Annotated in this window: 48 protein-coding genes and 1 pseudogene (1 of these 49 running past the window's edge); 27 read left to right on the forward strand and 22 right to left on the reverse strand. The window is 50.8% G+C overall.

All coding sequences use genetic code 11. The annotated features are described in order from the left end of the window. Window positions 1-95: 95 nt before the first annotated feature. From AC27IB_RS13035 to AC27IB_RS13045, 3 genes are read right to left on the reverse strand one after another with little or no spacing between them, the layout of a single operon-like run. Window positions 96-1,586 carry an NAD-dependent succinate-semialdehyde dehydrogenase gene (locus tag AC27IB_RS13035; protein WP_296047116.1) on the reverse strand — a complete coding sequence of 497 codons (1,491 nt, stop codon included), beginning with the start codon at window positions 1,584-1,586 and terminating at the stop codon, window positions 96-98. Then, window positions 1,586-2,662 (reverse strand): tartrate dehydrogenase, encoded by a 1,077-nt coding sequence (locus tag AC27IB_RS13040; protein WP_487121373.1) that lies wholly within the window; start codon window positions 2,660-2,662, stop codon window positions 1,586-1,588. Before AC27IB_RS13040 ends, AC27IB_RS13035 begins: the two co-directional genes overlap by 1 nt. Continuing rightward, window positions 2,662-4,038 carry an aminotransferase class III-fold pyridoxal phosphate-dependent enzyme gene (locus AC27IB_RS13045; RefSeq protein ID WP_487121375.1) on the reverse strand — a complete coding sequence of 459 codons (1,377 nt, stop codon included), beginning with the start codon at window positions 4,036-4,038 and terminating at the stop codon, window positions 2,662-2,664. Before AC27IB_RS13045 ends, AC27IB_RS13040 begins: the two co-directional genes overlap by 1 nt. A gap of 543 nt (window positions 4,039-4,581) precedes the next feature. On the opposite strand from AC27IB_RS13045, the gene AC27IB_RS13050 reads away from it, so the two are divergent. The 7 genes from AC27IB_RS13050 (at window position 4,582) to AC27IB_RS13080 (ending at window position 15,320) form a co-directional block, all read left to right on the forward strand. Beyond that, window positions 4,582-5,253, forward strand: coding sequence for a haloacid dehalogenase type II (locus AC27IB_RS13050; protein ID WP_296052769.1), 672 nt, complete (start codon window positions 4,582-4,584; stop codon window positions 5,251-5,253). A gap of 8 nt (window positions 5,254-5,261) precedes the next feature. Beyond that, on the forward strand, window positions 5,262-6,539 hold the full coding sequence (locus AC27IB_RS13055) for an NAD(P)/FAD-dependent oxidoreductase (protein ID WP_487121377.1): 1,278 nt from the start codon (window positions 5,262-5,264) through the stop codon (window positions 6,537-6,539). Between the two features lie 43 nt (window positions 6,540-6,582). After that, the gene (locus tag AC27IB_RS13060; protein WP_487121379.1) at window positions 6,583-8,202 is read left to right on the forward strand and encodes an ABC transporter substrate-binding protein; all 1,620 of its coding nucleotides are present in this window, start codon (window positions 6,583-6,585) and stop codon (window positions 8,200-8,202) included. Between the two features lie 19 nt (window positions 8,203-8,221). Continuing rightward, window positions 8,222-9,178 carry an ABC transporter permease gene (locus AC27IB_RS13065; protein ID WP_487121381.1) on the forward strand — a complete coding sequence of 319 codons (957 nt, stop codon included), beginning with the start codon at window positions 8,222-8,224 and terminating at the stop codon, window positions 9,176-9,178. A 4-nt stretch (window positions 9,179-9,182) separates the two neighbouring features. Then, entirely contained in the window at window positions 9,183-10,007 is an 825-nt protein-coding gene (locus AC27IB_RS13070) for an ABC transporter permease (protein WP_296052763.1), read from the forward strand. A 1-nt stretch (window position 10,008) separates the two neighbouring features. Further along, the gene (locus AC27IB_RS13075) at window positions 10,009-11,628 is read left to right on the forward strand and encodes an ABC transporter ATP-binding protein (protein ID WP_487121383.1); all 1,620 of its coding nucleotides are present in this window, start codon (window positions 10,009-10,011) and stop codon (window positions 11,626-11,628) included. A 455-nt stretch (window positions 11,629-12,083) separates the two neighbouring features. Beyond that, window positions 12,084-15,320, forward strand: a complete 3,237-nt coding sequence (locus AC27IB_RS13080) for a S41 family peptidase (RefSeq protein WP_487121385.1) — start codon at window positions 12,084-12,086, stop codon at window positions 15,318-15,320. A gap of 49 nt (window positions 15,321-15,369) precedes the next feature. Here AC27IB_RS13080 and dmeF read toward each other — a convergent pair whose 3' ends face one another. After that, on the reverse strand, window positions 15,370-16,362 hold the full coding sequence (dmeF, locus tag AC27IB_RS13085) for a CDF family Co(II)/Ni(II) efflux transporter DmeF (RefSeq protein WP_487121387.1): 993 nt from the start codon (window positions 16,360-16,362) through the stop codon (window positions 15,370-15,372). A gap of 76 nt (window positions 16,363-16,438) precedes the next feature. On the opposite strand from dmeF, the gene AC27IB_RS13090 reads away from it, so the two are divergent. Together AC27IB_RS13090 and AC27IB_RS13095 are read left to right on the forward strand one after the other, a co-directional pair. Then, window positions 16,439-16,714 (forward strand): metal/formaldehyde-sensitive transcriptional repressor, encoded by a 276-nt coding sequence (locus tag AC27IB_RS13090; protein ID WP_296051780.1) that lies wholly within the window; start codon window positions 16,439-16,441, stop codon window positions 16,712-16,714. 263 nt (window positions 16,715-16,977) lie between these two features. Beyond that, complete coding sequence (locus AC27IB_RS13095; protein ID WP_487121389.1) at window positions 16,978-18,486, forward strand: S10 family peptidase; 1,509 nt, start codon at window positions 16,978-16,980, stop codon at window positions 18,484-18,486. A 76-nt stretch (window positions 18,487-18,562) separates the two neighbouring features. Here AC27IB_RS13095 and AC27IB_RS13100 read toward each other — a convergent pair whose 3' ends face one another. Both AC27IB_RS13100 and AC27IB_RS13105 read right to left on the reverse strand, forming a co-directional pair. Continuing rightward, entirely contained in the window at window positions 18,563-19,885 is a 1,323-nt protein-coding gene (locus AC27IB_RS13100) for an NAD(P)/FAD-dependent oxidoreductase (protein WP_487121391.1), read from the reverse strand. 24 nt (window positions 19,886-19,909) lie between these two features. Further along, the gene (locus tag AC27IB_RS13105) at window positions 19,910-21,376 is read right to left on the reverse strand and encodes an aldehyde dehydrogenase family protein (RefSeq protein ID WP_487121393.1); all 1,467 of its coding nucleotides are present in this window, start codon (window positions 21,374-21,376) and stop codon (window positions 19,910-19,912) included. A 262-nt stretch (window positions 21,377-21,638) separates the two neighbouring features. On the opposite strand from AC27IB_RS13105, the gene AC27IB_RS13110 reads away from it, so the two are divergent. The 7 genes from AC27IB_RS13110 (at window position 21,639) to AC27IB_RS13140 (ending at window position 30,265) form a co-directional block, all read left to right on the forward strand. Continuing rightward, the gene (locus AC27IB_RS13110) at window positions 21,639-22,805 is read left to right on the forward strand and encodes a M20 aminoacylase family protein (RefSeq protein ID WP_487121395.1); all 1,167 of its coding nucleotides are present in this window, start codon (window positions 21,639-21,641) and stop codon (window positions 22,803-22,805) included. A 108-nt stretch (window positions 22,806-22,913) separates the two neighbouring features. After that, complete coding sequence (locus AC27IB_RS13115; protein WP_487121397.1) at window positions 22,914-23,765, forward strand: GNAT family N-acetyltransferase; 852 nt, start codon at window positions 22,914-22,916, stop codon at window positions 23,763-23,765. Window positions 23,766-23,780: 15 nt separating this feature from the next. Continuing rightward, window positions 23,781-24,131: a hypothetical protein gene (locus tag AC27IB_RS13120; RefSeq protein WP_487121399.1), complete on the forward strand. Its 351-nt coding sequence runs from the start codon at window positions 23,781-23,783 to the stop codon at window positions 24,129-24,131. A 66-nt stretch (window positions 24,132-24,197) separates the two neighbouring features. Continuing rightward, window positions 24,198-25,418 carry a TolC family protein gene (locus AC27IB_RS13125; RefSeq protein WP_487121401.1) on the forward strand — a complete coding sequence of 407 codons (1,221 nt, stop codon included), beginning with the start codon at window positions 24,198-24,200 and terminating at the stop codon, window positions 25,416-25,418. Between the two features lies 1 nt (window position 25,419). Next, complete coding sequence (locus AC27IB_RS13130) at window positions 25,420-26,607, forward strand: efflux RND transporter periplasmic adaptor subunit (protein WP_487121403.1); 1,188 nt, start codon at window positions 25,420-25,422, stop codon at window positions 26,605-26,607. A 12-nt stretch (window positions 26,608-26,619) separates the two neighbouring features. Further along, the gene (locus AC27IB_RS13135) at window positions 26,620-29,748 is read left to right on the forward strand and encodes an efflux RND transporter permease subunit (RefSeq protein ID WP_487121405.1); all 3,129 of its coding nucleotides are present in this window, start codon (window positions 26,620-26,622) and stop codon (window positions 29,746-29,748) included. A 160-nt stretch (window positions 29,749-29,908) separates the two neighbouring features. Then, window positions 29,909-30,265 (forward strand): cupin domain-containing protein, encoded by a 357-nt coding sequence (locus AC27IB_RS13140; protein ID WP_487121407.1) that lies wholly within the window; start codon window positions 29,909-29,911, stop codon window positions 30,263-30,265. A gap of 49 nt (window positions 30,266-30,314) precedes the next feature. Here the strand turns inward: AC27IB_RS13140 and AC27IB_RS13145 are convergent, their stop codons facing one another. From AC27IB_RS13145 to AC27IB_RS13170, 6 genes are all read right to left on the reverse strand, one after another. Continuing rightward, window positions 30,315-31,247: a 2-hydroxyacid dehydrogenase gene (locus tag AC27IB_RS13145; RefSeq protein WP_487121409.1), complete on the reverse strand. Its 933-nt coding sequence runs from the start codon at window positions 31,245-31,247 to the stop codon at window positions 30,315-30,317. 3 nt (window positions 31,248-31,250) lie between these two features. Then, the gene (locus AC27IB_RS13150) at window positions 31,251-31,742 is read right to left on the reverse strand and encodes an Lrp/AsnC family transcriptional regulator (protein WP_123325357.1); all 492 of its coding nucleotides are present in this window, start codon (window positions 31,740-31,742) and stop codon (window positions 31,251-31,253) included. Window positions 31,743-31,883: 141 nt separating this feature from the next. Then, window positions 31,884-34,022, reverse strand: coding sequence for a TonB-dependent receptor (locus tag AC27IB_RS13155; RefSeq protein WP_487121411.1), 2,139 nt, complete (start codon window positions 34,020-34,022; stop codon window positions 31,884-31,886). 355 nt (window positions 34,023-34,377) lie between these two features. Then, window positions 34,378-35,028 (reverse strand): SdpI family protein, encoded by a 651-nt coding sequence (locus AC27IB_RS13160; RefSeq protein WP_487121413.1) that lies wholly within the window; start codon window positions 35,026-35,028, stop codon window positions 34,378-34,380. Continuing rightward, on the reverse strand, window positions 35,025-35,312 hold the full coding sequence (locus AC27IB_RS13165) for an autorepressor SdpR family transcription factor (RefSeq protein WP_487121415.1): 288 nt from the start codon (window positions 35,310-35,312) through the stop codon (window positions 35,025-35,027). The genes AC27IB_RS13160 and AC27IB_RS13165 overlap by 4 nt, the downstream gene beginning before the upstream one ends. Window positions 35,313-35,420: 108 nt before the next feature. Beyond that, window positions 35,421-37,448: a TonB-dependent receptor gene (locus tag AC27IB_RS13170; protein ID WP_487121417.1), complete on the reverse strand. Its 2,028-nt coding sequence runs from the start codon at window positions 37,446-37,448 to the stop codon at window positions 35,421-35,423. Window positions 37,449-37,699: 251 nt separating this feature from the next. Between AC27IB_RS13170 and AC27IB_RS13175 the strand changes: the two genes are divergently transcribed. From AC27IB_RS13175 to AC27IB_RS13185, 3 genes are all read left to right on the forward strand, one after another. Continuing rightward, complete coding sequence (locus tag AC27IB_RS13175; protein WP_487121419.1) at window positions 37,700-38,662, forward strand: ketopantoate reductase family protein; 963 nt, start codon at window positions 37,700-37,702, stop codon at window positions 38,660-38,662. 32 nt (window positions 38,663-38,694) lie between these two features. Beyond that, window positions 38,695-40,581 (forward strand): methyl-accepting chemotaxis protein, encoded by a 1,887-nt coding sequence (locus AC27IB_RS13180; protein ID WP_487121421.1) that lies wholly within the window; start codon window positions 38,695-38,697, stop codon window positions 40,579-40,581. Window positions 40,582-40,791: 210 nt separating this feature from the next. After that, the gene (locus AC27IB_RS13185; protein ID WP_487121423.1) at window positions 40,792-41,316 is read left to right on the forward strand and encodes an acyloxyacyl hydrolase; all 525 of its coding nucleotides are present in this window, start codon (window positions 40,792-40,794) and stop codon (window positions 41,314-41,316) included. A gap of 9 nt (window positions 41,317-41,325) precedes the next feature. Here AC27IB_RS13185 and AC27IB_RS13190 read toward each other — a convergent pair whose 3' ends face one another. From AC27IB_RS13190 to AC27IB_RS13205, 4 genes are all read right to left on the reverse strand, one after another. Next, window positions 41,326-41,487: a hypothetical protein gene (locus AC27IB_RS13190; RefSeq protein WP_487121425.1), complete on the reverse strand. Its 162-nt coding sequence runs from the start codon at window positions 41,485-41,487 to the stop codon at window positions 41,326-41,328. A gap of 142 nt (window positions 41,488-41,629) precedes the next feature. After that, window positions 41,630-43,537: a methyl-accepting chemotaxis protein gene (locus tag AC27IB_RS13195; RefSeq protein ID WP_487121427.1), complete on the reverse strand. Its 1,908-nt coding sequence runs from the start codon at window positions 43,535-43,537 to the stop codon at window positions 41,630-41,632. Between the two features lie 254 nt (window positions 43,538-43,791). Continuing rightward, window positions 43,792-44,625, reverse strand: coding sequence for an S-formylglutathione hydrolase (fghA, locus tag AC27IB_RS13200; protein WP_296053577.1), 834 nt, complete (start codon window positions 44,623-44,625; stop codon window positions 43,792-43,794). Between the two features lie 77 nt (window positions 44,626-44,702). Then, complete coding sequence (locus tag AC27IB_RS13205) at window positions 44,703-45,830, reverse strand: S-(hydroxymethyl)glutathione dehydrogenase/class III alcohol dehydrogenase (protein WP_487121429.1); 1,128 nt, start codon at window positions 45,828-45,830, stop codon at window positions 44,703-44,705. A gap of 127 nt (window positions 45,831-45,957) precedes the next feature. Between AC27IB_RS13205 and AC27IB_RS13210 the strand changes: the two genes are divergently transcribed. The 4 genes from AC27IB_RS13210 (at window position 45,958) to AC27IB_RS13225 (ending at window position 48,933) form a co-directional block, all read left to right on the forward strand. Beyond that, the gene (locus tag AC27IB_RS13210) at window positions 45,958-46,833 is read left to right on the forward strand and encodes a LysR family transcriptional regulator (protein WP_487121431.1); all 876 of its coding nucleotides are present in this window, start codon (window positions 45,958-45,960) and stop codon (window positions 46,831-46,833) included. Window positions 46,834-47,064: 231 nt separating this feature from the next. Next, a complete protein-coding gene (locus AC27IB_RS13215) occupies window positions 47,065-47,886 on the forward strand; it encodes a tetratricopeptide repeat protein (protein ID WP_487121433.1) in 822 nt (273 codons plus the stop codon). 93 nt (window positions 47,887-47,979) lie between these two features. Beyond that, a complete protein-coding gene (locus AC27IB_RS13220) occupies window positions 47,980-48,336 on the forward strand; it encodes an outer membrane protein assembly factor BamB family protein (RefSeq protein ID WP_296053831.1) in 357 nt (118 codons plus the stop codon). Between the two features lie 105 nt (window positions 48,337-48,441). Then, window positions 48,442-48,933, forward strand: a complete 492-nt coding sequence (locus AC27IB_RS13225) for a hypothetical protein (protein ID WP_487121435.1) — start codon at window positions 48,442-48,444, stop codon at window positions 48,931-48,933. Here AC27IB_RS13225 and AC27IB_RS13230 read toward each other — a convergent pair. After that, the gene (locus tag AC27IB_RS13230; protein WP_487121437.1) at window positions 48,930-49,430 is read right to left on the reverse strand and encodes a tetratricopeptide repeat protein; all 501 of its coding nucleotides are present in this window, start codon (window positions 49,428-49,430) and stop codon (window positions 48,930-48,932) included. The genes AC27IB_RS13225 and AC27IB_RS13230 overlap by 4 nt on opposite strands. Window positions 49,431-49,645: 215 nt before the next feature. Between AC27IB_RS13230 and AC27IB_RS13235 the strand changes: the two are divergent. From AC27IB_RS13235 to AC27IB_RS13250, 4 genes and pseudogenes are all read left to right on the forward strand, one after another. Then, a pseudogene (locus tag AC27IB_RS13235) lies at window positions 49,646-50,368 on the forward strand (ABC transporter ATP-binding protein). Beyond that, window positions 50,365-51,636, forward strand: a complete 1,272-nt coding sequence (locus AC27IB_RS13240) for an ABC transporter permease (RefSeq protein WP_487121439.1) — start codon at window positions 50,365-50,367, stop codon at window positions 51,634-51,636. The pseudogene AC27IB_RS13235 and the gene AC27IB_RS13240 overlap by 4 nt, the downstream one beginning before the upstream one ends. Continuing rightward, entirely contained in the window at window positions 51,633-52,913 is a 1,281-nt protein-coding gene (locus AC27IB_RS13245; RefSeq protein ID WP_487121441.1) for a DUF3526 domain-containing protein, read from the forward strand. The genes AC27IB_RS13240 and AC27IB_RS13245 overlap by 4 nt, the downstream gene beginning before the upstream one ends. Before the next feature lie 55 nt (window positions 52,914-52,968). Further along, entirely contained in the window at window positions 52,969-53,133 is a 165-nt protein-coding gene (locus AC27IB_RS13250; protein WP_487121443.1) for a hypothetical protein, read from the forward strand. 10 nt (window positions 53,134-53,143) lie between these two features. On the opposite strand, the gene AC27IB_RS13255 is transcribed toward AC27IB_RS13250, so the two are convergent. The 5 genes in view from AC27IB_RS13255 to AC27IB_RS13275 are tightly spaced (at most 14 nt apart) and all read right to left on the reverse strand, a layout consistent with a single transcriptional unit that may run on beyond the window. After that, a complete protein-coding gene (locus AC27IB_RS13255) occupies window positions 53,144-53,755 on the reverse strand; it encodes a response regulator transcription factor (protein ID WP_296052338.1) in 612 nt (203 codons plus the stop codon). Continuing rightward, on the reverse strand, window positions 53,752-54,852 hold the full coding sequence (locus AC27IB_RS13260) for a sensor histidine kinase (protein WP_487121445.1): 1,101 nt from the start codon (window positions 54,850-54,852) through the stop codon (window positions 53,752-53,754). Before AC27IB_RS13260 ends, AC27IB_RS13255 begins: the two co-directional genes overlap by 4 nt. A 2-nt stretch (window positions 54,853-54,854) precedes the next feature. Next, window positions 54,855-56,684, reverse strand: a complete 1,830-nt coding sequence (locus AC27IB_RS13265; RefSeq protein WP_487121447.1) for an amidohydrolase family protein — start codon at window positions 56,682-56,684, stop codon at window positions 54,855-54,857. Between the two features lie 14 nt (window positions 56,685-56,698). Next, window positions 56,699-57,481, reverse strand: a complete 783-nt coding sequence (locus tag AC27IB_RS13270; RefSeq protein ID WP_487121449.1) for an ABC transporter permease — start codon at window positions 57,479-57,481, stop codon at window positions 56,699-56,701. Continuing rightward, window positions 57,478-57,671, reverse strand: the 3' portion of a protein-coding gene (locus AC27IB_RS13275) for an ABC transporter ATP-binding protein (protein ID WP_487121451.1). It continues 742 nt past the right edge of the window; 194 of the gene's 936 nt are visible here — the last part of the coding sequence; its start codon lies off the right edge, out of view — the gene reads right to left on this strand; it ends in the stop codon at window positions 57,478-57,480. The genes AC27IB_RS13270 and AC27IB_RS13275 overlap by 4 nt, the downstream gene beginning before the upstream one ends.

Below are 57,671 nucleotides of genomic sequence, written 5' to 3' on the forward strand. Positions count from 1 at the left end.
TGTATGCCCGGTGGTGTGAGAGGACGGCGGGAGTAATCCCGCCTCCTACTCGATCGTTTTGTGTGGCAGGTTTGCGGAAGGGGAGCAATGGCAACTTAATAGAGGTTGCCTTCGCACACGTAAGTGATTTGCAGAAAATCGTCCAGTCCGTAATGCGAGCCTTCACGGCCATAGCCTGAGGCCTTAACGCCCCCAAATGGCGCAACTTCACTGGCCACCGCACCTTCATTTATACCAATCACGCCAGCCTGAAGCTGTGCCTTAACGCGATGGATACGGCGATGGTCCTGGGTATAAAAATACGCCGCCAGACCATATTCGGTATTATTCGCTTCTTCGATGGCTTCCTCTTCGCTGCTAAAGCGGAACAGTGGTAACACCGGGCCGAAGGTTTCTTCACTGAACAGTGCCATTTTGTTATGCGCTTCGGCAATGACCGCAGGCTCAAAGTACAATCCGTCCCGGGGTTCCGCGCTGCCACACAGCAAAATACCGCCCTGTTGCTCGGCATCCCTTACATGACCGCTAATTTTATCGATGGCTTTCTGATTGACCATCGGACCAATCTGCGTGTCGTCGTCAAAGGGGTCGCCAACGTTCATTGCTGAAACTTTGTCGACTAAGCGGCTGGCAAACTCATCGTAAATAGCATTGGCCACATAAATACGGTTAGGGCAGACACAGGTTTGACCGCCGTTACGTAACTTTGCGGCCAGCAGTCCGCTGATGGCTGCGTCAATATCGGCGTCTTCAAACACAATAAAGGGGGCATTACCCCCGAGTTCTAATGAGAGCTTTTTCAGCGAGCTTGCCGAGCGTTCTGCCAGGTAACGACCTACCTGTGTCGAACCGGTAAAGCTTAATTTTTTGACGTGTACGTCTTTAAGCCAGGCATCCACGGCGATAGCGGTTTGTTCCCGTGAGGCGGCGACTACATTAATTACGCCTGGCGGGAAACCGGCCAGTTCGGCCAGTTTAGCCATAGCCAGTGCGGTTAATGGCGTATCTTCGGCAGGCTTAACCACCACGGTACAGCCAGCGGCCAGTGCCGGCGCTATTTTTCGAGCCAGCATGGCAAACGGGAAGTTCCAGGGGGTAATCACGGCGACCACGCCGACCGGGCGTTTTTCGACCGTTTGCAGGCGCCCGGGTACGCTATTTGGCAGGATGTCACCGCGTAGTTGCATGGCCAGCTGAGCAAACCATTTTACGTAAGATGCACCGTAGCCCACCTCGGCTTTGGCCTCAGCTAAGGGTTTACCTTGCTCAGACGTCATAATACAGGCGATATCGTCGGTATGTTGCTGGATAAGCTGATACCATTTCTCGAGCAGGGTGGCCCGTTCTCGATGTGTGGTTAGCTGCCAGCTGGTAAAGGCTTTTTTTGCAGAACGAGCGGCATTTGCCGCATCTATGGCGTCGCTGTTAGCAACGCCGGCGATACTGGTGCCGGTAGCAGGATTCACCACTTCATAGGTTTGCTGCGAAACGGCTTTCTGCCACTTACCATTGATGAAATTTTTAGTATTCAGCAACGCCGGTTCAGTTAGCCGCGAGGCTAGCTCAAATTGATTCGTTTTACTCATTACAGATTCGCCAGGATTGCTTCGCCCATGGCCTGAGTGCTGGCCTCGCCACCTAAATCCGGGGTCAGCGTGGCACCTTTGAGGGCCTTCTCTATGGCGGTAACGATGGCATCGTGTGCTTTGGCACCTGCGCCACTATCCTGGGTCAGAAAGCTCAGCATTAAGGCGCCTGACCAGATCATGCCAATCGGGTTAGCGATGTTCTTACCGTAGATGTCCGGCGCAGAGCCATGGACGGGTTCGAATAAAGAGGGAAATTTACGCTCCGGATTCAGGTTGGCTGAAGGTGCCAGACCGATGGTGCCGGTGCACGCCGGACCCAGGTCAGACAGTATGTCGCCAAACAGATTAGAGGCTACCACCACATCGAAGCGTTCGGGGGTCATGACAAAACGGGCTGAAAGAATATCTATGTGCTGCTTGGTCCAGCTGATTTCCGGATAATCTGCAGAGACTGCATCAGCCCGTGAGTCCCACCATGGCATGCTGATCGCCATGCCATTGCTTTTGGTGGCCACCGTTACGTTTTTCGCCTCACGGCGCATGGCGGTTTCGAAGGCGTATTTCAGTACCCGGTCGGTGCCGTGACGGCTGAAGACTGATTGTTGCAATACCACTTCACGGTCTGTACCTTCGTACATGATGCCACCAATGGAGGAATATTCACCTTCGGTGTTTTCGCGGACCACGACAAAATCGATCTCGTCGGCCTTTGGTGTTGAAAGCGCACATTTAACGCCCTCAAAGGTGCGGACCGGGCGCATGTTGATGTACTGGTCAAACTCACGACGGAAAGTAAGAATAGAGCCCCACAATGAGATGTGATCCGGTACCGTATCCGGCCAGCCAACGGCACCAAAGTAGATGGCGTCCATATCACCCACGATGTCTTTCCAGTTTTCCGGCATCATACGGTTATGTTCGAGGTAGTAGTCGCAACCGCCCCAGTCAAAATGATGGAAGTTGAGGCTTAAACCAAACTTTTCAGCCGCTGCCTGAACAATTTTCAGGCCCTCAGGCATGACTTCTTTACCAATGCCGTCACCGGCAATCACGGCGATGTTATAAGTGGTCATTAGCCTTTCATCTCCTGTTTTACAATGTTGAGTTGCAGTACTTCATCGAGGGTGAGTTGTAAGCGTTCAAACAACGCGTCGAAGTCTGATTCGGTGAAGCACAGTGCCGGCGCAAAGCCGAGGATATTGTCGCCAAACGCACGGAAGATAAGTTTGTGTTTCCAGGCGATATCAGCAATGGTTTCATTCAGTTTCAGTGCCGGGTCAAACTGGCGTTTAGTCGCCTTATCGGCAACCAGTTCGATGGCGCCTAACAAGCCAATGCTGCGCGCGTCGCCAACCAAAGGATGAGCCATGCAGGCCTGCAACTTAGCTTCAAAATAAGGCGCTACTGACTGTGCATGAGCCAGCATGCTTTCTTCGTAAATTTTAATCACTTCCAGAGCTACGGCGGCACTGACCGGGTGCGCGGAATAGGTTTGTCCATGACCCACCACAGCCGCTTTGTTAGGGCCATCTGCAATGCCATTAAATATTTCGTCTGACATCAGCACGGCGCCCATGGGGGCATAACCTGAGGTCAGGCCTTTGGCAATGGTCATTAAGTCAGGTTCAACCCCTTCATGCTCGCAGGCAAACATTTTGCCGGTACGGCCAAAGCCGGTAATTACCTCATCCACCAGAAACAGAATGCCTAACCGTTTACAGGTATCGGCGATGGCTTTCAGCCAGCCTTTAGGGGGGACTATTACACCACCGGAGCCTACCACGGGTTCGCAGAAGAACGCTGCTACATTATCGGCGCCAATCTCAGCAACCTTGTCTTCCAGTTCCTTAACCGATGCGGCAATAAGCTCTTCGCCGGTAGCGAATTCGCTGCGATACAGATACGGGCAACTTATCTTATGCTGTTGTGGAGTAGGGACGTCGAAATTGGCATGAAAAGCCGGTAATCCGGTAATCCCGGCGCCGGTAGACGAAGATCCATGGTAGCCACGCTGTAACGAAATGATATGCTTTTTAGCTGGTTTACCAATGGCGTTAAAATAATGGGTAATGTAACGAATGGCGGCATCTACGGCGTCAGAACCGCCCAGCGAAAAATACACGTGCTGGAGTGACGCCGGTGTCATTGAAACCAGTTTTTCTGCTAATACAATGGCGGGTTCACTGCCAAAGCCAAAATAGCCGGTAGCATAAGGCAGGGTGGTCATCTGCTTGATAGCCGCATCCACTACGCGTTGCTGGCCATAGCCAATATTGACACACCATAGCCCGGCAAAGGCATCCAGATAAGTATTGCCATCGGCGGCGGTTAGCCAGGCTCCATTACCGGATGTCAGTATCTTCACGCCTTTTTCCTGATGATCGCGAAAATTGGATACCGGATGGACGAGATATTTACTGTCCAAATCTGTCAAAGCTGGCGTTTGCATGATTAATTTCCATTTTTATTGTATTGCAGAGTAGAGGGCTGCAAGGCAACGTCGAACACTCTTTTATACTTGATAACAAGGGATACGCCTGACACATCGCAGGTGTATCGGTTATATCAGTCATGTTAACGGGCATTGGTGGTTAAAAACTGTCGATAGCGGTAAAAGAAAAGCGGTGAAATATTGTTTTTCTGCTCTTCTCAGCAAAATCTGCTGTGAGGTTTGAGCGAAGATAAATTGAAGCGACGAACCAACAAAGTTTTATTCGCCGTCTAATCACCAACGGCCGTGTACTGCCGGAAAAATACCGCATGCAACCGGTTCAGGCAGCGCGAAAGGGGCGGTTTTGCAATCACGGTCGTTGTGGGTCAGCATGCAGCATAGTCTGCTGATTGACACCTCAAAACAGAATTCACATTGCAAACGGTGGATTTAATTTGGCATTAAATAAGTGACACGGCATGGTGTAATAGAATTGAAACAAGTACGTCGCTGTAAAACAAAGACAAGTACTGAAACGAACAACAACTTCTGGATAGAACAATGAGTGTATTTAAGCCCAAGTATATTAGCTTCGACTGCTACGGCACCCTGATTTATTTTGAGATGGCGCCGATGGCGCAAAAACTGTTTGCCGACCGCATTACTGAGGCGCAAATGCCACACTTTGTGAAGGACTTCTCCGCATATCGGCTGGATGAAGTGTTAGGTGCCTGGAAGCCTTATCAGGACGTTATTCGCAACGCGGTGACTCGACTGTGTAAAAAATGGGGCATTGAATACCGTGACGAGGACAGCATTGCTATCTACAATGCAGTGCCTACCTGGGGACCGCATCCGGACGTGGTTGAACCGTTGAAGAAAGTCGCAGCGGAAATTCCGTTAGTTATTTTGTCTAACGCGATGAACGAACAGATTCATTCTAATGTAGCCAATCTGGAAGCTCCGTTTGCCCATGTGTATACCGCTGAGCAGGCTCAGGCTTATAAGCCGCGTTTACAGGCATTTGAATATATGCTGGATAACCTTGGCTGTAACCCTGAAGATATCCTGCATGTATCGTCTAGCTTCCGTTACGACCTGATGTCTGCACACGATATTGGTATTAAAAATAAAGTCTGGGTTAACCGTGGTCACGAGCCGGCAAATCCATTTTATGGCTATACCGAAATTCAGGATATCAGCGGTCTGCCCGGCGTAGTTGGCCTGGAGTAAAGCATTCGATGAAAAACGCGTCTTTCTGGCTGGAGACAGCCCCGACTCTAAGCACAACTGAATCGGCATTACCTGAACAGCCCGTCGATGTACTGGTGGTTGGTGGTGGTTTCACCGGACTCTCCTCGGCCCTGGCATTAGCCAAACGAGGCGCCTCTGTCGCGCTTTGTGAAGCCGGAGTGGTAGGCGGTGAGGCTTCAGGTCGCAACGGCGGGCAGTGCAATAACGGCACAGCTCAGGATTATGCCGGTTTGGTTGCCGCTTATGGCGAACAAAAGGCGCAGTCTTTTTATCAATTTTATAATCAGGCGGTAGACTCGGTAGAGCGCATCGTTACCAGCGAGAACATTGACTGTGACTTTCGCCGGGCCGGCAAAATCAAGCTGGCCGCTAAGCCAGAGCACTTCGACAAACTGGTGCGCACCCATGAAGCGCTGACTAAAGCCGTGGATCCCGGGGCTACCCTGCTCGATGCAACGGCCTTGCAGAAGGAAATTGGTTCCGACCAGTTTTATGGTGGGTTACTTACGCCAAAAGGCGCGCAATTGCATGTTGGCAAAATGGTTTATGGCCTGGCATCCCGTTGTCTGGAAAACGGCGTGGCGATTTTTCAGCATCAACCGGTTATTAACATTGATAAAACCGCTGAGCAGAATTGGGTGGTCACTACGCCGCAGCAAAAGATTAACGCCAAAGCGATCCTTATTGCTACCGGCGGCAGCGGCCCGGGACCCTTTAGCTGGTTTCGCCGCCGCATTGTGCCGGTAGGCAGTTTTGCGGTAACCACCGAACCCTTGAGTGAAGCGCTGTGTGCCTCGTTATTTCCGGGCAATCGTTCCTACGTTACCAGTAAGAACATTGGAAACTACTTCCGTTTAACCGCCGATCGCAGGCTGCTATTTGGCGGTCGGGCCCGGTTTGCCGTGTCGAATCCCCGCTCAGATCTGAAAAGCGGCGAGATACTGCGTGAAGCACTTGATGAGATGTTCCCACAGCTTGCCAGCACAAAGATCGACTATTGCTGGGGCGGCACCGTGGATATGAGTGCCGATCGTTTGCCCAAAGTGGGTGAGCATCAGGGCATGTTTTATGCCATGGGCTACAGCGGGCACGGCGTGCAAATGGCTATTCACATGGGTGAAGTGATGGCCGATATGATTGACGGTAAGCCGGTTGACTGCCCGTGGCTTACCACCCAATGGCCGGCCGTGCCATTTCATTTTGGTAAACCCTGGTTTTTACCTTTCGTTGGCCTGTATTACAAAGTGCAGGACATGCTGCACTAACACGTAAGGTACACGCCTGAACCGTAATCTATAGGGGACGACCATGAAAAATAAGCATTCAGATGCCGCTGCCATACAACAACTGGCGGCGCATCATTCAGGCAGCCGTCGCTCGTTGCTCAAAGCACTCGGTGCTGCAGGGTTAGTCACCGCAGCCAGCGGCCTGGCATTACCCGCCCACGTGCTGGCGCAATTGAATGAACAGCAAACGCCAGCCAAACCCAGCTATGGCGGCCGGATCCGGGTGGCAACCAATTCTATGTCCACCAAGGATACCCTTGACCCGGCCAGGGCTTCGCTGAGCACGGATTATGTTCGTATTTACATGATTTACAGTGGCCTTACCCAGTTTAACCGTGAACTTGGTGCTGACCTGGCTTTAGCTGAAACCTTTGAGTCGGAAGATCAGCAGGACTGGTACGTGACGCTGCGAAGTGGCGTGACCTTCCATAATGGCAAAAGTTTAACCCCGCAGGACGTGGTGTATTCCCTGCTGCGCCATAAAGACCCGGCGGTGACCTCCCGGGCAGCCCCGATAGCGGCGCAGTTTAAAGAAGTCGTCGTCACCGGGCCAATGAGTTTACGTATTACCCTGCATGCGCCTAATGCAGATTTACCGGTAATGCTGGCGTCGTCTAATTTCTGCATAGTGGCTGACGGTACAACGGACTTCTCGCAAACCGCAAACGGTACGGGTCCATACCGGTTAAAAGAGTTTTCTGCAGGGGTGCGCACCATCGGTGAGAAAAACCCCAACTTCTGGAAACCGGGTAAACCCTACCTGGATGAGATTGAATTGGTGGGGATTGCCGATGAATCCTCACGGGTTAACGCATTACTGTCGGGTGATATTCAAATGGCGCTGGCCCTCAATCCCCGTTCAACTAAGCGGGTACGCCGGTCGGGTACGGCTGACATCATGCAAACGGAGTCCAGTTTATATACCAACCTGATCATGCGTCAGGATGCATACCCCACTAATAATCCGGACTTTGTGCTAGCGGTCAAATATATGATGAACCGGGAGCTTATCCAGCGTGCTTTGTTTCGCGGATACGCCACCATCGCGAATGATCATCCGGTTGCACCAAGCCACAAATACTACAACCACGAATTGCCGCAGCGCCCCTATGATATTGACCGCGCGAAGTTTCATTTGAAGAAGGCCGGATTAACCGGTGCAAGAGTACCGGTATTTGCCTCGCCGGCAGCCGAAGGTTCCGTGGATATGGCTGCGCTGTTGCAGTTATCGGGGATTGAAGCCGGTATGCATTTCGGTATTAACCGTGTGCCAGCGGATGGTTATTGGTCGAATCACTGGATGAAGCATCCGCTGGGGTTTGGCAACGTTAACCCCAGGGTGAGTCTCGATGAACTGTTTAGTTTGTTTTATAAATCCGATGCGCCCTGGAATGAATCGGGCTGGAACAATCCGCAGTTTGATCAGCTTTTAGCGGCAGCGCGGGGCGAAGGGGATGAGGCAAAGCGCAAACAAATGTACTGGGACATGCAGGCGCTCATTAGCGGGCGCTGTGGAACGAGTATCCCGGTGTTTATGAATCTCATCGATGGTTATGATAAACGCATCAAAGGTAATTTCCCTATCCCGACAGGCGGACTAATGGGTTATAGCTTTGCTGAATATGTCTGGCTGGACGCCTGATTTTCTTAAGGAGTAACCAATGAAGGTCATTTTCCAGCTGATTGTTAAACGGATTGGCTTATCTATTATTACGCTGTTGATTGTTTCGGCAGTGGTCTTTTTTATTGCCAACCTGCTCCCGGGTGACGCGGCACAGGAAATGCTCGGTCAAAGTGCTACGCCCGAGGCCGTGGCGGAGCTGCGCGAGGCCTACGGTTTAAACGATCCACCTTTGTTGCGATATGCCAAATGGCTGGGCGGACTGGTAAGTGGTGACGCCGGTACATCGCTGGCCAATGCGCGACCGGTGAGTGAGCTGATCAGTGCCAGGCTGTCACAATCGTTGATGCTGGCGGGGTTTACAGCGGTGCTGGCTGTTCCGTTCGCGATGGTGCTTGGCATCGTTGCCGCTATGTACAGTGGCAGCCGTATCGATAAAGCCATGAATATCTTTACCCTGTCGATGGTGGCCGTCCCTGAGTTTCTGCTGGCGACCATTTTTGTACTGGTGTTCGCTGTTGAACTCAACTGGCTGCCGTCATTGTCCTATATTCCTGCCGATGCCGGCGTGTATGACTATTTCCGCGCTTTTGCCCTGCCGGTGGCGACGCTGTGTATAGTGCTCAGTGCACAGATGGCCCGCATGACCAGAGCTGCGGTGCTTGAACAGCTTTCTCAGCCCTATGTGGAAATGGCGTTACTTAAGGGCTCGCCGCTTTCCCGAGCGGTGCTACGCCACGCCTTACCCAATGCGGTAGGCCCTATTGTTAATGCGGTAGCGCTGAGCTTGTCGTATTTGTTAGGCGGCGTTGTGATTGTGGAAGTGATTTTCAACTACCCGGGAGTCGCCAGTCTGATGGTGGATGCAGTAACCAATCGTGACATGCCGCTGCTGCAAGCCTGCGCCATGCTGTTCTGCACCGGCTATTTGATTCTGGTATTGATTGCCGATATTTCTGCCATTGTGGCTAACCCCAAACTACGTACCGGAGGCTAGATTGATGAAGGTAATTAAATCCATGCCCCTATCCGGCAAACTGGGCGCGCTGTTAGTCGTCTTTTGGGTGTTTATTGCTATTTTCGGGCCGTGGCTGGCGCCCCATTCGGCCAGTGAAATTGTGGCCTATGATGTGTTTGAACCCATCGGCGGCGACTATGTACTAGGTACCGATTACATTGGCCGGGATGTGTTCAGCCGACTTCTCGACGGGACGCGTTTTACTATTTTTATTCCGCTGCTGGCTGCTGCGCTGGCCTGTTCCGCGGGGACTCTGATCGCTTTGTTTTCAGCCGTAAGCGGGCCACGAACCGACGAAGTCATCGCCCGTTTTATGGATGCGCTGATTTCCATTCCCAGCAAAATCTTTTCACTGGTCATGATTGCGGCGTTTGGCTCTTCGGTGCCGCTGCTTTTAACTATCACCGCGGTCAGCTATATGCCGGGTTCGTTTCGTATAGCCCGGGCGCTGGCAGTCAACGTGGCTAATATGGATTTTGTCACAGTGGCCAGAACCCGAGGCGAAAGCCGCCTGTATCTGGCGGTAAAAGAAATTCTGCCTAATATTTTACACCCCATGCTGGCAGATTTTGGTTTGCGGTTTGTGTTTGTGGTGTTGCTACTCAGTAGTCTGAGCTTTTTAGGACTCGGTGTGCAACCGCCCGAAGCCGATCTGGGCTCACTGGTGCGTGAAAACATTTCGGGTCTGGCGGAAGGCGCGCCGGCGGTCATTATTCCGGCGATTGCCATTGCGACGATTACCATTGCGGTAAACCTGTTAATAGACAGTCTGCGCGGCGGCGCAACCTATGCAGCCCGAGGTAAGTAATATGACTGCACATGTGAATGTTGATAAGTTACGCGTTGAAGCAGGTCCGGTTGGACAGGCGACAACCATTGTCCATGATGTCAGCTTTAGCCTGCAACGTGGCGAGGTGCTCGCGCTAATTGGTGAGTCCGGCTCGGGGAAAACCACTATAGCGCTATCACTCCTGGGGTATGCCCGGCCTGGATGTCGCATTACCGGTGGTGCAGTGAATATTGGCGACGATAACATGGCCGCTATGAGTGCTGCTCAACTAGCGGGTGTACGCGGGCGTAAGGTTGCTTATGTGGCGCAAAGTGCGGCGGCGGCATTTAACCCCTCTCGCCGGATCATGGAGCAGGTGGTGGAAAGTGCTCTTATGCATGGCGTGATGTCGCGCAGTCAGGCCGAGGCCAAAGCCATTGATCTGTTTAAGCAACTGTCATTGCCGTCGCCTCAGACCATTGGCCGCCGCTATCCCCATGAGGTATCGGGTGGCCAGCTGCAACGCTTAATGGCAGCCATGGCACTGATTTGCGAACCTGAGTTGATCATTTTTGATGAGCCGACTACGGCGCTGGATGTCACCACGCAGGTTGATGTACTTAAAGCCTTTAAAGCGGTGGTAAAAGCCTACAATACCACCGCGGTTTATGTCTCCCATGATTTAGCGGTGGTGGCTCAGATAGCCGATCAGATCCTGGTGTTGCAAAGCGGTAAAATGATGGAGAAGAACACCACTGACATTATTCTCAACGATGCCGAACACGCCTATACCCGGCAACTTCTCAGTGCGGTGCAGGATAGCGATACCTTTCAGGATAATGTACCGGGAGAAGTGGTGATTGATGTGGCCAATATTGAGGCTGGCTACGGTAAAATAACTAAAGAGGGTAAACCCGCGATCCCCATACTGTCAGATATTTCCATGCGGGTTCGCCGCGGCCAGACCGTGGGGATTATTGGTGAATCCGGCTCAGGTAAATCCACCTTCGCGCGGGTTATCGCCGGTTTGTTACCTGCCGCTACCGGCACCATGTTACTCAACAACAAAGAGTTACCCCCTGCAATAGTGAATCGCAGTAAGGCCGAATGCCAGCATATCCAGATGGTGTTTCAAAATGCGGATACGGCGTTAAATCCTGCGCATAAAGTAGGTGATATTCTGGGACGGCCGCTGACCTTTTTCCATGGCCTGACCGGCACCGCGCGCAAACAGCGGGTAGCAGAATTACTTGAGCTGGTTAAGCTGCCAGCCGACCTGGCTGACCGTAAGTGCGGCGCTTTATCCGGCGGTCAGAAGCAACGAATTAACCTGGCTCGGGCTTTAGCTGCTGAGCCCAGTGTTATTCTGTGTGATGAGGTAACGTCAGCGCTTGATACGGTGGTGGCCGCGGCCATTCTGGAATTGCTCGGCGAGTTGCAGTCCAAACTCAATATTGCCATTGTCTTCATCAGCCACGACATTTCTACAGTAAAAAGCCTGTGTGACGAAATTATGGTGTTGTACAAAGGCAAAACAGTGCAGTACACCTCAGGTAAACAGTTTGCCAGCGGGCCTTATGAGCCGTATACCGAATTACTGTTAAGCAGTGTGCCAACACTGGATCCCACCTGGCTGGATTCACGCCAGTCGCGGGCATAAGGAATAATCCGGACTGCTCAATATTCCGGCTGGTGCGCCATTAGCGCCAGCCGTTTTTGCTCCTGCCCCGGCATTGCCGGCTTGCCCTCACACCGCCAAACCGATAGTAGATCACCGTAAATACCATGCTTGCTATAAGCCAGACCAGTTCTGCCTGACTATAGGGATAGCTTCGTATTGCATAAGTAATTTGCAATAAAAGGAATAATGAAAAGAAAAATCGGTGTTTATTCAGTTTCATCCGCTGTAACAAAGTTTGCCTCCTTGCATTGAATAACGAGACGGACAACTTAAAACCCAATTTAGGCTATCGTTCTGAAGACAGCTACTCTTCAATTAGCCAGTTCTTAAGATTGTCCTACGGCACATTGTAAGCACTAATACTTACATTGTTTACTAATTAGGCTAAGCTGAAGGGCAACGACAGTATAACAACAAACAAAAAGGTACAGCTTATGACCTTAAAAGGAATTTTGTTCTCATTTCTGCTGGCCATCCTGCCGGCCGTTTCAACTGCCACTCAACTACTCAGGGAGCCTGCACTACACGGTGACACCCTGGTCTTTGCGTATGCCAATGACATCTGGAAAACCAGCGTCAACGGCGGCAAAGCCGAGCGCCTGACCAGTTTTCAGGGCAGTGAATCGCAGCCAGTCATTTCGCCCGATGGTAATTACATAGCGTTTACCGGCGAATACGAAGGTAATCGCGATGTGTTTGTAGTTAGCGTTAATGGCGGCGAACCCCAACGTCTTACCTATCATCCGGGCGCCGATGCGGCGATTGGCTGGTCGCCAGATAGCCAGCAGGTGCTATTTAGTTCGGCGCGGTTTTCGGCACCGCGTAACTGGCAACAGTTATTCACGGTATCGGTGAATGGGGGCAACCCAAGCCAATTACCGATGCAGCGAGCCTTTGATGGCGCCTTTGATAATAGCGGTGAAAACCTGGTGTTTCGCCGCGCGGGCTTTTGGGACAGAGGCTGGCGTAATTACCGTGGCGGCCAGAATCAGGCGCTCAGGGTGATTAATATCGAGAGTCTGAAAGAGTACGACCTGCCGTTTGATAACGATTTCGATGTGGATCCTGAATGGTCGTCAAACGGCGATATCTACTTTTTATCCAATCGCTCTAAGGTGACGAATGTTTATAAATATTCGCCGCAGTCAAAGGCGGTGAGTCAGGTTACCCGACAGGATAAATATGATGTGATGGGCTTTGCGGTAGATGGTGATAGGGTGGTGTATGAGCATCTGGGCGACCTGTACCTTAAAAACGGCAATGCCGCTGCCAGCCGGATAAATGTAGAGGTGGCCGCAGACTTTTATTGGGCCCGCACCGGATACGTTGACGCGCATAAACGGGTAACGGGTTTTGATGTATCACCTACTGGTCAGCGCGCGCTGTTTACCGCACGGGGCGATGTGTATTCGGTGCCGGTTGAACACGGTTCGCCACGGGCACTGACCGATACTTCTGGTGTTCGTGAACATGCCGCGGCGTGGTCGCCAGACGGTCAGTCTATCGCGTGGTTCAGCGACCGCTCTGGCGAATATGAGCTGATCATTGCGGATCAGTATGGTACAGAGCAAACGGTGATCACGCTGGCGGGAAGGGGCTTTTATGATGAACTGCGCTGGTCGCCCGACAGCAAACGGCTGTTTTTTACCGACTCTGCACAGCAGTTGTGGGTGGCCAACCGCAATAATCAAACGACCAAAATCATCGATACCAACAAACGGGTTCATCCTGAATGGCAAATGATGGCCAGCTGGTCGCCCGACAGTCAGTACATCGCTTACACAAAACAGGGCGTAAATTTTTTCCGCGAGCTGCACCTGTATTCGGTGACGCAGCGTAAAACCTATCAGCTGACCGACGGCATGGTCGAAGTAACCTGGCCTACCTTTAGTGATGACAGCGAAGTGTTGTATTTCCTTGGCAGTGTGGATTACGGCCCTAAAGCGCCCTGGCTGGATATGTCGTCTATCAGTTTTACGCCCAGCTACCAGTTGTATTATGCGCTACTCAACGCAGAAGACATGCCGCTGTTTCCGGAGCGTTCAGATGAAGAGCCTGCGCCTGAAAGTGAAGAGGATGAAACCGGTGCTGACGAGCCGACAGTCGAATCAAAAACCAAAGTGCAGGTAGCCGCTTTCGCTGAACGCATCATGCCGGTTAGCGCTAAGTCAGGACAATTTAGCCATTTAACCGGTGGCAAAGAGGGTAACCTGTATTTTCTCAGTCAGTATGCAGACGATACCGGTGACAAACAAACCAGCCTGATGAGCTTTAATGCTACTGAGCGTGAAATGAAAAAGCTGGCCGATAAAGTCAGTGATTTTAAGCTGACCGCCGATGGTAAATCCCTGTTAGTAAAAAGTGGCGCCTCATATCGGTTGATCAGTGCCGACCAGGGCTCAGGGCAAGATGATAAAGCCATCAAACTGGCGTTATCCAAACGGGTTGATTACGCCGAAGAGTGGCAACAGATTTTTCGCGAAGCCTGGCGTTACCAGCGTGATTACCTGTACGTAGATAACTTCCACGGTGCTGACTGGGAACAAGTTTATAAAGTGTATCAGCCGCTGGTTGCCTCTGTTAGTCATCCGCAGGATCTCACCTATTTACTCGACTCGCTGGGCGGCGAAGTGTCTATCGGCCATTCTTATACTGGTAGCGGTGAAAAACCTGAGACTGGCAAGTCTCATGTTGGCCTGCTGGGAATTGATTTTGAACTCGATAGCCAGGGGATAAAACTTACCAAAGTGTACACCGGTGAAAGCTTTGTGGCCGGTGCAAACTTAATGGCGCCCCTGGGCGCTTACGCGCATCTTATCGATAAGGGCAGTTACCTGCTGGCCGTTAACGGTATGCCGCTGACCAGTGATAAGAATGTGTATGCGCAGTTCGAAGGCACCCTTGGTCAGGTGGTTAGCGTAACCATCGGTGAACCGGGGAATACAGACAGTGAACGGGACTTTATGGTTAAAACCATTGGTAATGAAAACGCACTGCGTAAGCAACACTGGGTGGAACAAAATCGACGCTATGTGGAAGAAAAGTCCGGCGGTAAGCTTGCTTATGTCTGGGTGCCCGACACTGCAGAAGGGGGGTATCACAGTTTTAACCGGTATTACTATCCGCAGGCCAACAAGCCGGGGGTGATTATTGACGAGCGATTCAATCATGGCGGCTTTATTGCCGATTATATTATTAACGTACTGCGCCGTGAGTTAAATGGTTTCTTTAATAATCCCTACGCGCCAGCAGAGCCATTAACCAGTCCGGCGGCAGGCACCTGGGGAAGCAAGGTCATGTTGATTAACGAAGTGTCGGGCTCCGGCGGTGACATGTTGCCTTACATGTTTAACTACTATGGCCTGGGTAAGCTGGTGGGCAAACGCACCTGGGGTGGTCTGGTGGGCATCTGGGGCGTACCGGCCTTTATTGATGGCGGCAATATGACTGCACCACGTTCTGGTTTTTACGATGTTAACGGTGAATGGCAGGTTGAGAATTACGGAGTGGCCCCGGACATTAATGTAGAGCAATGGACCAGCAAAACCGCAAAGGGCGAAGATCCGCAACTGGATAAAGCCATTGAAGTTGGGCTGGCCGGCTTGAAAGGCTATCAGTCACCCATCAAACCAATGCCTAAAGCCCCGATACGTGTGCCGGTTCCGCAATAAACCTTTCACAACGAGTTTTACGTAAAGCCCGCAGTTAGCGGGCTTTTTGTTAGTGAGGCAGAGGGTTAACCTCTACGGTAAGGTGGTCGCAAGCCAGTTGCTGACTCACTTGTTGTTTGATGTCGTCGGGAGTGAGACTGGCCGAGGTGGCCACACTGATGATGGCCGCGTGATGTTTGCCGGAGAGCTGCCAGTAATGAAAATCAGTGACTACCGACAGGCCGTCACTCTCTATTAGTTGTTTTATCTTTGCCGCCTGTTTGGGCTGCACGGCTTTATCTAATAACATACCGCTGCTGTGGGTTATTAACCCCCAGGCCCATTTGCCGATGACCGCAGCGCCGACTATCCCCATGACCGCATCGGCCCACAGCCAGCCATAAAATTTACCCAACACTAACGCCACGATAGCCAGCAAAGAGGTGAGGGTATCGGCCAGCACATGAAAATACGCCGCTTTGAGGTTATGATCAGAGTGATGGTGGCTATGCTCCTGATGCTCATGCTCATGCTCATGCTCATACTCATGGTTGTGATGCCCATGATGACTGTGGCCATGTGAATGATCGTGGCCGTGATGATGGTGATGATCGTCATGCAGTAAAAATACCGAGGCAACGTTCACCACAAAGCCAACGATGGCCACCACAATAGCTTCGTTAAAACTGATAGCCTGGGGCATGAACAGTCGCTCTGTTGACTCTATCAGCATGAATAACGAAACGGTTGCCAGGGCCACCGCGCTGGCGAAGCCACCCAGTGCATTGACCTTGCCGGTACCGAAAGAATAGGCACTGCTGTGACGATGTTTACGGGAATACCAGTAGACGAACATCGATACCGCAAACGCTGCTGAATGGGTAAACATATGCCAGCCATCGGCTAGCAGGGCCATCGAGCCAAACCAGCTACCGGCTACAATTTCCACCACCATGGTGACGGTAGTCAGTAAAAACACCAGGTTTACCTTGCGCTCGGATTCGCTGCTATCCACATAAAAGTTGTGCGAATGAGACCATTTTTCAGCGATATTTTTAGTCATAACAGGCTATCTTTTGAGTTTATTGATATACTATACCCCAGTATACCATTAAGTATCTTAATTGGCAGAGCAGACTATGGCGCATATTCATAAAAATCAGCAGGCACTACTTACCCGGGTAAAGAAAATTCGCGGCCAGTTAAATGCCGTAGAGAAGTCAATGAACGAGGGCAACGAGTGTCTGGCCATCCTGCAGCAGGTTACCGCGATCAAGGGTGCCGTAAACGGGCTGATGACCACGATTCTGGAAGATCATATAAGAGAACATGTGGGCAAGCCGGGGCTCAGCGACACAGAGCGTACTGAAGAGGTCGAGGCGCTCAATAAAATTCTTAAGTCCTACCTGAAGTAGCATTGCGTGTTTATTGGGATTAACGATAGTTCTGCCAGCTAGCCAGGACTGCATACGCTAAGTAGGGAAGAAGTGATTGCGTAATCAAAGCCGTTCGATTAGTCGTTGCGCTTGCCCGTAGGCTTGGCTAGTATTTGTACAGCGCTGCAGTTTAAGTGCAATAACGAACAGCGTTCCTCTTTTGGCATATTCCGTTAGTGGTTTTACTGCCTGTAATACCAGAAACCCTGTTTGTTCCTTCACAATAAATCAGGGATTCGACCATGCGTTTTATTATTCACCGCGCGTTACTTTGTTTGTGTCTGGTAAGTTATTTTGGCTTTGCTCAGGACGCCCCGGAAGAAAAACCACCTGTACCCGAAGCGAAAACTTCCGTCACCAATCACAGCATCAAAATTAACGGTAAAAAACTCAGTTATACCGCTACCGCGGGTACCATGCTGATGAAGAGCGACAAGCAGGAGCCGATAGCCCTGTTTGGTTATACGGCTTATGTAAAAGAAGATACTAACCTGCGCAAACGGCCAATCCTGTTCGCGTATAACGGTGGGCCTGGCTCAGCGTCGTTGTGGTTACATATGGGGATCCTTGGCCCTAAACGGGCAGTCGTTAAAGACGTTGAGTTTGCCAATAATGGGCCGTATGGCTATGTAGTTAATGAATTCACCATTCTGGATAAAGCCGATATTGTGATGATTGATCCGGTTGGCACTGGTTTTTCGCGCCCGGTAGGGGAGGGAAAAGGTAAGGACTTCTGGGGCACCGACCAGGATATTCGTTCGGTGTCTGCGTTTATCAAGCAGTATATTACAGTGAATAACCGCTGGCAGTCACCCAAATTCATTCTGGGAGAAAGCTATGGTGGGATGCGCACAGCAGGGGTAGCCCAGGCGCTTACCAACGAAATGATTAGTCTGAATGGCATTATGTTGGTGTCGCCGTTTTTGCAGTTTGTGAATGGCTTTGATTTTGGCCAGACCGACCTGCCCCATGTACTGTTTTTACCCACATTTGCTGCCACTGGCTGGTATCACGATGCCATTGCCAACAAACCCTCCACACTGGCCGAGCACCTGAAGGCGGCAGAAGCCTTCGCTGTGGACGAATATGCTCCCGCTTTACTGAAAGGGGTACGATTATCGGCAGATAAGAAAAAGGTGTTGGCCGATAAACTTGCCGCCTTAACCGGCCTTGAGGCGCAATACTGGCTGGATGCAGACCTCAGAGTAAATCATCAGGTGTTCACAAAAGAAGTGCTCAGTGAGACCGCACAAACGGTGGGGCGAATCGATTCTCGCTTTAAGGGAAACACCTTGTCGGTGCATTCAGAGTCGATGAGTTATGATCCGATGACCACCGCCATAGGTCCGCCGTTACTGGCTGCTTTTATGGATTATTACCGTACCGAGCTCAAATCTGAGCAGGAGGTGGATTATAAGGTCTTTGGTGATGTATTCGGCAGTTGGGACTGGGGGCATGTGCAGCCAAATGTTGGGTTTAAAATGCCCTTTCCCGACACCCTGATAGATTTATCTTATGCGATGATTCAGAACCCTAAAATGAAAGTGCTGTTTCAGCAGGGCTACTATGATTTGGCTACCCCGCATTTCACTACCCAGTACATGATTGACCATCTCAAAATTCCGCCAGCATTACGCAGTAATATTTCCACGGCCTATTATGAGGCAGGGCATATGATGTATGTGCATGAGCCTTCAATGGCGCAGTTTAAAGCGGATCTGGCTACCTTTATTGATGCCAGCTTACCCTGAGAAAGGTCTGATAAAATATGCGGCCGGGGCAGTTAAGCATCCGGCCGCATACGGAGGAACGAGGGTCAGACGGTTGTTAAATAGCCCCTACCTTCACTTTAGAGCCATCTAACAGTCGCGACAGACGATAGGGCTGGGTATCAATTTGTGATTGTCTGCCCATTACCAGATCGGCAGCAATATGCGCCAGACCAGGCCCCAGACCAAAGCCATGAGCAGAACTACCTGCCGCCAGGAAGAATCCTTCTACACTGTCAATTTCTGAAATTACCGGAATGGCATCAGGCGTACAGTCTACAAAGCTGCCCCAGCTTTCTTCTATTTCCATGGTTTCCAGCGCCGGAAACAATGCCTTAACCGTAGCCAGGGTTTTTCTTAAGTTACTTTTTACCGGGGCCGGGTCCAGAATGCGCATCTTCTCAAACGGCGACATACTATCGTTGCTCCAGGTATTGAGGGCTTCCGGGCCTTTTAAGAAAGAACTGCTAACGCCAAATTGCACCGCTTTAATCCGCTGCATAAACATTGGCATAAACTGTTTAGCGTAACGAATACCTTGTGGCGTAAATTCCAGTCTGGCTGTGCCACTGATGGCCACCGTGTAAGTGCCGTCCAATCGCCGGGTTAATGCGACGCCATTGGTGTAAACCGCATCCCCAATACTTTTGATGGGTTTGGTACGAAACGCGGTTTGACGCACACTGGCCTGCGGAAAACTAATACCATGGTGACGGCAGAAAGCCGAGGCCCAGGCACCCGCAGCACAGAGTACCCGGTTGGTTTTGATGGTACCGTGTTCAGTGATTACGCCTTCAACCTTACCGTTGGTAATATCCAGTCCGCGGGCTGCGCAGTTCTGATGGATGGTGGCGCCCAGTGCACGGGCACCTTCGGCAATCATCGGTGCGGCAATGGCGGGTTCGCCTTTGCCATCGTCAATAGAGTGGACGCCGCCAATCCAGGTGCGGCCGCGGGCCGGGATCATTGCGTTGGCTTCTTTGGCATTGAGCATAACGGTGTTAACGCCATACAGTTTAGCCAGATCGCGCCACGAATCCCATTGCGCTAACTGTTTCGGATCGTCAGTCGCGTAGCGTAAACCACAGCGTCTGAAGCCCAGATCGAAGCCGATATCCTTAGACATCTCATCCCACAGGCGCATCGATAGCCCTGAGGTAGGTAACTCACGTTCATCGCGGTTTTGTTGACGACACCAGCCCCAGTTACGGCTGGATTGTTCACAGCCCACCTGGCCTTTTTCTACCAGCGCAACTTTGTAGCCCTGTTTGGATAAAAAGTAGGTGGCTGCTGCGCCGATAATACCGCCGCCAATAACGACGACATCGGCTTCTGCAGGAATTTTTTCATTGCTGGGAATTTGTTTCAGTTGTGGTGACATGTATTTACTACCTACTCGGAAATTTTATGCTTCAACGTCGTAGCCAACAATGGCCTTGGTTTCCAGATATTCTTCGAGGCCTTCGATACCATATTCACGGCCACTGCCCGACTGCTTGTAGCCGCCAAAGGGCGCTTGAGGATCCCAGGTCGGGTAGTTTATCAGTACCTGACCACTGCGGATTTGGCGGGCAACTGCTCTGGCCGCGTTGAGGTTTGCAGACTGCACATGGGCGGCCAATCCGTATACCGTGTCGTTTGCTATCTCGATGGCATGTTCAACGCTGTCATAAGGGATCAGACACAGTACCGGGCCAAAGATTTCTTCCTGTGCAATCGCCATATCCGGGGTGACATCACTGAACACTGTCGGGCGGGTATAAAAGCCACGATCAAAGCCATCCGGGCGACCGGGGCCACCCGTTACGCAGCGTGCACCTTCATCTATGCCGCGTTGGATCATGGTTTGTACACGTTCAAATTGCGGGCGGTTTGCCAACGGACCATGGGTTGCCAGCTCGTTGTCCGCCAATCCAATTACGATCGACTCCGCCGCGGCGGCAGCGAGTTGCTCTACTTCGGCGAGGCGCTCCTTTGGCACCAGCATACGGGTTGGTGCACTGCAGGACTGACCGTTGTTACGCATACCAGCCTGGACTCCGGGGCCAACGGCATTGGCAAAGTCGGCATCCGGCAGCAGAATATTGGGTGATTTACCGCCCAACTCCTGACCCACCCGTTTAACGGTTGGCGCAGCAGCCTGAGCAACCAGGATCCCCGCCTGCGTAGAACCGGTAAAAGACACCATATCCACATCCGGGTGACTGGCCAGTGGCTCACCCACGTCCATACCGTTACCATTGACGAGGTTGAAAACGCCTGCCGGAATGCCGGCATCATGGAGAATTTCAGCAAAGGCCAGGGCACTTAACGGTGATAATTCGCTGGGCTTTAACACTACTGAGCAGCCAACAGCCAAGGCCGGGCCGACTTTAGCGGTGACCTGATAAAGCGGCCAGTTCCAGGGCGTTATCAGACCGGCAACGCCAATAGGTTCGCGGGTAATAGCCGTGGTGCCACGCATTTTGGTGAATTCATAGCTGGCCAGGTTTTCCCGTGCAACAAGGATATGCGCGGCTGCCAGCGGTACTTGCGTGGATAAGGCATAGCCCAGCGTTGCGCCCATTTCCAGTGACATCAGGTTGGCCAGCTTGTCGGCACGCTCATCGATGAGTTCCAGTACTTTATCCAGCACTGCAAGGCGTTCTTCTACCGGTGTGGCGGCCCATAATGGGAAAGCTTTTTTGGCCGCTGCCACGGCGGCATTCAGGTCCTGCTTGCCGCCTAAGCCGATGGTTGCAGCAGGCTCTTCAGTGGCCGGGTTGATAACATCGAAAGGTTTATCCTGCGATAAGGCAACCCACTCACCATTGATATACGCCTGGGAAAGCCTGCGGGTATCAAGCAACTGTTCGACGGGTTGTATTGTCATGGGGTATTTCCTGTTAAAACTGATTGATGCAAACAGTGCCTGAACCAATGACATGTTCACGGCAGATTCTGCTGCAAAGAGTGAGAATGAATATGAATCCAGTATAGGGGGGATGGTGCAGCATGGGTTGCCGCTTTGTCATCCTGAACAGCAAATTATATTAAAAAATCAGGGTGAAACAGATCGAAAAGCGTGTGCTGAGCACGCTAAACTGACATTCTACGGCTAACTAACATACGTACACCCCGGCAGGAGAAGGACAATGGCAAACACTCACGACGTAGATGACTTACTGGACGAGTTAACCGCCTTTCGGCGCGACATTCACGCCCACCCTGAACTTGCCTTTAAAGAGGTGGATACTGCCAATAAAGTAGCACGGCGTCTGCGTGAAATTGGCCTGCAGGTGACTACCGGAATAGGTAAAACCGGTGTGGTGGGGACGCTCAGGGTTGGTAATGGGTCACGCGCCATCGGATTGCGTGCCGATATGGATGCCCTGCCGATTGTCGAACAAACCGGCCTGCCCTACGCCAGTTGTCATCACGGCGTTTTTCATGGTTGCGGGCATGACGGCCACACTACTATGTTGCTCGGCGCAGCTCATCATCTGGCGCGCACTAAAAACTTCGATGGCACGGTACACTTTATTTTTCAGCCGGCGGAAGAGGGCGAGGCTGGGGCCAAAGCCATGATTGAAGATGGCCTGTTTGAGCGGTTTCCCTGTGACCGTGTCTATGCCTTTCATAACTGGCCGGATTTACCGGCGGGTACTATTGCCACGCGCTCCGGCCCTATTATGGCAGCGGCCGATAAATTTTCTATCCAGGTAAAAGGCAAAGGCGGCCATGCTGCCGTCCCGCATCAAACACCGGATGCTATTCTGGCTGCCAGTGAGCTGGTTAGTCAGCTTAATACGATAGTTTCACGTCGTATTGCACCCACTTCAACGGCGGTATTGTCGGTTACACAGATAAGCGGCGGCAGTTCTCACAATGTATTGCCAGGGAGTGTGGAGCTTACCGGAACGGTGAGAACCTTTGATCCGGCAGTTCAGAACCAAATTGAAACCGCTATCCGCCAGGTTATAAACGGTGTGGGGATTGCAACCGGCACGCAAATCAGTATTGATTATAACCGCTACTATCCGGCGACCATCAACGCAGAAGCCGCTGCACAGCACGCGCTGGTGGTGGCCAACACGGTGGGTAATGCGGTTGAAGCGCCGGAGCCGGCGTTCACCTCTGAAGACTTTGCCTTTATGTTGCAGGCCTGCGAAGGCGCTTATATCTGGCTCGGGCAGGGCAAAGGAGGCGAGCATATTCCTCTGCATCACCCCGAATTCGATTTCAATGATGAGATCATTGCCACCGGCGTTAAACTGCATACCGCGCTGGTGGAGGATTTTCTGCCGCAACAAGGTAAGTGAAATAACAGATTCGACTTACCTGACGCTGGGAAACAGCAAAATCTATCGTGCACAGCCGGTAGAATCGATGTCATTGAACTAACACTGCTATACAGGCCAAATTTGCTAATGAACAACACTGCTTTTACCGTTCGCGAGATGCGTGAAACCGACCTGCCAACCTGCCTTGAATTTACTCAGCAGGTAAAATGGCCGCATCGGATGGGTGACTGGCAACTGCATTATTCCCAGGGCAATGGCAGCATTATCGACAATGCACAAGGTGACATCGTGGGCTGTATCTTATGGTGGGATTATGGTCCTCACTATGCCACGGTAGGACTGGTGGTGGTGCCTGAGCACATGCAGGGGAATGGCCTGGGGCGCAAGCTGATGGATACCGTGATGAGCCAGACCGGTGAGCGTAATCTGCAACTGGTGGCGACGGTGGCCGGGAAGCGGTTGTATCAGCAATGTGGTTTTACCGAGGCAGCGTTTATCTATCAGGTTCAGGGTCAACTGGCGGGCGCAGTGCAACCGCTGCCCGTGGATGCTGTGATTAAACCGCTGGATGCCGATAGCCTGCCAGATCTGCTGGCCATGGATGCGGCTGCTTACGGGTGTAACCGGGAGGCACTGCTGACTGCTGTTGCAGAACAGGGCAAAGGGCTGGTGGCTTATAAAGAGGGTTCTGCCGTTGGTTATGCCATGTTGCGTACCAGTGGCCATGGTCAGACTCTTGGGCCGGTGCTCGCCGCTGACGATGACACGGCAAAGGGGTTGATCAGTCACTTGTTGAACGGTGAATCCGGGTTTATTCGCTTTGACTTAACCGAACAGGCTAAAGGGATTCAACCCTGGCTGGAGTCCTTAGGTCTGAGCCAGGTTGACAAGGTCAGCCTGATGATTAAAGGTGAGTTTTTACCGGCCCGGGGCAATGGCCCGCGCATTTACAGTCTGCTTTCTCAGGCATTTGGATAAAAGGCAAAGACATTGATGAGCCGATGGATTCATTCTCTCGTTCTGGTACTGCTGCTCTCGGTGAGCACGCAGGCATTGAGCGTGGTATTTGACTCCCATGCTGCTCATCAGGAAAGTACTTCTCATCTGTCAGAACCGTCCCATGAAGCCCCGCATTCTGAGCAGGCTATCGCTCAGGATAAAAATAGCGACAGCAGCGGACTGGATTGTCAGCACTGTTGTCATTGCCATGGGGCACAACACATTTTTCTTCCCTTATTAATTAAAGCACTGCCGGTCAATGGCCACTATGCGGTGCGACACAACCTAAACCAGCCTCCCGCCACAGGCTTCTGGCGCAATTTGCTGCGCCCGCCCATCGCTTAACAAAGAACGTTTACTGCGTCCCGGTTGTTAATAACCGGATGATTAACTTTGTTAAGAGATTAACCTATGAAACTGCAATTCTGCGGTGCGGCGTTAATGACCGCACTAAGCTTTCCGGTTCTCGCCGGCGAGCAACCCTGGGCTAACTGGCTGATGAGCACGGTGGAGCGCCACCCCACCATGCAGGCCTATCAATACGAAACCAGTGCCGCAAAATACCAGTCACAAGCACTGACTAAACCCATTTATAACCCGTCGCTGAATACCTCTGTGGAAAGGGAAGGCAGTGAAACCAATTTTCAAATCGGAATGTCTTCGGATATTGACTGGTGGGGGGTAAGGGAAGCCCAATCGGAGGTTGGCAGACTGCAGGCTGAACAGCGTGCACTAGCGGTGCAGATAGTCACTAATGATCTGCTGGCACAAATCCTCAATGCTCAGATAAATGTTCAACTGGGACAACAGGGATATGAACTGGCTCGCTTGCAGGTAGAGCAGGATCTGCGGTTACTCAGATTAACCGAACAACAACTGGCCGCAGGCGAAGTTAACCGTACCGAACTGGCCATGGCAAAATCGGTAGTGGCACAGGGCATGGTCGCGGAAAACGAGCGCCTCAGTGCATGGCTAAGCGCACAAAAAACGCTGCGCATACTGGCTGGAGAGCAGGCGGCGAACGTTGTTGTTAATCAGGCATTCTTTCAGGCGCAACCACAGGTACCCGCGCCGCAAAAATTACTCTCCTTGCCTGCTGTAAAACAGGCTCGGCTAGAGTGGCTGGCCGCAACCGCTACCGCAGAGCAACAACACACCGCCAATAAGCCGGTACCCAATGTAGGATTTGGTGTTGGCCGTCAGGAAGGCGAAGCGCTGTTTTCTGTTAATGTGTCGGTGCCTATTCAGTTTCGCAATGACTTCAGTGAAGTCGCCCTTGCTACCCGGGAACTGGCTCTGGCCAGCGAAGAGCGCCTGCACGCGCAATTGCGCGATACCCGTGAAGCAGTGCGTAACCTCGCCGAACAACTTCAGCAAACCCGTTTGCGGTTTGAGCAGTGGCAGGCATTGCACGATAACGAAATGACTGAGCAGGTTGCTGTCCTTCAGCAACGTTATGCGCAGGGCGATCTTAGTCTTGCTGACTATCAATGGCAGGTGCAGCAGCTTAGGGATGGCATGCAGGCTGGCCTGACGCTGCAAAAAAACTATCAGCAAACCTACGTTGCTTATCTGCATATTACCGCCGCGCTGGCGGATGTGGTTTCTTCTTTAATTTCAACGGAGCAGTAATATGTTGCACTTTCACAATTCTCTGGCAGTGCTGAGTATCACTGCATTACTTTACACACCTGTTGTGCCAGCCCAGGAGCATGATCATGCCCATGAGGAAAAGCACGAAACCGCAGCACATACTGAAGAACAGGCCCACGGTCATGATGACGAACATGGCTACGACGAGCATGGTGAAGCCACTACGGTGAACCTCAGTGAGGGACAACGGCAAACGGCCGATATTCACCTGGAAACGCTACAACCCATGACCCTCAGTGAACAGGTTTATGCGCCGGGCGAAATCAAGGTAAATGGCTATCGCAGCTATATCGTATCCCCCCGGGTCAGCTCTGTGGTGACTGCCCGCCATGCCGCACTGGGTGAAAAAGTGACGTCAGGTCAGCCGCTGGTAACTTTGTTCAGTGAAGAGATGATCACCGCGCAGAGTCAGCTCCAGCAGGCGCATGTAGAATGGCAGCGGGTCAGTAAACTTGGGCAGAGTGCAGTGGGTGAAAAGCGCTTTGTCAGTGCCCGAACCGAATACAATGCCGCCAATCGGCGTTTACAGGCGCTGGGTTTATCTGGGGCTACCATTGCCCGCATAGAGCAAAACACTAATTACCCGCTGGGAGAATATACGCTCACGGCACAAACGCCGGGGCTTATCATGACTGATGAGTTCAATCAGGGGCAACGCATTGAGCCCGGCCAGCCATTGATGCTGCTGTCTGATGAGGCGCATCTATGGGTCGAAGCCCGCTTGTCGGCCCAGAATGACCTGCATTTACAGCCGGGCGATCAGGCCAGTGTGGTAGTAGGCGATATTGCAGCAATTGGCACGGTTATCCAGGAGTCGCACACTATCGACCCAGTGAGTCGGACGCGTACAGTGCGCCTTGAACTGGATAACCAGGCGCATCGCTTTCACTCCGGTATGTTTGTCGATATTTATTTTAATGGCCCGCAAACCGACGCCATCCTGGCGGTGCCTCAGTCGGCGCTGATGCGCGACACTGACGGCGAATGGCAAATCTATATCGCTGATGACGAAGGTGATTTGATCCCACAAGGGGTGACACTCGGCCCGCAATACGGTGACTGGCAGGCCATCAGCGGTGTTAAGCCAGGCCAGACCTATGTGAGTCGCGGGGCCTTTTTTGTTGCTTCGGAAATCGCCAAGGGCGGTTTCGATCCGCATAACCATTAACAGGGGCTTATGATGTTTGCATGGTTAATAAGCCGCGCGGTGAAGCTGCGCTTTGTATTGTTACTGGTGCTGGTGGGTTTGTGTGTGATGGCTGCACTGATGATCCCGCGCCTCAATCTCGATGCCTTTCCGGATGTCACCAATATTCAGGTGGCCATTAATACCGAAGCCCCGGGGCTGGCAGCCGAAGAGGTAGAGCAACTGATTACCTATCCCATTGAAGCAGTAATGTATGCGCTGCCCGATGTTGAGGAGGTACGTTCAATCTCTAAAACCGGGTTATCCGGCATTACCGTGGTGTTTAAGGAAGGTACGGATATTTATTTTGCCCGGCAACTGGTGTTTGAACGGTTGCAGATAGCCGCCGGGATGATCCCGGAAGGGGTTGGGGTGCCTGCCATTGGCCCCAACACTTCAGGCCTTGGCCAGGTGTATCAATATCTGTTGATTGCCGAACCAGACTCAGGTTTCGACAGCATGGCATTACGCAGTCTCAATGATTACCTCATCAAGCTAATGTTAATGCCGGTTGATGGCATTACCGATGTACTGTCGTTTGGCGGCTATGTGCGCCAGTATCAGGTAAATCTTTATCCCAACCGTCTGCTGTCTTATAACCTGACCCAGCAGGACGTGGTGGATGCTTTATCCCGCAATAACAACAATGCCGGTGGCTGGTACATGCAGCGCGGACCCGAACAGCTGGTGATCCGCGGTACCGGCTGGCTGTCATCTGGGCAACAAGCACTGGAAGAGCTCAGGCAAATCCCACTGAAAACGTCAGGCGCAGCCATTGTAACAGTGGGGGACGTGGCTGAAGTAAGCTTTGGCAGCGAAATACGTCAGGGGGCTGTGACCATGTCGGTTAAAGATCCCGATGGCAACGTTACCCATCGGGGCGAGGTGGTTTCCGGCGTGGTGTTAAAACGCATGGGGGCTAACACCAATGCCACAATCGAAGGCATTAATGCCCGGCTGGATTTAATTGCTAAAGCATTGCCAGAGGGCGTTCACTTTGAACCCTATTATGATCAGGCGGATCTGATTAAACAGGCGGTGGATACCGTAGTAAAAGCCCTGTTGCTGGCCTTTATGTTCATTGTCATTGTGCTGGCACTGTTTCTGTTAAGCGTGAGGGCAACGGTGCTGGTGTTGCTCTCTATCCCGGTTTCCATCGGATTGGCGCTGGCGATGCTCAGTATGTTGGGAATATCTGCCAACCTGATGTCACTGGGCGGAATGGCTGTTGCCATTGGTATGCTTGTGGATGGTTCAGTGGTCGTGGTGGAGAATATTTACCAAAAATTATCAAAAAACAGCACTGAAACCCATAAAACACTCACTTTGGTGGTGGCTGCGGCGGGAGAAGTGGCAAAACCTGTCTTTTTTGCGACACTGATTATTCTGGTGGTATTCACCCCGCTGTTCAGTTTTGAGGGGGTCGAAGCCAAGCTGTTTCAGCCCATGGCCATCGCTATTATGCTGGCCCTCATTTGCGCCGTGCTGGTGGCGTTAATATTTGTGCCGGTACTGGCCACCTTTTTACTGAGCGCACGGCCGGTTAAGCAGCGCAAAAATCCCCTGCTGAGCAGACTTGAGCGCGGTTATGCGAGACTGCTCAAGGTTACTATGGGGCAGCGAAAATGGGTGACTGGCATTTCACTGGTGCTAATAGCAGTTGCCGGCGTGTTGCTGCCGCGGTTGGGCACTGAGTTTGCGCCGGAGCTGGAAGAGGGAACCATTAACTTGCGGGTGACACTAGCACCTTCAGCCAGTCTGGAAACGGCGCTAAGCGTGGCCCCGAAGCTGGAAAGCATGTTGCTGGAATTTCCTGAAGTGACCTATGCGGTGAGTAAAATTGGCCGCGCCGAGATTGGCGGCGATCCGGAACCGGTAAACAATATAGAAATCTATATGGGCTTACGCCCGGTCAGTGAGTGGCAAACCGCAACCAACCGGGTGGCATTGCAGGAAGCCATGGCGCATAAACTGGAGGCGCATCCGGGGCTACTGTTTAACTTCTCTCAGCCTATTGCTACCCGCGTAGATGAACTGCTCTCCGGTGTGAAAGCAGAGCTGGCGATTAAATTATTCGGGCCCGAACTTGATGTACTGGCTGAGTATGGCCAGCAGATTGCTGAGGTAGTTGGCGGTATCGAGGGCGCTCAGGACGTAGCGATGGAGCAAATAAGCGGCGAAGCTCAGCTAGTCGTGCGGCCGGTGCGTAAGCAGCTTAGTCGTTATGGCCTGGACGTCGCGGATGTGATGAACCTGGTTCAGCAGGGGCTTGGCGGCGCTTCAGCAGGGCAAATTATTAACGGTAATGAGCGGTACGATATCGTGGTGCGTTATGCCGAGGCCTTTCGGGATGATATCGCTGCCATCAAAGAGCTACGGTTGCTGACCGCTCAGGGGGCCTGGATCCGCTTGCAGGATGTCGCGTCTGTGGCGATTGAGTCGGGGCCACCGCAAATTCGCCGGGATGATGTGCAGCGCCGGGTAGTGATTCAGGCCAATGTGGATGGTCGTGACATGGGCAGTGTGGTGGACGATATTCAGGCCGCCATTGATGCTGAGGTTGCCCTGCCTGGCGGTTATGCCGTGCAGATTGGTGGGCAGTTTGAGAATCAGCAACGCGCCATGCAGCGCTTAATGCTGGTAGTACCAATATCTCTGCTGCTGATTGCTTTGCTGTTATATTTTGCGTTTGCCGATATTCGCCTGGTTGCGCTAATTATGGTGAACATTCCGTTAGCCGCTATTGGCGGGGTGTTTTCTTTGTATGTAAGTGGTCACTATTTATCCGTTCCTAGTTCAGTAGGCTTTATCACTTTGTTTGGTGTGGCTGTATTGAATGGTGTGGTGATGGTGGAAAGCATCAATCAGCGTCGAGATCAAAGCACAGATCTGAGTGCTGCCATCTTCGATGGTGCCTGTTCACGACTTCGGCCGGTATTAATGACTGCGCTGACATCAGCGTTGGGGCTCATTCCAATGTTGTTGTCTGACGGACTGGGTGCAGAAATCCAAAAGCCGTTGGCAGCGGTGATTGTTGGTGGGCTTATCAGTTCTACCTTGCTCACGCTGGTGGTTATTCCGTCCCTCTACAGCAGTTTTATCAGGCCAAAATCAGCGGCGTAATTATCCACTGATTTTGCTACGCAACCCAACAATTATGCCCCGCAGCAAATCGCTTTCAGAGTATGTTGCCGGGGCATCAATCGTATACTAGGCATGCTTTCATGTGTTCCCAGGGATGGGGTTCCCGAATTTATTTACATTGCCATTAACCGGAGTTTAAATGAGCTTATTGCAAACCGTTGTTCAGCATCCTTCAGAGGCACCTGCTACCAGCCACGCCGATCCTAAAATTTTATTAGAGGGTAATCCTTTACTGGAAAAGTGGGCGCATGTGGCGTCGGGCAACGACAAGATTAAAGTGGGTATAATGACCTGCGAACCCAGTGTTAACCGCTCGGTGAAAAAAGGCTTCTTTGAGTTTTGCTATATTATTGAAGGGCTGATTGAGCTGACAGAAGACGGCGGTGAGCCAGTTACTTATAAAGCCGGTGATACATTTTTAATGCAGGAAGGTTTTGCCGGTACCTGGCGGACCATAGAAAAATACAAAAAAGTATATGTGTGCGTTTACGATTAAATGTTTAGCGACACAAAAAAGGCAGCGAAAGCTGCCTTTTTTAATTAATTCAATAACCTCTGAGTTTATCCACTTCACCGGTCATAGTTTTATCGGCCAGCCAGAGTTGCAGGTTTTCTACCAATCGTAATGCCGCCGTGTCATTGCGCGTAACCGATGCTATGTGCGGCGTAATATGAATATTAGCGTGGTCCCAGAATGGGTGGCTTTTGGGTAATGGCTCAGGATCAAACACATCCATAATGGCTTCGCTGATGTGTCCGGCATCCAGATGAAACAGCAAATCGTCGGCTACAAGCTGTTCACCGCGGCCCGCGTTTATCAGTGCGGCGCCCTTAGGCAGTTTGGTCAGTAATTCTGCGTTCAGGATCCCTTTGGTGTTGGCCGTTAAGGGCAATAAACTAATCAGAATGTCGGTATTGCCCAGCATCTCTGCTGACGGCGTGTCACCAGAAAAAGTTAACACGCCTGGAAGTTGCTTGGCGCTGCGGCTATAGCCCTGCACGGCGAAGCCAAGCCCGCTTAGTGTAAAAGCCACCTGGCTGCCCAGTTCGCCCAGGCCCAGAATGCTGATAGTGCATTCATGGGGTAACTTAACGCTATGAGGTTGCCAGAGGTTCTGATGTTGCTGGCGCTGATAGCGAAATATGTCGCGATGGAGCATCATGACCGCCGTTAGCACCCAGGTTTGCATTTGGGTGGCAATCGAGGGGTCTATCATTCTCACCAGTTTCAAATGAGACGGGAGCGACGCCGGCGCGAATTGATCAACACCGGCGCCTACGGAGAAAATGGCCTTAAGGTTAGGAAACTGCTGCTGATAATTGTCGGGCAGTGTCCAGGTGATAATGGCATCTACGGCTTCTGGCTCGGGTACTTCAGGCCAGGTAAACCAGCGCACTTCGGGTAATGCAGCACTTACGGCTTGCTGCCAGCACTCGCCCCGCTCAGCGGGGCCTTTATACAATAGGGTTAGCGCCACTTACTACTTTTCCGGTTTAAACAAAGTGGTTAGCGGATAGTGGAGTTTTTCAATTGGCGACTTCAGTACGATATAGCTGAAGTATTTTGCAATGCCAAAATCCTGTTCCAGTATCTCTTCCATCAGTGTTTGATAATGGGTAATCCCACGGGTAACAAATTTGAGCAGGTAATCATAACCGCCACTGATCAGGTGACATTCAATCACTTCATCGATGGTGCGGATATTACGCTCAAACTTCGCGAAGTCTTCCATGTGGTGATCGGTTAACGTGACTTCAGTAAAGACCGTTGCCGTTTCACCTAATTTATCCAGCGCAATTTTTGCATTATAGCTTGTGATATAGCCGGCTTTTTCCAAGCGTTTAACTCTGGCCAGGCAAGGGCTTGGCGACAGAGCAACTGCATCCGCCAGGTCGGTATTGGTGATCCGCCCGTTTTTTTGCAGTTCTGCCAGTATATTAATGTCGATGCGGTCTAATTTAGTGCCAGCCACAGTATTATCCTCTTAGTACTTCTTGGTCTTCATCACATTACCGCCATCATGGAAAACAGTCACCTGATTTACATGCTGCACAGGGTAATTATCGAAGTGTCCGGACCAGCCGGAATCTCCGGCCGGTCTGGTTAAGCAGTGTTAAAAGGCGTATTTCACGCTGACTTTCGCCTGACGCGGTGCACCTGGCATGGTCCACATAGCCGAGTAAGAACTGGCGTAGTACTCTTTATCGAACAGGTTTTCGATATCGGCGTTTATGCTAAGTGAATCCGTCAGGTTAACTGAGCCAAACAATCTGACATTGGTATAACTCGGGAGAATATAGCCAGGGTCGATCAGTTCTCCCGGGCGTTCGTCTACATAAGTTACGCTAGCACCCACTTTAGACTCTTTACCGGCGATATCCAGATAATGAATACCGGTCACATTTAACTTATTCTCTGGAATATTCAATAGCTGAGTGCCGGCCGGTACTTCAACTCCCCAATCGGCGTTAACAATTGAGTTAGATGTCGTGGCATCGATATAAGCATAAGCCACCGTCACCATAGTGTCGTCACCGAGCATGGCGGTCAGGTCAATCTCGATGCCCTGACTTTCTGCTTCACCGATGGTATCAGAAAAACCCGCGTTGGCAGGGATGGGGTCTGCTGCTAATACGTTGGACTTTTCTGCACGGAAAATGGCCACCGTACCGGTTAAGCTTTCGTCATCATTACTGAATTTTACGCCGGTTTCATAGGACTTACTTTCTTCTGGCTCAAAGGTTTCACCTGCGGCGTTAGAGCCTGAGTTAGGACGGAAACCTTCAGAATAACTGGCGTACAGGGTATATAGCGATGACGCTTCGTACACCAGACCAAAGCGCGGGCTGGTCTTGGTTTGAGACTGTGATGACGTGCCGCCTGACAGGTAGTTAGTAAAGTCCTGATCGTAGCTATCAAAACGAATGCCTACCTGCATTTTGAATTTTTCGGTCAGATCAATTTGGTCCTGGAAGAAAACCCCTACCGAACTCTGATCTTCACTTACATCTCGGTTTGCCGACAATGCAGGTAATGCCTGACCATAGACCGGATTGTACTTGTCGACTGCGAAAGTCGTATCATTAACACCCCATGCTACACGCCACCGGTCCTGCATGGTTGACAGCGTATATTCGTATGCATCTGCTCCAATCAATATATGATGGGCCATACCAGCAAGATCCACCGTACCACTCAGCTCAATACGACCGGCTAGATCATCAGCATCATAATCACGATAGAGGCGACGGCGGTTAACGGTTTCTTCAAACCCTTCTTCGGTAACTAACTGGCGACCGCCCAGTTCAACTTCTGAGGCAAAGCCTTCAAATGAAGATTCACGATAGCTTAAACCGGCTAGTAAACTCCAGTCGCTATTAAGCTGATGTTGAAGCGTTAGCTGGTGACCAATAGCTTCAATAGTCACTGGGCCATCACCAGGCTCACCATAGAAAACATCCAGTGGTACATCAAAGAAATCATAATTGGTCACCAGAACACCACGGTCAAAAATCAGGTCCTGGTCGAGATATTCCATCTCGTACACCAGACTGGTATCGTCAGAAATGTTGTAGTGGAACGACGGGCTGATAGACAGTTTCTCGGAATACACTTCGTCACGGAAGCTGCCCGCGTCTTCATAGGCACCATTGACACGGAACGCGAGGTCATCCGTGATGGCATTGGTATAATCACCTTCAAGGCGGTACAGGTCGTAGCTTCCTGCTGTGGCCTGAATATAGCCTTCTTCATAAAACTGTGGCTTTTTGGTGATGATATTAATGGTACCACCGGGTTCGCTGCGGCCGAATAGTGCAGAGCCGGGCCCTTTAATTACTTCGATAGCCTGAATGTTTGACGTTTCACGGCGACCGCTATAACCACGGCCAGCACTGAAACCATTTACCAGATAACCGCCTGGCAGGTTTTCATCGCCTGCGAAACCGCGGATGGCAAAACTGTCCCACATACCGCCAAAGCTGTTTTGGCGAGCTATACCGCTACTAAAATCCAGCGCATTCTGGAAGTCATTAACGCCGAGATCGTCCAGCAATTCAGCACTGACGACATCTATGTTTTGCGGCATTGATTTTAATGGTACATCGCCGCGGTAAGCCTGGCGCTGTTTCACAACTTCAATCTGTTCAATCTCATCGTTCTCTGAGCTGGTTTGGGCGTTGACGGTGGATGACAGTGCGACTGATACAGCAGCTGCAAGCACTGACTTCACGATAATTCTGTTGGTGTTCATCTTGTGTTGTTCTCCAATTAGTTCTCTGGTCAACGGCAAAAGGAGATATCCGACAGCCTGTGATTGTTATTGTGCTATCTGAGATTCTTTTTTTAAGTGGATAATCCTTCCACAATCAGTATAAGTGTAACGCCACGCTCAAATTGCGTTGAAAAATCCCCTCTGTGCAGTGAAAAATACCAAGCCTTAGGTTGATGCAGCAGAAAATGCTATTTGGGTTGTAAATGCCAGAAATGTGGGGATGAATAGGTGGAACAGGCTGGAAATCGTATACTAAAATCGGTTATCTGGCGGGTAGTCCCACATTAACGCCGTAAACTGGCGTTAATGTGCGGTATATTGAGATAAATGACATTCACTTAGCTTGTATTTCGTTTCGCCAAAACCACCAGGAAAGTACGGCGGGGAGCAGAATACTGGGTAAAAGTAGTCCGGAAACCAGAAAGCCAGCAAAATCTGCGGGCAGTATACCGCCGAGTATCGCAGTGATGAGTCCAGCTGTAATGGTTAGCTTGCCGGCCAGTCGGTGGGTCTTTTGCCACACCGCGTCACTGCTTAGCGTCCAGGGCGTCTTGATACCAATAAAGTAGTTGCTACGCACTTTGCCAAAATAGTTACCCATAATAATGAATGAGACGCCTAGCGCGCTGATGATGAGTTGAAACATTGGTACCTGGTAACCATTGGCTAACCCCAGATAGCCCGCTTCCAATGCCACAAACAGCACCATCAGGGCCCAGAAAATGGCCTGAATACCTACCCGTGACTGCTCGAGGTTTTGTTTACGAGGTTCCAGGTATCGCAGTGTTGCCATCAGCACCGTTAATACCAGCATAAGTCCCGGAGACAATAACAATGCAAAGGTTGCGCTGGCGGTAGCGTCGGGCTCACCGTTTAATCCCCAGTGCACAGGGAGCGTCATATCCGCTGGCAATTGGAATATGACATAAAGGGAAGCGACAATGCTAAGTACAACTAATACTGCGGCAATTTTGAGTGAATTCATAAGTGCTCCTTATTCTTGCCTGAGTCGGAGGTGTCCAGCAAATCCATCAGGCTGGTCATCACATCTTCCAGTACGCTGGTGTTTAACGAATAAGTAATGGTTGTGCCTTGCTTAACCGTGACAACCAGGTTGGCATTTTTCAGCACATTGAAATGGCCGGAGAGCGTAGATTTAGCCACATTGATTTGTTCAGCAATTTCACCTGCTGAGCAATCCCGTTGCTTTAAAATGTTGAGTATCTGACGGCGCACCGGACTGGAAAGCGCCTGAAAAACATCCGACATGACATTACCTGTACTATTTCATTAATTCGCAATTTAGCGAAATAACGAAATAGAGGCAAGGCTTAATTTCGTTAATTGCCGAAATTAAGCCTGAAGGGTAACGATAAATTAGAAGCGGTAACTAATACTTGCGCGCAGTGTACGCGGCTCAATGGGATGGTAGTGGAGGTCTTCAACACCTTCTTCAGGTTCACCAGGCAGTCGGCTGGCATACCAGTAATCGATATCATGATCGTTGCTGTCCAGCAGGTTAAGTACCGACAGGCTGCCCTGCCACTGGTCAACTTCATATACCAGGCTGGCGTTTACTACAGTAAAGGTGTTGGACTGGCGTGCTTTAAAGCTATCCAGCGTACGTTTACCAAAGTACCGCACACGCAAATCGCTGCGCCAGTAATCGTTCATTTGCCAGTTCAGGCCAACACTGGCCACTACCGGTAATGAACCTTCTATGTAGTTACCTTCGCCGGGGTCATTCTCGCGGTATTTCGAATCGGTCCAGGCAAATTCCAGATCAGTGGTCAGGTTAGATGTGAACCAGTAATAGGCGGAAAATTCCACGCCCCAGCGACGGGATGCGCGGCTGGCTTCAGTATTACCCGCGTCACCAACAAACAACAGCTCAGAGTCGTTTTCCAGGTACCATAAGGACAGTGACGCGTTGTAGTAGCGATAGCGCGCAACCCTTAAGCCAACTTCGCCACCTTCGCCTCTAACCAGCAGGTCAACCGGTTCAGCCGCCTCGCCAGTGGCCGGGTCGATACTGATAACCGCGCCCCGGGCATCGTTGGAATGAAAAGACTGGCCTACATTTACATAGGCCTGCCAGGCATCATTTAAAATATAGCTCAGGCCGCCTTTCAGACTGGTGATGTTATCGCTCTCATCACCACTGTTTGCGCTTAAGTTACTGTTAACGTCCACGGCCAGGTAATCATGGCGGATATCCACATGACCAATTAAGTTGTCGGTGATATCCACATCGACCTGCAGAAACGCCGCCACCGAATACTCATCCACACTGTCACGTCGAACCGGCGACTGGCGAACCCTTTCAGTGGTGCGATACAGGCCAACTTCCTTGATGTCGTCATAGCGCCATTCCAGGCCACCGGTAAGGTGTACGTGAGAATCACCTACAGTTGTCGAATGGAAACGGGTAAGCGTACCGCCATATATCGCGCGGTCGTCGACCTGTTCAAACTGATCGCCTGCCTCAGGGTTATCCAGAAAATAGGTAAAGTTAGAGAACAGGTTCAACTCGCTGGAAATTGCGTAGGCGTTTACCATCCAGTCGGCCGATTGCCAGTTAACCGATAAGCTGTAGCGGTTGGACTCGCCGCCGAGTGTTGGATCCAAAGAGCCCAGTTCATCTATCAGGCCGCTTTGCACCGCGCGCAGTGGGATCTGGTCGGCGGAATTCCAGCTGTTGTCGTAACCTAAAAAGGTAATATGCAGGATGCTGTCGTCAGTCGCTTGTCGAAAACGAGCGAAGGCACTGGTTTTCGCAATGTCTTCATCAATATCGGTCCAGGGGCCATCGTACTGCTGCCACTCACCACCCACGGCAAGATTACTTTCGCCCACCGCCAGGTTGGTGGCAGCCACAGTACGCAGGAAACCATTTTCGCCAATCTCAAGCTTGCCGAAGGGTTGATCAAAAGACGACATCAGCGAAAAGTTGGCTGAGCCAGCCACAGAAAAATCGCCCTGCATCGCGCGGTAGGGCCCCTTTTGGTAGTCAATCCGCTGAATAAATTCCGGCGTGATAAAGTTAAGGTCGGTATACCCCTGACCGTGCCCATGAGTACGCATATTCACCGGCATACCATCCAGTGAAATACTAAAATCCGTACCGTGGTCGAGGTTAAAACCACGCAGAAAGTACTGATTCGCTTTACCTGAACCGCTGTGTTGGGTAACAACCATGCCCGGTACAAATTCCAGTATCTCACCAGGGCGCAGCAACGGGCGCTGAGCAATATCGCCGGCACCGATTACGCCTTCTGAGGCAGAAATCGACTCACCTATCAGGTCGCTTTGTTTACCAAACACCACTACGCGCTCAATGTGAGGGCCGTCTGCCCATGCAGAACAGGACAACAGGAGAGAGCAGGAATAAATCAGATATTTCAAAACGGGTACTCTTTTAAACGTTATATACAGATCATAACGTTTTACTCAGCGCATCAGATGCAGGATTCGTTAAAAAGAGCAGATTACTCGACAAGCGAGACAGCCGCTGGTGGGAAAACGGCGTACGCAAACAAATCCCGGTGCTGAGCGTGACAATATTGTCAGCCTGTACACTAACAATATTGTCAGTTGAACATCGCAAAAACTCTTATTAATGTGTCACTTATAACATTTTGTTAATAAGTTAACCGATGAATGTACTGGTAATAGGGTGTGGGGCGATTGGCAGCTTTTATGCCGAACGTCTGGCGAATGCTCAGGTAACTGTCACTGTCACAGCCCGCGGCGCTCATCTTGATGCGCTGAAGCGTAATGGCCTTACAGTGATCCACGATGGCGAAATCCGCCACCAGGCTGTGTCCGCCTGTTCTCATCCTGAATTAAAAGCTGCCTGCCAGGCTGATGATTTCGATGTCATAGTGATTGCGCTGAAAGCTACGCAAACCAAAGCGCTGCTCAACGAATTGGGTAGCTGGTTAGCGCGCGGCAAAACACCGCTGCTGTCGGTGCAAAACGGCGTGGATAATGAGCCTTTGCTGGCATCTACAGTGGGGCATGAACGAGTATGGGGCGGTTTGTCGGTGCGCAGTGGTGGCGAGATATCACAGCCCGGGGTGGCCACAACCACTGGCATTTACAAAGTTATTATGGGCCCCTGGCCCGCGTCGAATACTATCCCTCTCAGTCTGACGGCTTTGGCCCGTTTGTGGCAGAGCCAGAATGTGCCACTCGAGGTAAGCCAGGATATTCGCAAAGAGCTGTGGAAAAAGCTGATTGTGAATTGCGGGGTGAACCCGCTGTCGGCGGTCATGCGGCAAAAAACCTATGAGTTAACCCATCAGCCGGAGCTGGCCCAAAAGGTTTATGGCGCCATGCAGGAGACCGGCAGGGCAGCCGCGTACGATGGGGTAGAAATTACCCCTGATGAAGTAGATGACATGTTCAGCCTGATCAAGTCGTTCAACTCCATCAAAACCTCCATGTTAATTGATCTTGAGAAAGGCCGAGAGTTAGAACTCGACGCTATTCTGGGCAGTGTGATTGCTCGTTGCCGCTTGCTGGGTAAACCGGCACAAATTACCGAATCTCTATGGACAGAGCTGACTTCAAAACCCTTGCCAGACAGCCTGGATGGCTTGTTTAACCGGGAATAAAAACGCCGTTTGTCGAAGTAAGGAGTCTGACCGTGTTGTCGTCATTAAAAAGAAAGCTCTACGTGCCGGTGGCTATACTGGCCATTGTGGCCACCATTGCCCTGATTACCTCATTTTATGTGATTTCGGTGTTAGGCAATGCCCAATCCTCAGTGGAAGCCATTGAGCGCTACGCGGCAAAAGCCCGGCAAACGCAGTTCATGCTGGTGAATTATTTTGATGGGGAAGTGAGCGTTGCCGCGCTCACTGATGCGGTAAATGAACTTAAAAATATTCCCGACTCGCTGGCTTCTCATGTGCGGGCCAGTGAGTTTTCCGGCATGGCTAATCGGATAACGCAGGCTGGCGATCACCGTAAACAAATGCAGCAGTTGGAAGCGCAGTTACTCGCCGCCACTGACAGCTCCATTAATGAGTCCAATTCGTTCTTAACGTACGTTGCGAGAAAATTGTTGAAAGACCCGGTAGCGGTGCCTGAAGGGGAAGTCCGCACTATCATTGGTGCCACCAATAACACCGACACCAACTATCGTATCCAACGCCTGTTTTTACGCATGATAAACGACAGTAGCCTGGTACCGGAGGTGCGGGAATATATCAGTACCGCCATCGAAAATACCCGCAAAGACCTCATTGCGCTCACCGGCACGCCGGTTGAAAACGCGGCGCGGCGTGGTCTTGAACTCAATATTCAGGCCCAGGAAATTAGCGAGCAATACATTGACCATGCTGCCCGGCTGAGTGAGCTGAGAAAAGCACTGTTGAGTGACTTTTCAAACTTTATTACCCGCCTGGGCAACGTTCAGACCAGTCAGATTGATGGGAGCTTTTCTGATGTGCGTGGTGCCATCATCATGCTTTCCACACTGACTATCATTGGTATTGTGCTGGTGGTCCTTATTAACCTGGCGGCCGGGCGCAGTATTACCCAGAGTCTGGATTTAATCAGTAACCGGGCGGGCAAGCTTGCCGACGCTGGCGGCGACCTGTCAAAGCGTCTGGATGAGAGTGGAGATAGGGAGATCGCGCGACTGGCCCAACAGTTTAATCGTTTTATTGAACATATTCGCGGCATCGTCGGCGAAGTGAAAGAACTGTCTGCAACCACTTCTTCTATGGCCAGCTCTGTGAATACCGGCAATCAGTCGATTGCCCGTGATCTGGACGCGCAGTTAGAACAGGCGGATGGCCTGGCGACTTCTGCTGAAGAAATGCTGGCTTCTATTGAACAGGTTACCCAGCACGCCGGAGGAGCAGCTAAAGAGGCCAGTAACGCACTGGCAGAAACCCGCAACAGCCAGGCATTGCTTAATTCAACCCTGACCAACAGCCAGGCTATGTCCAGTGATGTGGCCAACGCCACCCGTCAAATGGAAAAACTGGCCGGCCTGGCCGAAGAAATAGGCGGCGTGGCCGAGGTGATTAACTCTATTGCCGAGCAAACCAACCTGCTGGCACTGAATGCTGCCATTGAGGCGGCCCGTGCCGGTGAACATGGCCGGGGCTTCTCGGTTGTGGCCGACGAGGTACGCAACCTGGCCACTAAAACGCAGCAGTCGCTGGGTCAGATTCAGGTGTCTATTGACGGGCTTCAGGGCGCCACCGAAATAGCCGTGAAGGCAATGCAAAGTACCCATACCATCAGCGACGAAATGGTTAAGCATACCCAGGAGGCGGCCTCTTCGCTGGCCCAGGTCACGGATATTATTGCCGCGATTGCTGACAATAATCATCAGATAGCCCTCAGTGTGGAAGAGCAAGCCGTGGTAATACGCGGTGTAAACAATGCTGTAGTGGCCATCAGGGATTTATCGGCCAATGCCCAGCAACGCACACAGACTGCGGCGGGGTCGACCGCCAGTATGTCGCAGCAGGCTGAGCAGTTGCGTCTGCTGGTCGCCAACTTTAAAACCGGCTAGCGTACCAATGACAACATGAAACCGGTGGCGTCAGACCCTACCTGGCGTGGTCGGGATTTAGTGCATGCCGAATCCGGCCAGGCATTTGTAATCCATCTGTAAAGATCGTTCTTTTTTGTGAGATGTTATCGGCCATATTACGCAATAATCATTCATTAAATTAGGATTTAAAATACCGTTATTAATTACTCGTAACGGAGAACCTTATTGATGAAACACGTATTACTTATTCTTTGCCTGACCCTGCTGCCTTCGCTGGGTGTGGCTGGTAATCCTGGCTACTCTGTAGACTATATCCGCGGTGAGGGGGATGTCGAAGGAATTAAGCTTGCCGCTCGTTACAACGCCGGACCACTCTCTTATATCAGCGACGATATCCTGCTGTACTGGGAAGCCAGCGTGAATTTCTGGGAATACGGGGCGGAAGATAACCACGATACTGATTTTGTGCTGGCGGTCTCGCCGGTTCTGGTAAAGCAAGTCGGAACAATCAAACAAGCTCCTCTGTTTCTGGAAGCCGGTATTGGCGTTTCACTAATAGAAGACACCTATTTTGCGGGTAAAGATGTTAGTACTCACTATCAGTTTGAAGTTCGTCTTGGTTTGATGATGCAGTTTGGAAACAATAACCAGCATCATGTTGCCGTGCGTTATTTCCATTACTCGAATGCCGGCTTCAAAAAACCCAACCCCGGACTCGATTTTATTGCCCTGTCTTACCAGCGGGAATTTTAGCTGCAAGGCTTAATGGCTGATTAAGCGAGCTTTAGCTTCATTTTGACTGAGGGCTTTCGCTTCAACCTGTTCCATGGTTTGTTGATTGCGATAGGTCGAGTATGCCAGAAAAACGGTTAACGAAACCAATCCAATGAGGGTAAAAATACGCAGGCTGCGGGCGTTACTCATAGCGAAAATATCCTTATTTTGACGATGTCTTCTGGTTAATTTATAGCCATGGATGCTCACAATGTAAAGCCCGTCAGGGTGTGCAGAATTATCATTGGGTATATAAACCCGGGCAACTGCATGGTCGCCCGGTCAAAATGACCTAGAGCGTAAACCGGTTTACCTGATCAGTGAGCTCAGCAGCCAGTGAGTCCAGTTGATCACTTACCGCTACCATCTGTCTGGCCGCCTGCAAGTTGTCGTCGCTGTTGGTACTGATTTGCTGGATATTCTGGTTGATATCTTCAATCACCTGAGTCTGCTCCTCGGTTGCCGTGGCCACCTGCATATTGACATCATTAATATGCTGGATCCCGGAGGCGATAGACGTTAGCAGTGTTTCAAGGTTTTGCGCTGCACTTACTACTTCTTCGGTCTGACCGCGGCTGTCACGCATTTTTACCAGGGCCTGATCGGAGTCATGCTTAAACTTATCAATCTTGCTCTGGATCTCATCGGTGGATTGAGCTGCACGCGATGCCAGGCTGCGAACTTCATCGGCAACGACCGAGAAGCCCCGGCCATGATCGCCGGCTCTGGCCGCTTCGATGGCTGCGTTCAGTGCCAGTAAGTTAGTTTGTTCTGAAATGCCGCGAATGGTATCCAGAATGCCAATAATGTCGGCGGTGTGAGAATCCAGCGATTCGATTACGGCCGTCACTTCTGATACCTGCCTGGCTAGCTGATTTATATTGGCCACCGCTCTGGCGGTGGTGTCCAGTCCGTTAGTTGACGTTGACGAACACTCCTGCGCATCGGCAGCAGCAGCCTGAGCGGACGAAGCAATATCATTCACCGTATGACTCATTTGTGTAAGCGCGGTGGCGACCTGAATAGTGCGGTCGCGCTGCTCTTCGCTATTTGCCTGTGTGGTTTTTGACTGGTTGGCCACCTCAAAAGCAGACTGACGCAGATTAGAACTGGTATCGGTCACCCGGGAAATAATGTCATGCAAGCTGGCAATGAAACGGTTGAAACCATCTACCAACTGACGCGTTTCCCGCTGTTCCGGCAGGGGAATTCGTTTGGTCAGATCGCCGTGGCCGTCGCCGAGTTGTTTAAACACTGCCGCGAGGTTTTCAATGGGTTTACTGATGGTGCCGGCCAGCCATACGCCAAGCAGGGCAAAACCGGCGGCAATCACCAGCGACCAGAAAATCATACTGAGACTGGCATTGTCCATTTGCGAGTACAGTTCATTTTCGGGCACCTGAGCTACAACATACCAGCCGGCGCTTTTTACGTAGGTACTGGCATAGAGCATCTCTTCACCGCGGGCCAGATTGAACGCTTGTTGTTGAAGTAACTGACTGGCAGTCTGCTGAGAGGTGACGTCGCGCAAATGCGATTTACCTAACAAGCCGGTATTGGAGTGCGCAATGATGGTGCCCTCACCATCTGTCATATAAATAAAACCGCTCTGGGCAATTTTAACGCTGTTTAATACATCAACCAGTTCATCCACAGACTTTGCAACGCCCGACATGCCGCGGCCATTGGTTTGCTGATAGTTGGCAAACAAACGATAACCCTGCCCGGGCTCGTTATACAAACTGAGCGAGGTTTCCTGACCACTGCTCTTGTAAGCGAAGAACCAGCCGTCGTACTGATCGTTTTTGAGAACCCGTAAAAAGCCGTCCTGATTCCAGTATTTATGGGTTTCACGGTCAACGAAAGAGGTAACAGTGAGGTCGTTAAAGCGTGCTATTTCGCCAAGGTACGCCACCAGACGTGACTCTCCCTGTCGGTCGGCACCGGCCGCCGACCAGGCAATAACGTCCGGATTATTGGCAATACTGAAAGCCACCGACTTCATCAGCGTGACCTCTTTATCTACCCGGTTGGCCACCTGCTTTACCATATTAGGTAACTGCGCGGTTTCCATATTGGTTTCCATCATATCCCGGGCGATGAATTGTTGAACTGTGCCCACCAGCAATGTCGAAGCGAGCACTGCGATGATCAGAATAGTAATGAGCTTTTGTTTAATACTAAGTGAGCTAAAGCGCATAGTAAGTACCTGGAAACCTTATAATTATTATTAAGCGGGACTGCGCACAGCGGCGTATACAGGGGCAATACCGAGTGTGCCGATGCCGTGGCGCTGTAATAAATGTATTAGGTTGCAAGAGGTCGTACAAGTTGAAATTAGGCTGGTAACACAATTACTGGTTTTTGTTATCTTTTTGTTTACAAGTGAAGGGGCGGCCGGCGCCATGAAAAAAGGCCACTCAGAGGTGGCCTTAGGTAGTCTGATGTATCAAATTAGAAGTGATCGGCATGGAAACGCAGGTGATCACCAATAAATGAAGCAATAAAGTAATAGCTGTGGTCATAACCGTCATGCTGGCGCAGCGTCAGCGGGTACTGGTTTGCTTCAGCAGCCTGTTGCAGCGCTTCAGGCTTGAGTTGTTCAGCCAGGAAATTATCATCCAGCCCCTGATCGACCAGCATCGGCGTTTGCGCTTTACTGGCATTGATCAGACACACGGTATCGTGAGCTTCCCAGGCTGACTTATCGTCACCCAGATAAGCGGTAAAAGCTTTCTGGCCCCAGGGGCAGTTAACCGGATTGGTGATCGGGCTGAAGGCTGACGCCGAAGTAAACATACCCGGGTTTTTCAGCGCGATGCTCAGCGCACCGTGACCGCCCATTGAATGGCCAGCAATGGCACGTTTATCAGAAACCGGGAAGTTTTCTTCGATGATGGCAGGCAGCTCTTTTACTACATAGTCGTACATGTGGTAGTGGGTAGCCCAGGGCGATTGGGTGGCGTTGACGTAAAAACCGGCCCCTTTACCCAGATCGTAGTTGTCATCGTCGGCCACATCATCACCTCTTGGTGAGGTGTCTGGTGCCACAATGGCTACGCCTAACTCAGCGGCCACGCGTTGCGCGCCAGCTTTTTGCATAAAGTTTTCGTCGGTACAGGTCAGGCCGGACAACCAGTAAAGGACCGGAACCTTAGTGCCATTGCTGCATTGTGGCGGCAAATATATCGCAAATCGCATGGTGCAGCGATTCACCTCAGAGCGATGAGTGTACTGCTTATGCCAGCCACCAAAGCTTTTATTACAACTGATATTTTCTATTGTCATGATGTCTTCCGATGTGCAATGAAAAAACTACCCCGCCACCCTAATGTGGGTCATGGTGCTGGTGGCGGGAGCAGTGATTAACCGTTGTAATGAATTACACTGCGGATACTTTTGCCTTCGTGCATTAAGTCGAACGCTTCGTTAATGTCTTCCAGACCCATAGTATGAGTAATGAAGTCATTCAGAGCGAATTTGCCAGCCAGGTAGTCTTCAACAATGCCCGGCAGTTCTGAACGGCCTTTTACGCCACCAAAGGCAGTACCGCGCCATACACGACCGGTAACTAACTGGAATGGACGGGTAGAGATTTCCTGACCAGCACCGGCTACACCTATGATGACCGACTCACCCCAGCCCTTATGGCAACACTCAAGCGCTGAGCGCATTACGTTAACGTTACCAATACACTCAAAAGAGTAATCCACGCCGCCGTCAGTCATTTCTACGATCACTTCCTGAATCGGCTTGTCGTAGTCTTTCGGGTTGATGCAGTCTGTGGCGCCCAGCTTTTTCGCCAGTTCAAACTTAGACTCATTCAGGTCGATACCAATAATGCGCCCGGCTTTTGCCATAGAGGCACCAATGATGGCAGACAAACCAATACCGCCCAGACCAAAGATAGCAACCGTATCGCCTTCCTGTACTTTTGCTGTTTTAGTTACAGCGCCCATACCAGTGGTAACACCACAACCCAGCAAGCACACTTCTTCCAGTGGCGCCGTAGGATTCACTTTGGCCAGAGAAATTTCTGGCAGCACGGTGTACTCAGAAAAGGTAGAGCAACCCATGTAATGGAAAATTTCTTTGCCGTTACAGGTAAAGCGGGTGGTGCCATCTGGCATCAGGCCTTTGCCCTGAGTTTCGCGAACTGCGCTACACAGGTTAGTTTTACCAGACAGGCAGAATTTACACTTGCCGCATTCTGCGGTGTACAGTGGAATAACATGATCGCCCACTTTTAAAGAGGTAACGCCTTCACCTACTGATTCAACAATACCGCCACCTTCGTGACCCAGAATAGACGGGAATACGCCTTCCGGATCGTCACCTGACAGGGTAAACGCATCGGTATGACAAACACCTGTGGCAACAATTTTTATGCGCACTTCACCCGCTTTAGGTGGCGCAACCTGCACTTCTTCAACGCTTAATGGTTTGCCGGCTTCCCAGGCTATCGCTGCTTTACAGGTAATGACATCTGCCATATTTCACAATCCTCTTGGTTTTCTTAACTTGATTTAACTGATTACATTTATTGTAGACCTGATAGAATTAGTAACAATAGCTGATTTATGTAAATAACCTTTACCATATGGTAATAATCGGAGTGGTATGGCGAATTGGGAAGGTATTAACGAATTTGTCGCCGTGGTTGAGGCGCAAAATTTTACGCTGGCGGCAAAGCGGCTGGGGCTCTCTACAGCGCAGGTTTCGCGTCAGGTGGCAAAACTGGAGAACCGGTTAAGTACCAAGCTACTTAACCGTACCACCCGTGTGGTGGCAGTTACAGACTCCGGAGAGACCTTCTACCGCCATTGTAAGCCTATTCTGGAAGAGCTCACCGCGGCAGAGAAAGTGGTTACCGACCTGCAGGCAAAACCTACCGGTAAGTTAAAAATGACCGCGCCGGTGACTTACGGTGAACGCATTATTGCTCCCATAGTGAATGACATTTCAGCGGCGCATCCTGATTTGGAAATTCAGCTTAACCTGACCAATCAGCTGGTCGATTTGATCCATGATGGTTACGATCTCGCGATTCGTCTGGGCGAGCTTGAAGATTCTTCCTATATTGCCCGCCGACTGTCCAGCCGGGCCTGGCATCTGGCGGCTTCTCCTGCTTACCTGGAAAAGCGTGGAACGCCTCACTCGTTGTCTGAATTACCCAATCATCAGTGTATTCTGGGCACCTCAGATAACTGGAAGTTCAGCCGTAATGGCAAGCAAGAAAATGTCAGGGTAAAACCGCGCTTACGCTGTAACAGCGGTGTGGCGCTAATAGATGCCGCGCTTAAAGATCTCGGTATTATTCAGTTGCCCGATTATTACATCCGGCCATGCCTGGCATCGGGAGAACTTATCGAGTTGTTGCCCAACCTGCAAATTGCTCACGAGGGCATTTGGGCGGTGTATCCGCCTACCCGCCATTTATCACCTAAAATTCGCATGGTCATTGATAGCTTAGTCGCTGGCATTCAAAAACTGTAATGATAATTATTATTATTTGCATCTAGTTGATTATCCGGTTACATTAATGGCGTACGTAGTTTTAATAGTGTGTCTCTTAACTCTATTAGAATCCTTTTAGCAGGCCCTCATCCACTGGCCTGCTTTTTTTTTTGCTGTTAATAAATCAACCAAAAAAGGCCTAAAGTAGGAGATCATCCCGGCTAAAATTGGCTTAGGCTTAGTTGAACAGGTTTATTAAACAGGTGAACTATGCGAGCGGTTGTTTTTGCTTTGGGCGTTCTGAGTATGGCCAGCGTGCATCAGGCCCGGGCCGATGTTGAGTTGACAGACGATTTCGTCAGTGCCCAACCCCGGGTACAGCTTTACATGGCCTATGCCGAATATAAAATGGCTAATTATCCCCTGGCCCATGCTATGTGGCAGCAGATTGAAGGCAGCGCTAAAGCCGAAGCGTTGTTTAATCTGGGAATCCTCTACGAGCAGGGCAAAGGCGTAGAGCAAAGCCTGATTGCTGCCCGCGATTATTATTTGCAGGCCGCCGAAGCCGGAAGCCGCGCCGGCGCTTATCAGGTAGGGTTAATGGCGCTGGAACATCCACAATTGGTATCGGCAGAGACAGCGCGGCACTGGTTAATGGTGGCCGCTTTAGATGGTGACGAGGATGCCGGCCGGCTGCTTAAAACGCTTGCTAGTGATGGGCCTGACAGCAGTGATCCCATGCTCAGCGTTAAACGTTTACTTATGCGCGGTGATAATGAGCAAGCTATTGCTCAACTGATTAAACTCAGCGAGCAATCCCCTGCCAATTATGCAGCGATAACTGAACTGGCCTGGCTGTATGAAACCGGCCTGGCGGTGCCTCGCGATCTCAATAAAGCTGCTGAACTCTTCTCGATAGCTGCTGAAGCAGGCAATGCCAGAGCGCAGTATGCTTTGTCGGTGATGTATTCAACCGGTGCAGGCAAGCCGGTGGATCCGGCGTTAAGTATGCAGTGGTTGAAAAAATCTGCCGCGCAGCACTATAAGCCAGCGGTGGCTCAGCTTTCAGCAGAGGCAAAGCCTGAAAACTAACCCCAAATTTTGTTAGTAAGTGTGTCTGACTGACCACGGCTATGCCATTTAGTGGTAGGCTGGTTTGTATCTGTAGCGAGTATGGTATTAAAGATGGAGAAGCTTTTTCTCGGTATAAAAGGTCAGTTGGTTTGCCTCGATAAGGCTTCGGGCAATAAGCTCTGGGCCACCAAACTGAAATCCACCTCTGGTGTCACTAACCTGTTATTTGAAGATGACAAAGTGTTTGCCTATTCAGGTGGGCATTTATTCTGCGTTGCGGCCAAAGATGGCAAGGTGTTGTGGGAAAACAAACTTGATGGTCTGGGCTACGGCCCGTGTATCATTGCCAGCGAAAACCAGAATGCCTCGCTAATTGCCGATCAGCTTCAGGCTCAGCAGTCTTCTGCGGCCACAGCCGGAGTCATTGCGGCAACGGCGGGGGCGTCGTCGGCTAATGGAGCGGATTAGTCTGTCCTGGAAAAGCTCTTCAATAGTGGTTAATTTTACCTTTACTTGACCACTGAAGAGGTAAAGTCTGCGGCCTTAATAATCAGGAATACGTTAAGGAATCGCATGCTAAAAAGAAGAGTAAAACGGCTATCATCCTCTCTGATTGCTGCCCTGGTGCTGGCATTGCCTGCCGCCCATGGCACGGCAGATACCTTTAGTGCCGGCGGTGGCTGGCCATTCATTCTGGCGCCTACTGTCACCCTTAAACAGGGCAACAATATAGAGTATTACGCTAATTATAAACTCGGCCTCGACGACGGTTTTACAGCTGGCGTGCAGTGGGCCGAAGGCCATCATGTGTGGGGCGGTTTTGTTGGTGCTGTTGGTGCACGTAAAACCGATTTACCCTGCGGTTCAGATCCCGTCAATTGTCCCGCTTTTAATATTGTTATCACCGACAGAAAAACTACCCAGGGGCTAGGCTTGTCTTATGAGTACCGTTTCTTTGGCGCCAAAGAAGGCTGGGCGTTAAGGCTGGAAGCCGGGTATGGCAAGGCATCCGGTACCAATGCAAAGCGCATGGATGGCAATTTACAGGTTGTATATCACTTTTAGGAGGACGGAAGACTGTTGAGGTAATCGGTTGCCTCCTGGACTCCGGCTTCGCTCGCTTTTGTAAGCCAGGCTACGCCGGTCGCACGGTCGGCAGGGGTACCCTTACCTTCTATTAGTGCAACACCATAATGATATTGAGCCAATGAGGAATAGCCCGCTTCATCATTAGTCATGGCGCCGCGCTTGAGCAGCGCTGTAGCCTTTTGCTCATCTCTGGGAACGCCAACACCGGTATCATATATTTGCGCCAGCCAGATCATTGAATAAACACTGTTAAAGCGTTCAATGCAGTCCTCAAAAATCGCAATGGCCGCATCGTGATCGCCCACCTTTTCTGCGGCATAACCATACAAACATTTAATCGGCTTAGTGCTGGCTATAAAGGATTCGTAACTTAACTCACTGGTGTTCCCGCTGCCATCTTCGTGCTGTGCAGAAACCGGGCGAATAGCGAATAACAGGCTAATAGCTGCAATGACTAAAGAAATGTTTTTCATGGTGACTCCCGGCGGTTAGCTAGCTTCACTTTAAATGACTGGTGGAGGGATGAAAATGGTGCTTTGGGCGGAAAAAACTAAGTCGGTGAGATCAATAAGATAAATTGGACGACGAGGCACATAACAAGATCATTTAAATTGCAAATGTTATGATATAACATAATTTTTATAGCTATTTAATTCCTCAATCTACTTTCATTTCCGGATTTATTACCATGCCTGACGCCGTTATCAGCGCATCAAACTTATGCGTTGATGTGCAAACAAAGAAAATTCTAAAAAATGTTTCCTTTAATGCTAACAGGGGAGAGGTGCTTGCCTTACTCGGCGGAAACGGGGCTGGTAAATCGACTACGATTAAGACCTTTCTGGGATTAATAAAGCCAACTTCAGGCTCGGTGTGGCTGGATGGCGTGGATGTGCAAAAAGCCCCTGATATTGTTCGTCAGAAGGTGGCCTAATTACCGGAATCGGTCATGTTATACGGGCATTTAACCGCGATTGAAAATATCCAGTACTTTTTATCTTTGTCGGGTAAAGACAAGTCAGAAACAGAGATTGTTGCCGCCCTTCAACGAGTAGCATTGCAAGAGTCAGCCTGGCGCGCCGCACTGAGTGGTTACTCTAAAGGCATGCGGCAAAAAACAGCAATCGCTTTAGCACTGCTGCGTGAAGCCCCTATTCTTTTTCTGGATGAGCCCACGTCCGGGCTAGAGCCGGTAGCTATTGATGAGTTTAACCGCCTGGTAAGTCAACTGGCTGCACAGGGTGCCACCATTTTAATGGTTACTCACGACGTGTACGGGGCCTGCCATGTAGCTAATCGCATTGGTTTGCTTCGGGACGGTGAGATTGTAGGCATGTTTGATGCCCCTGAGCAGGGAAATATTGATTCAGAAGCGGTGCATAAAGCCTTTACTCAGGGAGTCGTTGCATGAGTAGCACTGTCTTTACCATCGCCAGGGATGAATGGCGTTACTGGCGGCGTTCTAGCCTGGCGCAAACCGTGTTGATTATTGCGTTGCTTCTTGCCGCCGCGTCGGTCTGGGTAACGCATGCGGCCATTAGCCATACCACTGAACAGCGTCAGCACATGCAGTCAGAATCGATTACGGCATTTGAAGAGCAGCCCGATCGTCATCCTCACCGAATGGTGCATTATGGTCATTACCTGTTTCGTGCTCCTCCGCCACTACTGTTAATTGTTCTGGGATTTGGGGTGATGACCCGGGAGCGGGAAGCCGGCACGCTGGATTTTCTTAAAGTACAGGGCGTATCGCCACTGGTTTTACTCGCCGGTAAAGGTGTTGCAATGGCAGGGGCTGGTTTGCTGGTGCTTACCCCGTTAATTATCGGTGCCTTGCTTACTGTGTTAAACGGTGCCCAGGTAGTGCCGGTACTGACCTTTATTTTGAGTTACCTGATTTACATTGTGGTGTGGTGCGCGCTGGTGTTGTTGATATCAACTTTGGCTCGTTCTAACAGCGTTAGCTTCAGTGGTCTGGTGGCGGTATGGATCCTACTGTGCCTTGTAGTACCGAGGATCGCGAGTAACACAGCAAGCGTAATGGTTGCCTCGCCAGGTAAGTTGGAAACGGATTTTGCGGTGCTAAAGAAACTGCGTCAGATGGGGGATGGGCATAATGCTAACGATCCGGCGTTTAAAGCTTTTAAAGATAATTTGCTAGCGCAATACAACGTAGACTCTGTGGAGGATCTACCGATTAATTTCAGAGGCGTAGTGGCGCAAAAATCTGAAGCGGATTTAACCGAAGTGTTAAATGAATTTGCTGAACAGCAAATGGCGCAACAGCTATCACAGGCAGTTATTGCCAGAATGTTTGGCTGGCTATCTCCGATGATAGCTATTCAAAATGCGTCGATGAAGCTTGCTGGCACGGACCTGGAAAACTATCAGCGGTTTATGCGCGAGGCCGAAGCTGTACGTTTTGAATTTGTGCAGTCTCTGAATAAGCTTCATGCCGAGGGCATGAGCCTTGAGCAGGATGCTAATAAATATAAAAATGCAGAGGCTAGAAAAGCCGCTACCGTGGACGCTGAAAACTGGCAGATGCTGGAAGAATTTCAATTTACGCCGTTGCCAGCCGGACAACGTTTTTCTAATAGCCTGACAGCCGTACTGCAATTGCTTTTTGCTGCCGGATTAGTGCTGGGTTTCACTTATATAGCAGGTAGACGAGTATGAGTTGGTCAGATATCCGTCGTGAAACCGCGTTTGTTTTACGCAAAAAAAGTGTGTCTCTACTGTTAGTGGCTGCCTGCGCAATGGCTCTCTTTTCGGTCTGGACGGGCAGTGTTGAGGTGGCGCAACAAGAAGCCACTATTGAGCGTTTACTGGAGGGGGATAAAGCGGATCGGGAAGAGGTAACCCATGAGCATCACGCTTATGGCTATATTGCCTATTACACCTTTCACCTGACGTATGCGCCGCCCTCGCCACTGGCCTTTGCAGCATTGGGAGTGCGGGATGTGTATCCCTGGAAACACCGTATCCGAATGTTGGCTCTGGAAGGACAGATTCACGAGTCAGACACGCAAAACCCTGAACTGTCACTAGCCGGCAAAATTGATTTTACCTTTGTTATTGCTGTGTTTGCACCGCTCATTCTGATATTACTACTACACGATCTTCGGGCGGCTGAGCGTGCGGCTGGCCGTCATGACTTTTTGATTGTTACGGCCAGAACGCATAGCAGCTTATGGCCATTACGTGCCGGATTAATTGTGCTGGGGCTGTGGCTGGCCCTCATCCTGCCGTTCATTGGCGGCGCCGTAATCAACGGGGTACCAATCTGGCAAATGGCAGCGGTGTGCGCCGTAGTGCTGGTTTACTTACTATTCTGGTCGTTGCTGTGTTACTGGGTTGCGCGTTTTACCTTTCCCGCTCCGGTGTTGGCATCGCTACTGTTGGGGATTTGGTTAGCGACGACTTATATCATACCGTCGGTTGGCAACGTGGCTATCGAGGAGGCTTATCATGGGCCTGAGGGCGGCGATATCCTGATGACCCAGCGTGAAGCGGTAAATGATGCCTGGGACCTGCCACACCAGACGACCATGGATGCGTTTGTTGTATCTCACCCCGAGTGGCAAGGCAAAACTGAAACCAGCAGTCTGTTTGAATGGAAGTGGTATTACGCCTTTCAGCAAGTGGGCGATGAAAAAGCCCGGCCACTCTCCCAGGCTTATCAGCAAATTGCTGAACAACGCTATGAAGCGGCGGGATGGATAGCACTACTGTCGCCAGCAACGCTGTTTAAAAGAACCCTAACACGCTGGGCTGATACGGATGCAAAAGCTGCATGGCAATACGAACGCGATATCCGCACTTTCCATGCTGAATTACGAGAGTTTTATTACCCCTTCCTGTTTAACGGCAGTGAGTACAGTGAGGAGTCGTTAGCAGAAAGGCCTGCTTTTCAACCCAACAATACCAATAAATATCCAGGAATCTTTCATTGATAACCCGGCAAGCCGACTTTTACATCTGGCAGTGTTAGCAGGACTTTGCGCGACAGTGGCTGCGCAAACGAGAGATTCAGGCAGTGATGATCCCGAATCTATCTCGGTGGTAAAACAGCGTCGTGCTTATGGCGGTTATGCCCCTTTAAAAGAGCTACCTTTAGCTGGCTCCAGTGCGATGGAGCAAGTTTATGCGGGCAGCGAAACGCTGCTCGTATAGTTTCAGTTGCTTACAGCCAACCCTTCTGTCGCGCAATTCGGGCCGCTTCAATACGATTGCTGGCATTCAGTTTACTGGAGGCACTGGATAAATAGTTGCGCACCGTACCCGGCGACAAATGCATTTCATTGGCGATTTGTTCAGTTTGATAACCATCTGCAGCCAGTTTAAGCGCTTTGCGCTCTTTGTCGCTTAACGGGTCGGCCTCTTCCCAGGCATCTATAATAAGCTCTGGCGCAATCATTTTGCGGCCCTGCATTACACGGCGAATGGCATTGGCCAGATCGTCACTGGGAGCGTCTTTAAGTAAATAGCCTTTTACACCGTATTCCATGGCACGTCGTAAGTACCCTGAACGGGCAAAAGTGGTAAGTATAATGACTTTACAGGCCAGAGATTGCTGTTGAATTTGCTGAGCTAATTCCAACCCTGTCATCTGGGGCATTTCAATGTCGGTTAGTACCATGTCGGGGTTAAGTTCGCTGATAAGTTGCAAGGCCTGTTTACCGTTGCTGGCTTTGCCTACGACCTGCATGTCCGGCTCTAAATCTAACAGCGCAGACAATGCGCCTAGCAGCATTCCCTGGTCTTCGGCAATCAGAATATTAATGGTTGTATTCATAGTGGCACCGTTACGGTTATGCTAAATCCTTGTGTATGATCAAGCGACAACTCGCCGCCCAGTTGAGCGACGCGCTCGCGCATACCTTTTAGCCCATTTCCTTCAGGGCCGGCTTTGCTACTGCCATTATCGGCAATAGTAAGTTTGAGCTGCCTGGCTGCTTCGCTCAGTGTTATCTGGCAGCGGGTTGCGTTGGCGTGCTTTACCAGATTGGTAACTGCCTCGCGGACAATAAAGCCGAGTGTGCTGTCTATATTAGCAGGCAAGGGGGTCTCAGGAATATGGTAATGAAAGTCAACCTCAATTGAATTGAGCAGGGTTTTGGCGTTGGCTAATTCTGTGGCCATATCTTTCCGGCGATATCCGGTAACAGCTTCCCGTACTTCTGCTAAAGCACTGCGACTGATCTGTTCGAGTTCGGCAATTTCCTGACGGGCTTTGTCGGTATCATGATCAAACAGTTTTTGCGCCAACTGGGCCTTCATGGTAAGCATGGAGAAGGTGTGACCAATCAAATCATGTAGGTCCCGGGCAATCCGCTCGCGTTCGGCCGTAGTAGCGAGACGCTTGACCTCTTCCTGGCTGAGTTTTAGCAGCGTATTCTTCTTCGCCATTTCACGTTGAAAAACATTGACGCCGCCAATCATGATAGAGAAAGTCAGTGCCGGCACGTAAAAGTAAGCCGGTAAGTCGCGCAGCCAGGCTAGTAACACAATGTAAACCAGTATGAGCGCTATGGTGGCAAGGCTCTGTTTTGGTTGCCCCACGTGTGCCGCAAATGCACTGGCGTACACAAAAAATACGCCGGCTCCCGGATTAACCAGGGTGAGTACCGTGCCTATTACACAGATGGCGGCAATGTAAAACAGGGTGTGAGTACCAGATGTCCAGTAAGCACGAAAATAACAGATAAGGAAAAACAGTATACCTGTTGCCGACAGCCACACATGCCATTCCGGAGGATCGTAAAACACAAAGTGAACAAAAAAAGTGCCCAGGTAGACCAGCCATAGGTAGGGCAAAACGCCAACGTCGGTGTTGGCTGGCAACAAGCGGCGATGTACCGTTGTGGCCAGCTTTTTAAGGTGGTTAATCATGTTTACTCAAAGTAAATATTATCGAGTTCAAAGTTAAAATTCGGCGTTGCGGCACCGGCAACCCAGCCAATCCCAGTGACGTTAGTCCAGTCAACACCACCTATATCACTCAGGTTAACCGACACCTGTCGACACTGGTCTGTTACCGTAAAATTAACCTCGCTGGGGCGGCCGGTTTGAGACGTTAGCACCATTAATCTTAAGACGTTTTCAGTGCCCGTAACATCAAATACTATACGCTTGAAATTACTAAGATTATAGCCAGCATCCATGGACTCTGTGAACATCAGAAAAACGCCCGACCACGGATAGGCAAACTGCTTACCAACAGTGCCTGAAACTTTTAGTGCGCCATTACCATGACAGCCCTGGGCAATGTGGTTAATGGTGGCTGTAGAATTACCTTGCATCATCTGGTCAGTGGATACTACAAACCGGCCACCTAACTGTGACTTAAGGTCTGTATTGAATTGACTTACCATGCCTGTCTCGGGCGTGTCACCAGTGGTAGTCTGAGTGTCAAAATAGGCAGCGACCTGAAAACCATTTTTGACTATCCACCGAATATGTTGGGTATGTTTGATGTTCGTCCTGGGATCTTTGTTGAGCACGATGAAATCTGCCCGCGCACCACTGCGTAAATGGCCTCGCTCGCCTAAATTAAATGTCGAATAGGGTAAGTAGGTCGCGGCGGTCAGCGCTTCGGTAGGCGATAGGCCACTGTCTACCAGTAAGGCCAGCTCATCGTGCAGACTGATCCCATGCGCAGTACCTTGGTTTGGCGCATCGGTTCCTGCTAATACCGCGATACCTGCTTCATACATTCTGCGGGTATTTTCTATTGCAATGGCAAAGTAATCTTCCGCCACCCGGCCAGAAGCAATATCGTTAGCAATTGCGTGCTTCACATCAGCCGCCAGATGAGAGCTAAAAACGGAATTCTCGATTAATGCCTGCCCCCGCCCTTCCCCGGCCAGGGATGCCAGAATTGATAAGGTGGGGATGACGAACATGTCCTGAGATTTCATCAGTGCAATAAGTTCGTCACTGGCTGGCGTGCCACCAAAAGTATGAACCAGGCCATCCGCTCCGGCCTTAGCAGCATGCTCTGCCGAAGCCAGATCCATGACGTGCACTACCGCCATAGCGTTTTGAGCATGGGCTGCTCTGACTACAGCCGCCAGGGTGTCATAATCAATAGACGTAAAACGGCCTTTGTGATCGGCATGACTGGCCCATGCGTCGTAGACAATCTTGATGTAGTCGGAACCCTCGGCCAGTCGCGCAGCCACAAAGTCGCCGGCTTCCTGGGGGGGGGCGATAGTTGGAATAGCAATGCCATACTCGGTGCCATGTCCGCCGGCACTGGTTACCAGCACACCTGAAGAAAATAAGTCGGCTTCCGTTACCTCATCCAGGCTAATCCGCTGGCCTTTTTTTGCCAGGAAAAACCGAGTATCAGTAAACATATCCAGGCTGGTGGTTACGCCATATTGTAAAGATTGCTGCAGCGCGTTACCCCAGGAGTGTGTATGGGCATCAATCAGGCCCGGGATCACAAAGCCGCCCTGACCATCAATTACCGTGACATCGGTTGCTGTGCCAGGGTTTACTATACGTCCTTCATGGATGGTGAGCTCTGTATCGTCGTGCCATTGCTGGCCATCAAAAACCGCAATGTTAGTTATTCGATAACTGCCGCTGTCAGGAATAGTACGGCTGTTTTCGGCATTAGTTGCTGCCGGCTGCGGCGTTACTTCCGGAGTAGGAAGCACACTAATAAACAGGCCGATAAGTGCTAATATCACCACTACAATGATTGAGAATCTCATGATGTTGTCCTTGTTTAGTGACGGTTGTCGATAACGTTGAATCGATTTACACAGAGGCCTAGAAAGACCAGCGTGTAGACAACTAATACGCCAGCATGCAAATACCAGGGCGCGCCCAGACTATTGCCCTGAATTGCCAGTGCCAGTTGTGCCAGGTGGTAAGCAGGGAAGATATTGGCTGCCATTTCAAGCGTTGACGGAAATAGCTGAATGGGTACCCACAGGCCGGATAAAAATGCCATGGGCAGGTAAATAAGATTGACGACTGCTGGTGCTGCTTTGGCTGATACTGACAAGCCAATATACAGTCCGATTGCACAGAATGGCAACGTACCGAAAAGCACGGTTATGAGTGTAGAAATCCACTGAGTGCGGGTCATAGTAACGCTACCAAACGCGGCTCCCAGAGCAAACAGACTCAGTATAATGACCAGTGCAAATAACATGGCCGTAATAATACGGGCAGCAAAATAGCTGCTAATTGGCATTGGGCTTACCTGCTTTAGGCTCAAAATCCCTTTGTCTTTATCGGTGGCCACATCGGCTCCGAAAGAAAATAACGCCGGGCCGATAGCGCCGAATACGGCATAGGTGGCCATCAGGTATTTTGCCGCCTGACCTGGTTGACCGCCCATGGCGTTAAACAGTAACCCAAAAAACACATAGAACATCAGCGGAAAAGCAAGGCTCGGGATCACAAAGCCAGGACTGCGTAGTGTCTTTAATAATTCTGTTTGAGTCTCTAACTGCAATATTTGCCAGCGCTTAGAGAGCGACAACGGTTGCGAAGTGATCATGACGATATCTCCTGATTATTTACAGCGCTATTTGGTGAGACTGTGGATTGAGTGAGGTGTAAAAATGCATCCTCCAGTGATATCCCTGACACTGTCAGATCAAGGGTTGTAATGTCAGCGTCGAATAGCGCCATCAAATGCGTTTGTGGGGCTGTTGAGTACACCTCAATATAGTCGCCGCGGCTATGCA

The organism is Alteromonas sp. 4NH20-0104 (genome assembly GCF_057547795.1).

Coding starts and splice junctions, on each gene's coding strand:
- AC27IB_RS13045 (WP_487121375.1), bottom strand. CDS start 4,038: ATGCAAACGCCAGCTTTGACAGATTTGGACAGTAAATATCTCGTCCAT.
- AC27IB_RS13260 (WP_487121445.1), bottom strand. CDS start 54,852: ATGATTAACCACCTTAAAAAGCTGGCCACAACGGTACATCGCCGCTTG.
- AC27IB_RS13110 (WP_487121395.1), top strand. CDS start 21,639: ATGGCAAACACTCACGACGTAGATGACTTACTGGACGAGTTAACCGCC.
- AC27IB_RS13090 (WP_296051780.1), top strand. CDS start 16,439: ATGGCGCATATTCATAAAAATCAGCAGGCACTACTTACCCGGGTAAAG.
- AC27IB_RS13270 (WP_487121449.1), bottom strand. CDS start 57,481: ATGATCACTTCGCAACCGTTGTCGCTCTCTAAGCGCTGGCAAATATTG.
- AC27IB_RS13060 (WP_487121379.1), top strand. CDS start 6,583: ATGAAAAATAAGCATTCAGATGCCGCTGCCATACAACAACTGGCGGCG.
- AC27IB_RS13210 (WP_487121431.1), top strand. CDS start 45,958: ATGGCGAATTGGGAAGGTATTAACGAATTTGTCGCCGTGGTTGAGGCG.
- AC27IB_RS13065 (WP_487121381.1), top strand. CDS start 8,222: ATGAAGGTCATTTTCCAGCTGATTGTTAAACGGATTGGCTTATCTATT.
- AC27IB_RS13245 (WP_487121441.1), top strand. CDS start 51,633: ATGAGTTGGTCAGATATCCGTCGTGAAACCGCGTTTGTTTTACGCAAA.
- AC27IB_RS13135 (WP_487121405.1), top strand. CDS start 26,620: ATGTTTGCATGGTTAATAAGCCGCGCGGTGAAGCTGCGCTTTGTATTG.
- fghA (WP_296053577.1), bottom strand. CDS start 44,625: ATGACAATAGAAAATATCAGTTGTAATAAAAGCTTTGGTGGCTGGCAT.
- AC27IB_RS13080 (WP_487121385.1), top strand. CDS start 12,084: ATGACCTTAAAAGGAATTTTGTTCTCATTTCTGCTGGCCATCCTGCCG.
- AC27IB_RS13130 (WP_487121403.1), top strand. CDS start 25,420: ATGTTGCACTTTCACAATTCTCTGGCAGTGCTGAGTATCACTGCATTA.
- AC27IB_RS13265 (WP_487121447.1), bottom strand. CDS start 56,684: ATGAGATTCTCAATCATTGTAGTGGTGATATTAGCACTTATCGGCCTG.
- AC27IB_RS13095 (WP_487121389.1), top strand. CDS start 16,978: ATGCGTTTTATTATTCACCGCGCGTTACTTTGTTTGTGTCTGGTAAGT.
- AC27IB_RS13220 (WP_296053831.1), top strand. CDS start 47,980: ATGGAGAAGCTTTTTCTCGGTATAAAAGGTCAGTTGGTTTGCCTCGAT.
- AC27IB_RS13100 (WP_487121391.1), bottom strand. CDS start 19,885: ATGTCACCACAACTGAAACAAATTCCCAGCAATGAAAAAATTCCTGCA.
- AC27IB_RS13240 (WP_487121439.1), top strand. CDS start 50,365: ATGAGTAGCACTGTCTTTACCATCGCCAGGGATGAATGGCGTTACTGG.
- AC27IB_RS13125 (WP_487121401.1), top strand. CDS start 24,198: ATGAAACTGCAATTCTGCGGTGCGGCGTTAATGACCGCACTAAGCTTT.
- AC27IB_RS13140 (WP_487121407.1), top strand. CDS start 29,909: ATGAGCTTATTGCAAACCGTTGTTCAGCATCCTTCAGAGGCACCTGCT.
- AC27IB_RS13215 (WP_487121433.1), top strand. CDS start 47,065: ATGCGAGCGGTTGTTTTTGCTTTGGGCGTTCTGAGTATGGCCAGCGTG.
- AC27IB_RS13255 (WP_296052338.1), bottom strand. CDS start 53,755: ATGAATACAACCATTAATATTCTGATTGCCGAAGACCAGGGAATGCTG.
- AC27IB_RS13075 (WP_487121383.1), top strand. CDS start 10,009: ATGACTGCACATGTGAATGTTGATAAGTTACGCGTTGAAGCAGGTCCG.
- dmeF (WP_487121387.1), bottom strand. CDS start 16,362: ATGACTAAAAATATCGCTGAAAAATGGTCTCATTCGCACAACTTTTAT.
- AC27IB_RS13185 (WP_487121423.1), top strand. CDS start 40,792: ATGAAACACGTATTACTTATTCTTTGCCTGACCCTGCTGCCTTCGCTG.
- AC27IB_RS13165 (WP_487121415.1), bottom strand. CDS start 35,312: ATGTCGGATGTTTTTCAGGCGCTTTCCAGTCCGGTGCGCCGTCAGATA.
- AC27IB_RS13160 (WP_487121413.1), bottom strand. CDS start 35,028: ATGAATTCACTCAAAATTGCCGCAGTATTAGTTGTACTTAGCATTGTC.
- AC27IB_RS13055 (WP_487121377.1), top strand. CDS start 5,262: ATGAAAAACGCGTCTTTCTGGCTGGAGACAGCCCCGACTCTAAGCACA.
- AC27IB_RS13120 (WP_487121399.1), top strand. CDS start 23,781: ATGAGCCGATGGATTCATTCTCTCGTTCTGGTACTGCTGCTCTCGGTG.
- AC27IB_RS13105 (WP_487121393.1), bottom strand. CDS start 21,376: ATGACAATACAACCCGTCGAACAGTTGCTTGATACCCGCAGGCTTTCC.
- AC27IB_RS13225 (WP_487121435.1), top strand. CDS start 48,442: ATGCTAAAAAGAAGAGTAAAACGGCTATCATCCTCTCTGATTGCTGCC.
- AC27IB_RS13190 (WP_487121425.1), bottom strand. CDS start 41,487: ATGAGTAACGCCCGCAGCCTGCGTATTTTTACCCTCATTGGATTGGTT.
- AC27IB_RS13115 (WP_487121397.1), top strand. CDS start 22,914: ATGAACAACACTGCTTTTACCGTTCGCGAGATGCGTGAAACCGACCTG.
- AC27IB_RS13195 (WP_487121427.1), bottom strand. CDS start 43,537: ATGCGCTTTAGCTCACTTAGTATTAAACAAAAGCTCATTACTATTCTG.
- AC27IB_RS13175 (WP_487121419.1), top strand. CDS start 37,700: ATGAATGTACTGGTAATAGGGTGTGGGGCGATTGGCAGCTTTTATGCC.
- AC27IB_RS13155 (WP_487121411.1), bottom strand. CDS start 34,022: ATGAACACCAACAGAATTATCGTGAAGTCAGTGCTTGCAGCTGCTGTA.
- AC27IB_RS13070 (WP_296052763.1), top strand. CDS start 9,183: ATGAAGGTAATTAAATCCATGCCCCTATCCGGCAAACTGGGCGCGCTG.
- AC27IB_RS13035 (WP_296047116.1), bottom strand. CDS start 1,586: ATGAGTAAAACGAATCAATTTGAGCTAGCCTCGCGGCTAACTGAACCG.
- AC27IB_RS13230 (WP_487121437.1), bottom strand. CDS start 49,430: ATGAAAAACATTTCTTTAGTCATTGCAGCTATTAGCCTGTTATTCGCT.
- AC27IB_RS13040 (WP_487121373.1), bottom strand. CDS start 2,662: ATGACCACTTATAACATCGCCGTGATTGCCGGTGACGGCATTGGTAAA.
- AC27IB_RS13205 (WP_487121429.1), bottom strand. CDS start 45,830: ATGGCAGATGTCATTACCTGTAAAGCAGCGATAGCCTGGGAAGCCGGC.
- AC27IB_RS13050 (WP_296052769.1), top strand. CDS start 4,582: ATGAGTGTATTTAAGCCCAAGTATATTAGCTTCGACTGCTACGGCACC.